This is a genomic window from Dyadobacter sp. 22481 (assembly GCF_052044875.1).
GTDB lineage: Bacteria > Bacteroidota > Bacteroidia > Cytophagales > Spirosomataceae > Dyadobacter > Dyadobacter endophyticus.
This window is the reverse complement of record NZ_JBQENV010000002.1, coordinates 575,589-633,259: the sequence shown is the minus strand read 5'-3', so window position 1 is coordinate 633,259 and position 57,671 is coordinate 575,589. Positions and strand designations below refer to the sequence as shown.

The following is a 57,671-nucleotide window of genomic DNA, read 5'->3' as shown; positions in this document are numbered from 1 at the left end:
GTTCGGTCAATATGAATACAAGGAAACGCTCCACAACGATCCGATCGTGGACCGCTATGAACTGAATGGCCAATCGCTGTTTATTCTGACAGTACCCGATGAAATAGGAAGAACCGCCGAATATACCGTCAACCTGAACCAATCGGGCATTGCGCGGATTTACACCCCGACCGCCGGTGCCGATAATATGGCCATGACCGAGTTGCCGATCGTGGATGGCAAAGTAACCGTTACGGCGGGCGAAACGCCAATTTTCGTTCTCGCGGCGGACGCTCAGAATGCACGACGGGCAGCAATAGAAGTAGCGGCGCCAGTTTTAGAGGAAGAAGTTTCGCTTCATGCTGATGCGAAAGTCTATCCTAATCCTACCTCCGATTTTGTAAGCATCGATCTTGCTAACAGCAACACCGGGCAGATCGAAATCCGCATTTTTGATGCTAAATCGGGTACGCTTTACAAGAATATGCAGGTGAACAAAACAACAAACCGCTTCTCGCACCAGCTAAACATCACACAACTTCCTGCCAGCATTTACATTGTTGAAATAAGGCAAGGCAACGACCGCGCATTCCGCAAGATTGCCAAGGTCAATTAACAAAACATACCTAAGCAAAACGCCCGGATTTACGATCCGGGCGTTTTGCTTTAATCAAGGTAAGAGGCGCTGCTCATTCGTCGGTTCCAGCTTCCTCCGGACTCCAACCGCGCTATATTGAACTTGTCGCGATACTCTTTCGGCGTCACGCCGGTACTTTTCTTAAACAGCTGCCGGAAAGATTTCAAGTCGTTATAACCTGAGTTAAGCATAACTTCCAGCACGCTTTGATCGGTCTGCGCCAGCAGTTTCTTTGCGGCCTCAATGCGCGTCCGCTGCAAATATTCAATGGGCGTCACTCCAATGGCCTGTTTGAACCGTCGCACCACATTTCTGCGGCTCGCCGGGATGTCCTGAATGAGGACTTCAATGGTGCTGCCTTCCTGGTATTCCTTTTCGATTTTCTGCTGCGCCATATTCACCAATCCGTCACCGTGATTTTGAGGTGGAGCGAAAGTCCCGAAATAGGTTTGCTGCTCGCGGTCCATATCTATGGCAAACATTTTCGCGGTCCGCAGCGTAAGATCCTTTCCGCAAAAACGCTGTATCAGGTACAGCATGAGATGGAAACTGCTCGTAGCACCACCGCTCGTAAAAATACCTTTGTCCTCGGTCACTACGGCATTGCTCTTCATGATGATGTCGGGAAAATTCGAAGCGAGTGCCTCCGCGGCGTCGATGTGCGTAGTCGCGTGCTTGCCATTCAACAGACCCGCTCCTGCGAGCAGGAATGCGCCCGTGCAAAAGCTGGCCAGTTCGGCCCCATTTTTATATTGTTCCCAAAGCCAGGGAATACAGCTTTGGTTGCTCTTCACCGAAAGTTGCACATCGCCCGCACCGAATGCCGGCACGAGTATGAGGTCCTGCCTGGCAAATTCGTTAATTGATTGCATCGGGTAAGCGCCGTAGAATTTCCCGGGTTCAGGATCAGGTGAGAACAGCGTAATTTGGAAGAAGTGCGGCTGGTTGGCTCGCTCATAGAAGCTGTTCACCGATTCGAATACATCCAGAATCGCCGCTACGCTCAATAATCGGTGCCGGTTGGTAATTAATAGACCTAATTGTATCATGTTGTTGATGTGTTTAAACTTTGATATTCAGACCAAAGCGGGCACCAATATAGAAATTTTGTCCCAAATACCCCTCTCACATGACGTTTTAAGCAATTGCTTCATATCTCATTTTTATTAAATTTTAGATCCCTATATTGATAAAAATTTATTACGAAAGCACTGCTGCGGTGGCGCGGTAATCAAAATCTAAATCCTATGTCCAAATCGAAATTTGAAACATCGCTGGAATCCGGCGTACATCATCAACTCCAGGCATTAACCGGCAGTTGGGAAGGTCTCACCAAAACGTGGTTCGAACCTGACGTTCTTGCAGACGAATCCGAGATGAAAGGTACGATCAAATCCATCCTCGGCGGCAGCTTCCTCCTGCACGAATACCAGGGCAGCATCAACGGCAAACCGTTCCAGGGCATAGCCATTTACGGTTTCGATATTCCCAACAGCCATGCGCAGGCATTCTGGATTGACAGCTTTCACATGGGAACCGGTATGATGCTTTCCAACGGCACGCCTACCGAAAATGGCTTTTCTGTATTGGGTCAATATAGCGTGCCCGAGTATCCTGCGCCCTGGAACTGGCGCACCGTTGCCGAGCTGAAAGACCCGGACACATTGATCATTACAGCTTATAACATTTCGCCGGAGGGTCAGGAAGACAAGGCCACGGAAACGGTTTATAAACGAATTAGTTAAGACCGCATTTGGGCCAGTTCGTTTTGGATGAAGGTTTGCAATTGTTCCTTACTTGGAAGGCTCACGACATATTTGCTTACAAACAATTGCATATCGCTATCCGCGACCGCGTATTCAACAAGCGCCCGGTTCTGATCCGTCACCAGTAATAAACCCACTGGCGGGTTATCGTCCCGGTTCATAATTTCTTTCTTGTAGTAATTGATGTAAGTTTTAAGCTGGCCGATGTGTTCATGTTTGACTTCATTGGTCTTTAACTCGATCAGAACATGGTATTTTAAGATGCGATGATAGAATACAAGGTCCACGAAAAAATATTCATCTCCGATAACCATGCGTTTTTGCTTTGCCTCAAAACAGAAACCATGGCCTAGCTCAATCAGAAAAGCTTCCAGGTTGTCGACCAGGGCCTGTTCCAGGTCACTTTCGTAAACCACGTCTTTGGCTTTAAGCCCAAGGAATTCAAAGGTGAATGGAGATTTGATAATGTCTGCAATGCCCGGGCGCTGGGCGTTTTCGTCAACGCTCCGGCCCAATGCCTCCGGATCGAGGCTCATTCCTGAGCGCTCGTAGTAAAGCGTATTGATTTGCCTTTTAAGTTCGGCGACGCTCCAATTGCTTTTAATGCATTGCTTTTCGTAAAATGCTCTCTTTTCAGGCTCTTTTAGTGGAAGTAGCAGGACGAGGTGCGAAAATGATAATCGGGAAAGCAATGTTTCTGCATCGATCGAAATTTTTTGGCTTTGATCATCTACAAAATCATTGACCTTATCTAGCCTCGCTGGCAGATTATTTAGCCTGATTGAAGGCATACTTTTGAATTGGGCAGACACTGTCTGCCCAATTTGAGGATAGGTGAAATAGAATTGCCTGAATAATTTCAGGCTCCTTACGCTTAATCCTGCCGTATCCAAAGCCGTTGCCAGCTCCTCTATTAGTCGTTGCCCATATCGCGCTCTATCTTCCCCGTTCTGCTCAAATTCCACGATGTGAAAACCAATCAGCCAATTGCGGATGGTTAAATACCTGTTGATTGCCTTCGAAGCACTTTGTTGAAGGGTAAAATTGGTTTCCTGAATGGTTGTTACCAAAGCATTAAAATCAGCCATATTGATGAAGTTTTGGAGAGAAAGCCAAAAGATCCGGCAATCCCGCTTTCCCGACCTCATTCAATCCTCCGATGGCTTAACCTAATTATCCTCAGGTTCAGAAAGCCATCAGTCAGGCAGATTAACTACTATTTCTAAGTTTTGAAATACAAAAAAATGACCATCAGTCAAGCCAATGGTCACTAGGTATTTTTTAAGCGACTGCCGCAGTACCGACTGCCGCAGTACCGACTGCCGCAGTAGTTAGAGTTTCCGGTTTAAGCGGAATGGGTCCGGGTACATCCGCAACCGCGTCACCAACAACCGGTCCATTGTGCGAAAGCTCGCTACCTTCCTTCTTGGATTTGAAAATGGGCCACATAAACTGCGCGTACCATTCTTCCTCCTGGTAATGTTTAATGCCGTACGATGACGGGTATTTGCGGGTGATGATGCCGGTCCCGAAAATGATATCCCAGAGGAAGAACATATTACCGAAGTTTCCTTTGTAATAGCCTATCCCGTCGTCGGTCGTGTCGGCGTGGTGTGCATGGTGTGTGGCCGGAGTGGAAATCAGCCTTTCCAATACCCAGCCGATGGGTTTCAGCCATTTGATTTCATAGAAAGGCTTATCCCAGGGAATACTCGAATGCGCACCGGTAGTGATAAACGATTTGATCACTTTCACAAACAATGCCGCGTAACCCAGGCCCAGGTAAGTAAGTGCGATGGTAAGATAAGTCTGTGAGAAAAACAGCGTGTAAATTACGTTCTGCCTGCTTGCCATGGCCATCCCCATGTAGTTGGCGGAATGGTGCGTGCGGTGGAAGCGCCAGAGCCAGGGTACCTGGTGATGCAGGCGATGGTACCAGTACTGCGTGAGGTCATCGGCCACCGCTATGATCAGGAATGCCCACCAGAATGGCACCCATTCAAATGCATTTTTTGCTTCGGGCAGAACCAGCGGCAGGAATTTCAATCCGAAATAGGCGACAAACGGCCGGATAATCAGCTTAGGAACCACAAAGCAGACAATATCCAGAATCCGCTCATTCTTGGTCCATTTGTTTTCGTACAACCCGGCTGCGAACTCGATCACGCCCAGTACGAGCACGATTACCGGTAAGCCCCAACTGCTTAGGTTCTTAAAAACCGCCTCGATAAATGCCGGAGCCTTGAAAGGAAATTCGTTGCTTCCCTCCCACGGCCGGTAGTCGAATACCTGGAAACTGGCAAACATCAAAAAAATGGGCGCGATGTAAAGCACCACGCTGATCAGGCCGTCGCGGGTAATCTTCCGGGCCAGTACATTATCCAATTTCATGCGTGATTTGATTTTTTATGGTGAAACGAGCTGTCAGATAAATAATTTCCACGCCAGCCAAATGCCTCCGGCGATCAGGACAAACGGAATGAATGTAAGCAGAATGCCGACGGCGATCTTCCTCGCGAGCAGTACCACGTCTGAAAATGTGAACATATTTGAAATGGTGTAGTAGTACCGGTTTACTATAAACGCAGCGGGTAATATGGGTACGGAAATACCCCGGGACAGCACAGCCGGCAACTGAAATCGCCAACCACCGAAAATTTCAGATGATCAGCCATGACTGTCAGGCGGGATATTTCCGATAAATGTCAGAGATGAATTGCCGTTTCAACAACAGCAATTGGAATGGATCTGGGAAAAACAAAGCGTGAAGGTATGCCCTACCACTTCCCCCGACGGGGCCTTACAAAGTAAATTAACCGCGCTCATATCTAAGATGCCTGGATTAATACTCAGCTCAGGGGTGGTTCAGGAGCTTTGTTTTTAATACTATACTTATTTGATAGACAAAGTAAGTTTAATGTTTTTAGAAATGCAATAGGTCAATTCAATTTTTCTTGAAAATAAAAAAATCCGTGGCGACAGTAACGCGCTGTCAGCCACGGATCAGACAGAAAAGGCATCAATGACACCTCTCTGTCGATTCTATATAAACCAATTTATTTCAACTCGGTAAGCCATTGCTGTGCGAACGCACGAGCGGTGTTGGTGGGCGCCGCGCCCATGCGGTAACAAAACTTCCACACATCGCTTTTGCCTTCGTAAGCTGCATTCACAAACTTCCTGCGACCGTTCACTTCCTTCGTCTGCGCCGCAAAATCCACAGCCTTGCTTTGATTGAGGAAGTCGGTGAGGCGGGCGGTAAGTACCTTTTTCGGATCTTTCAGCTTCTCGTACTCATCTACATTGCTCTTCGCATTCCGTGCCAGCGTCTGCTCCGACTGCCGGATCTCGTCAGCCGCCAGGTACTCGGCATACTGCTTTTTGAACTCCTCCATATTGGTTTTCAAAAGCGGTTTGATCTTTTTGAAAAATGCCGCATTGCGTTTGCCGTCTTCGATCTGCTTCTTAAAATCCGCGCGCTGCTCGGCCGGTATGCTGCTAAGCATACTTTCCATGCCTACAAATGTCTCCGCCGACTGGATCTGAATGTCCACCACCGGTTCCATATCCTTGGCCTGCAACCCCTGCACGCCTTTCAAACGGTTGGCACGAATTTCCGCCTTGCGTTGCTCGCTAACGGCCGTTTCAAGTTTCGGGTACTTTTTCGCGATCGATTCTGTATAACGCTTTTGGAAGTCCTCCGAATTGAAATAGGTTTTCACAAAACCACCCGCCTTCTTAATCGCCGTCGCCTGAGCGTCCGGTGCCAGCGAGCGGCACGCCGATTTTACAGAACTTCCAAAGTACGGCACGGTTACCGAAGGCGCCTGCAAACCATTCCAGAGGCGGTTCTGAATGTCCTTCTGGCTGATTCCGTATTCTTCAAACTCATCGCTGAAAGTAAAATTCAGGAACGCAATGCAGAATGTGTAGAGGAAAAAGGGTACTATTCTATTTTTCATGGCTGTAATTGTAATCAAGGGTAATCTATAATTGCAAAGATCCTGCTATTGCCGGGTTGCGGCCATCTCGTATTCGTCGCCTTCGAAGACCACGAAGATGTTGAGCTTATCGTCCTTCACATTCCCCACTTTGTCGGTCCCCTCATAAATATCGATTCCTGTACTGCCGGCATTTTTGAGGTTCAAAGTTCCGAGGTTTTCATCCGGTTCGCGGTCGCCGTCTATGGTCATTTTCATTTTTCCGGTAACTACATCGGAAGAGAACTTGTCTAGCTCGATGGTAATGCTTGCTTTGGCGATATCGAGAGGATAATCTTTCCCGTCGACGGTAAGCTTGGTAACCTTGTAAATCCCTGCTGCTTTCGAACTCAATTCCGGGGATACGTCCTTGTCTTTGTCCTCACAAGCGAACATCAACGTGCTAAGCAACAACAGAGCAAAAATGTTTTTCAAAAATGTAATCTTTTTCATGGCTGTATTTGATTTGAAATGGATAATGGATGAGATAATCTTTTGCCTTCCGACATCACAAAGGTAGCCTATCCGGAAGGCCGGGATCAATCCTATAAAAGCATGATTTTTGAAAAATCATATGTTTATAGGATATTATTAAAAGGTTTTATTTCAGACTTTTGCCACCGTAATTTTCCAATCCATTCTACTCTCCGGGTCCGATGAAATTATATTTACGAGCACTTTTACTAGTCTTTTTTTGCAGCGCGGCATTTGCACAAAACCCAGATCCCGTCGCCATTCTGAAACGACTTCAGACCAGCAGGCAGGATACCAACCGGGTACTGGCTTACATTGAATACGGGCAGTATTATGAAAACCACAACCTCGATAGCGCAGGTAAATATTACCTCAAAGCGGACGCACTGAGCGAGCAGCTCAACTACGATACCGGCCGGTTCAAGTTCCGTTCCAACTACACCTACATCCTGAATTTACAGGGAAAATTCGAGGAAGGGCTGAAATTGAACCGCGAAAGCCTGGAAATAGCCAAGCGCATGAAGCACCAGGTGAACATCGGCAAGAGCCTCAACAACATCGCAGCCAGCTACACCTACATGGGTAATTTCAGGCAGGCAATACAATACTACCAGCAGGCCGCCAGCCAATTCGATAAACTGGGCATGAAGGAGTTTTTGCCCCGGCTTTACATCAGTATCGGAACAGCATTCGAGCACGCCAACCTGTTCAATAAGTCGGTAGTGTACAAGCAAAAAGCATTGCAACTGGCACGCCCGATGAAGGACAGCCTGCAACTGGCGGATATTCTTACCAACATTGGCGGCTGTTATTTCAATCTGAAAAGGTATAACGACGCTCTCGCGCATTTCAAGGAAGGGTTGGTGGTCGCTGAAAAAATCCATTCCGATATTTTCATTACCCAGGCTTACGCCGGCCTTTGCCGCACCAACCGACTTTTGAAAAATCTTGACGAAGCGTGGGTCTATGGCCAGAAAGGGCTTGACCTCGCCCGGAAATCAGGCAATGTGTTTCTCGAACTCGATTGCCTCCGTGCATTGATGTTCCTCGCGGAAGATGCCAATAAAATAGACCTGTCGGCTAAATACACGAAGGAAGCGCTCACAATCGCCGAAGCCAACAATATGACCGACCATTTGGTGGAGCTTTATGAAGATTACGCGACCGACCTTGCACGGCAAAACAACTACAAGGCGGCCTACGAGTACCTGATGAAGTACTCGATCATGAACGACTCCATTCAAGGAATCGATATTCAAAAACAGTTGCAAGAACTCGATACCAAATACCTGACCGCTCAGAAGGAAAACAAGATCGTTACACTCGAAAAAGAGAAGCAAACCCGTAATACACTGATTTACGGCCTCATCGCCGGGCTCGTCGGGCTGCTTGTGATCGCTATCCTGGTTTACAGGAACATTGCTTTCCGCCGGCGCGTAGCCGAGCAGGAGGTGCTGCAATTGCAGCAGGAAAAACAATTGGTAGCCACCAATTCTATTTTGAAAGGACAGGAAGAAGAACGCACCCGCGTGGCCCGCGACCTGCACGACGGTCTGGGCGGACTATTATCAGGCATTAAACTAACTTTGAATTCCGTGAAAGGAAACGTAATCCTGCCCGAGGAAAGCGCCATGACGTTTACCAGGGCCCTAACCCAACTCGACGGTGCCATCAGCGAAATGCGCCGCGTGGCCCACAGCATGATGCCCGAATCGCTTGTACGCTTCGGATTAATTGACGCTCTGAGCGATTTTTGTGAAGGCATCAGTGCGTCGGGCAGACTGAAAGTGAATATGCAGGCGTTCGGCTTCGACGACAAACGTCTCGATTCGCAGGTAGAAGTCGTGCTTTACCGCATTATCCAGGAACTGCTCAACAACGTGCTCAAATATGCAGACGCTACGGAAGCGCAGGTGCAGCTTACCTGGGTTGAAAACAATGTGAGCGTAACCGTGGAAGACAATGGGAAAGGGTTTGATATCAAAAACCTCGAACAAAATAAGGGTGCAGGCCTTCGCAACGTTCAGGCCCGCGTCGACTACCTGAACGGCACCCTCGACATCCAGTCGAAACCGGGCGAAGGCACCTCGGTACTTGTTGAAATCGTACTTTAACCCCAAAAAAGAACTTATGAGTGTCAGAATCCTCATCGTAGACGATCACCCGCTGGTACTGGAAGGACTGAAATCGCTGCTCGCGGACGTGGACGAAGTGAAAGTCGTAGGAACGGCTACCAACGCCATCGACGCCATTGCGTTCCTGAAAAGTAATGAAGTCGACATCGCATTTCTCGACATCAACCTCCCCGACATCAGCGGTATCGACCTATGCAAGAAGGTGAAAGACCAGTTTCCTGAGGTTAAAACACTCGCATTGAGCACCTTCAACGAACGCGCCTACGTTTCGCGCATGATCCAGAACGGGGCCTCGGGGTATTTGATCAAAAGTTCGGGCAAAGAAGATATCCTCGAGGCCATCACGCAGGTGCAAGCCGGCGGCTATTTCATGAATGTGCAGTTCGACCAGGTAACGCCTGCTGCTGCACCTAAAACGGTGCCGTTTTTAACGAGACGTGAAAAAGAAGTATTGGTTTTGATTGCGGAAGGGCTTACCAATCCTCAAATCGCGGAACAATTGTTCATAAGTGTTACCACGGTCAATAGCCACCGGCAGAATCTGCTGATCAAATTCGAAGTGTCAAATACCGCTTCGCTGATCAAGCTGGCAGCGGGGTTGGGGTTGATTTAAAATCCCACTAACCAAAGAAGCCCTGATCATTTTGTGGATGACCAGGGCTTCTTTGGTTAGTTCGTCGCCAAGCTCCCAAAAGGAAAAATTGCCGACGAAACATGCGCCCGGTTCATGATTTGGCCCAGTTCTTTGGCCTTATCGGGAAACTGGGGCGTCACATTGCTTTTTTCCTGCGGGTCTTTTGAAAGATCGTAGAGCTCAACCAGCGCATCGGGATTACCTGCCGCTTTCAATCGGACCGCCTTCCAGTTGCCCTGGCGTACCGCCTGCCTTCCACCTTGTTCGTGGAATTCCCAATACAAATAATCGTGCTTTTTTTGCGTCGGCTTGCCTTTGAGAGCATCTGTAAATGAAATGCCGTCGATATTGCGAGGCGCCGATGCATTGGCCAGCTCAGCAAAAGTTGGCAGAATGTCCCAGAATGCCCCGATATAGTCGCTTTTCGAACCCGGCTTGATAACCGCAGGCCAGCGTGCGGCAAATGGCTCTCGAATACCGCCTTCATACAAGTCACGTTTCACACCCCGGAAACCTGCACTGCTATTGAAGAATTTCGGATCGGCTCCGCCTTCTACATGGGGGCCGTTATCGCTGGTGAAAATGATCAATGTATTTTTATCGAGGCCTTTTTCCTTCAATTTGCTTACTACCTGCCCTACATACAAATCCAGGCGTGCGACCATCGCTGCGAAAGTCGCGCGGGGAAACTCCTGTGATGCATAACCGCCATCGGTAGCCCTGGGACCGTAATCAGCTCCTTTGTAGGGCTTTTCATCAAATTTACCCTTATAGTATCTAAAAAGGCTGTCGTCCGGCACAACCAGCTCGGCATGTGGAAGAATGTAAGGCAAAAACAAGAAGAAAGGCTGCTTACCGTCCTGTGCATCCACAAAACTAAGTGCCTTTTTCTGGATCAGGTCCGGTGCGTAATCCTTGTTGTGAATGAGGCCTTTGTTACCTTCCAGTGGTATTTTTTTGCTGTTGTCCCAAAGATGTTCGGGATAGTAACGGTGCGCAAGGCTCTGGCAATTGTATCCGTAGAAACGATCAAAACCTTGCTTATTGGGATCGCCCTGCGACCCGACGGGACCTAAACCCCACTTCCCGAAAGCCGCCGTCACGTACCCCGACTTTTTGAGTACTTCTGCGAGCGTGACCACGGAGTCGGCAATAGGCTGCTGCCCTTCAGGCTCAACGCCCTTATTTCCACGGATATACGTATGCCCGGTATGCTGACCCGTGAGCAGCGACGACCGCGATGGCGCGCAAACCGAAGTACCGGCATAAAACTGGTTAAAAATCATCCCTTCCCGTGCAAGACGGTCGATATTGGGCGTTTTAATAAGTACTTGTCCATTGAAACCCACATCGCCATAGCCGAGGTCATCGGCGAGAATGAAAACAATATTCGGGCGTGAAGGCTTAGGGGTTTGAGCTTGGGAATTTTGGTGTAAGAACGTTGTGGCAAGGAGGGAAACCAGAAAACAATACTTTTTCATTGGGGATTAGATTAATACACTTCAGAAAGACATTGCAACCCTTGGATTACTTGAATTTAACGCTGTATGCGTCTTCGAAATTGGGAGAAAGCGCCTGTTTCGGCAGAGGTAATGGCAGATCTTTAAAATCCGGGAACCGGGAGCATAATAAGCAAATTGCGATGTATCTTTGTTTCCGATACCCTACGACAGCCCGGACGACCGGCATGAATTGACAACCACCGAAAATTCCGGCAAGTCGCGCCAGGACTGTCTCTTAGGGTATCGGAAAAGCAGATACGTTCTGAATATCGCCAATCGGAAGACCGATATAATCTACTTATTTGATAGACAAAGTAAAGATAAATACTTTAAACTAGCAAATGAAATGTGGAATTCACATTTCATTTTTTATTGGAAACTCGGCAATGAAGTTATTCTATGAATGTTTTGCACCCGGCCACTCGCCCTGACTTTCCAGATATCATATTTTTTCTGCATATCCAACCAGAAGTCCGCGCTGACGCCGAAACCGCTTTCCAGCCTCACAGCCATTTCAGCCGATACAGCTGCCGTTTCATTGACAACCTCCGAAAGCTGTTTGCGACTAACATTCAACTCTTTTGCGGCTCTCGTTACAGAGATATTCATCTCTTTCAATATATCCTCGCGTAGCACCGCGCCCGGATGTACGGGTTTCATTTCGCTTTCCATAACGTTCAATGATAATCGACATAGTCAACATTGAATATATCACCATTTTCAAACCTGAATAACACCCGGTAATTTCCGGTAACCCAAACAGCCCACAACCCTTCCAACCTACCCGACAGCGAATGCAAACGGTATCCGGGAATTGCCCTGATCGGATCAAGACTTTTGGCTGTATTCAATGTTGAAAGTATACGCCTGAGCTTTTCGACTTGCCCGGGCGGCAACTTAGATGCATCGTCTTTCTCCCAAAGCAGTTTTAGTCCTTTGTGGTTAAAAGTCTTGATCATAGCAAAGATAGTGTGCAACCCCGAGGGTTACAATTTTTCTGGGCAGCAATATTATCATTGCTGCCCAGAAACACCACCTCTCATTTTTTAACGGCACGCCCTATTTCCCGAACGTTTTTTCCTGCCTTTTGCTGCAAGTCGTCCCCCATATCGTCGCGTGCGGCATCGGCGATCTTTTCCAGTTCCGCTACAATTTCCGGGTTTTGTTCCAGCACGTCGTAACGTTCGCCCGGGTCGCGGGCCAGGTTATATAATGCCCGCGGAAATTGATGATCCTCCGGCGCTGGGCCGGGTTGGCCGTTTTTGCCAGGAAGTGAACCTTCATATGTGCGTCCCGGGTGCGCGAAAACGAGTTTCCAGTTGCCTTTGCGAACGGCTTCGAGGCTGTTTTTGCGATAATAATACAGGAAACTTTCGCGCGGCGTCTGGCTTTCGTCACCTTTGAGCAATGCTGAGAAATCGAGACCGTCGATTTTTTCTTTCGGCAATTTCGCATTGGTCAGTTTCGCGATGGTGGGCAGAACGTCGAGCGTAGAGAGGAGTTTATTGGAAACCCTTCCCGCCGGGATCACACCCGGCCAGCGCATAATGCATGGCTCGCGTTGGCCACCTTCGAACGACGTTCCTTTTCCCTCGCGAAAACCGCCTGCAGAACCGGCGTGGTCACCGTAGTTGAGCCATGGGCCGTTATCGCTGGTAAAGATCACGAGCGTATTGTTGTCCAATCCCTGCGCTTTCAGTTCCTTCATAATCTCCCCTACTGACCAATCGAGTTCCATCATTACGTCACCGAAAATCCCTCTTTCGCTTTTACCACGGAATTTCGCGGATGCGGCCAGGGGCACGTGCGGGAGCGGATGCGGTACGTAGAGGAAGAAAGGCTTGTTTTTGTTTCGTTTGATAAATGAAATTGCTTTTTCGGTAATCACCGGCGTCAGTTCGCTGGCATCTTCGAGGTTTTTGATCTCCTTCACCGGCTTGTTGCCGTCGATCCAATGCAGCGGCGGATATTTGGCCCGCTCCTGCCAGGGGTGCAGCGGCCACATGTCGTGCGAATAAGGCACTCCGTAATATTCATCAAAGCCCTGTTGCAAAGGCAAAAACTCCTGGTCGCTGCCCAAATGCCATTTGCCGAAGATACCGGTGGCATAACCTTGCGCTTTCACAATTTCGGCGATCGTTTCTTCTTTGGGATTGAGGCCCACACCAGCATTTGGCCCGAATGCTCCCGAAATGCCCAGACGGTTTGGATAACAACCCGTCAGCAATGCGGCACGGGATGCGCTACACACGGCCTGCGCGGCCATGAAGTTGGTAAAACGGGTACCCTCCTCGGCCATTTTGTCGAGATTAGGCGTTTTGTAGCCCAATGCACCATTCACGGATATGTCGCCGTAGCCGAGGTCGTCGATAAAAAAGAGGACGATGTTGGGTGTTTTTGCTGCCGGTTTTTCGGATTGGAAAGCCATCAACAGACACAAGCCTATCGATACCAGCAGCAGAGAAAATATTCGAAACATATTTTAAGGTTGGTTTTAGGTAAATGCTGGCGCAGTTTGGCGCCAAGTTCCTCCTTGGTGCCAAACTGCGCATAGCTCAAAAGTAATTACCAGTTCGGATTTTGTTGCAGGTTCGTGTTCAAATCGCGTTCCTTTTGCGGCATTGGCCAGAGGTAGTGACGGCTCGCATCGAAAACCCGATCGGACGATGCCGCTTGCACCGTGACGAGCTTGCCGGTATTGTCCGGATAAGTAATACCAAACACCGGCCCGTTCATAACCTGCTCCCCGATCTTCCAGCGGCGGATATCGAAGATCCGCTGGCCTTCAAATGCCAGCTCCACAGTCCGCTCCCGCCTTACGATTTCGCGCAACGCGGCCTGGGTTGCAGCCGTTACCGAAGGTTGCTTCACGTCCGTACGGCCATTTCTTACCTGGTTGATCGCCGCCAGCACACTCGCGTCGGTTTGACCAAGCTCGATCTTTGCTTCCGCGTAAGTCAGCAATATTTCCGCATAACGCAGCAGGATAATGTTGATACCGCTGTTGGTCGGGTTCGCGAAATCTTCGGTATTAATGTACTTTTTAATATTAAAACCGGTTGTTGAAGCGATGTAAGTGCTACCGATCGCATCGGCCGTTCCGCTTGTCGGGCGGGGCTGGAAGGTAATGCCGCTGGGTAATGCGTCGCCTTCCAGGAATACCGAGAATTTCAGGCGAGGATCGCGGTTCACATAGGGTTTCGCGGGATCATAGCCGCTCGAAGGATCGGTGATCTTCTTGCCTTCCAGCGTTTCATAAGTATCTACCAACGCTTTGGTAGGGACATAAGTACTTTGTGCATTCTTCTGGCTGTATGGCGCGAGCAGGTTGAAAACATTGTTTTGAGAAACATCCTTCAAATACTGCTTATCGAGCAACACTTCCTTATTATTTTCAGCCGCATAGCTGTACAACTTTTCATACGAGTCATACAAACCATACACACCCAGCTTGATTACCTGGTCGGCCGCATCGGCAGCTTTCTGGTAACGTCCCGCATACAGGTTCGCACGGGCGAGCAGCCCGAGCGCGGCACCTTTGGTAAAGCGGCCCTTATCGGCAGCGCCATAGGTGGTGGGCAGCAATGCAGCTGCTTCCGTCAATTCCTTTTCCACAAAATCCCATACTTCCTCAGTCGGCGTATTGGTGAGCGCGCGGCCTTCGTCGATGCTGATCGACGAGGTAACCAGCGGTACCGGGCCAAACAATCCGGCCAGTTTCAGGTAATGATATGCCCGCAATGCCTTCGCTTCGCCTTTCAGCTGGTTGATCAGTGCGGTGTTGGTACTTGGCACTTTATCGACGTTTTCCAGGAAATAATTCACACCGCGAATGCCGCGGTATGCCCTTTTCCATTCATCATAAATCACGGAACTTGTCGCATCGTAGCTTCCCGCTTCGATGTAGGCGGCCACGTTAAAGCTCTGGTTGGTATGCGCAAGGTCGGTAATACCATCCCAGGTTACGGCTGTCGTGCTGTCGAGGTCGGTGTAGAGCGAGTTAACGGCCAGTTTGGCGTCACTTTCGGTTTTCCAGAACAAATCTTCGGAAAGGCGATCGTTGGGAACGGTTTCGAGCAGGCCCGAATCGCAGGAGGCCAGGCCCAGTATCAGAGCGGCGATACCCGCGTAAATGGTATGTTTGAATGTATTTGTTTTCATAAAATCAATACGGTCAGAATGAGAGGTTCAACCCAAATGTGTACAAGGCGGTCTGCGGGAAATACACGGCGCGGCCGGATGGCACTTCGGGGTCGAGGTTCCAGTCATTTAGTTTCGAAAATGTAAGCAGGTTAGTAGCGGAAGTGTAAACACGAATGCGGCTCACATGCAGTTTGCTCACGATCTCGGACGGAATGTTGTAGGCCAGCTGCACGTTTTTGAGACGCAGGTAAGAGCCGTCAATTACCAAACGGTCGGAAGTAGCCACATTGCGGAGGTCGAATTTGGTTGGGCGCGGGAAACGTGCGCCGGTATTTTCCGGCGTCCAGTAATTGTTGGTGTATATCTCGTGGGTAAAACCTTCCTGGTTACCCATCTCTGCCAACGCACCCGCCAGACGCGCATCTACCTTCGCAGCACCCTGGAAGAGAATGCTCAGATCGAAACCTTTGTAGGAGAAATCACTATTCAAACCGAATGTGTATTTCGGAAACGAGTTACCGATTACGGTCATATCGTCGGCGTTGATCTTGCCGTCCCCGTTACGATCCACATATTTCACGTCGCCGGGCTTGGTGTTAGCCGCATAGGTAGCTTTGTATTCGGTGATTTCCTGTTGCGTTTGGAACAAACCGTCCGTTTGATACCCCCAAAGCGTGTTGATCGGCAGGCCTTTGGCAATAATGTAGCGTGGATCAATGTCGGACCCGGTAATGTACGGACCGGTACCTTTCAAATCCGTCACTTTGTTTTCGTTAATACTCAGGTTCCCGCCGAGCGTATAGCGGAAACCCGAAGTACTCGCTGCACCACGATAGTTGAGGCTGAACTCCCAACCCTTATTTTCCACCGATCCTGCATTCTGAGGGGGCGCTTTCAAACCGATGGTCGCGGGAATGTCGAGGTTCAGGAGAATGTCATCGGTGAGCTTTCGGTAGTAATCAGCAGTGAATGTGAGGCGTTTGTTAAGGAAAGTTGCGTCGATACCCAGATCAAGCTGCGTAGTCGACTCCCAGCCGAGGCCGGTGTTGGCCAATGTAGTCGGACGGTAACCTTGCACCGGCGTGCCGCCGAAGCTGTATCCGAGGGCCGTCAATGCGGAGTAGTAGCTGTACAGATCCACCGACTGGTTTCCGGTAATGCCCCACGAACCGCGCAGTTTCAGGTCGTTGACAGTTTTTTCAAGTCCCTCCCAGAAATTTTCCTTCGAAATACGCCATCCTGCCGAGAACGAAGGGAAAAAACTATACTGTTTCGACCCGGTAAATTTGGAAGAACCATCGTAGCGACCATTCGCTTCGAAAAGGTATTTCTCTTTATAATCATAATTAACCCGGCCGAAATAAGAGCGCAGTCCATATTCGGCATCGTTACCTGTATTGCTTTTGGTGCCATCATTCGCTCCCTGGCCTATCGACCCGATATCATTATTATAGAACCGCTCGCGGTAAGCCGAAAGGAAAGTCTGCGTATTACCGATCTGCGAGTAACCCACCAATGCTTTCAAACCGTGATCGCCGAAGCTTTTTTCATAGGTAAGCAAGTTGTTGATCGTGTATTCCCGCAACGTATTGCGAACCTCCGTAAGGGAGTTAATGGCTACGGTTTTGGTAATGTTGGTATTCTTGTCGGTGTTGGTGTAGGCATTGGTGTAGTTTTTCTGATTCGTAAATGTGCCCCGACCGGCGATTTGGGTAGAGAACGTCAAACCTTCCGCAATATCAAATTCTGCTTTAACATAACCTGCCAGGTAATCCGTCAACTGCCGCGACTGGCCGCCTATTTCGTTAAACATCAAAGGGTTATTACCCTGCGTACTCAGCCCATAGGTACCATCCGCATATTTGGGTACAGCCCACAATGTGCCGTGGAAGAAGTTGTTCAGCGGCTGCGGATTATTGCCGGTGTTGTTTACCGTCGGGTTCAATGCGCGTGCATAGCGGTAGTTAATGTCGCCACTCACGCGCAAACGTTTCGAAACATTATAATCCGTATTCAAGCGGAATTCACCGATTTTATTAGAATAACCCGCAATAACACCCTGCTGATCCTGAAACCGGGCGCTTAGCCGCGTGCGAATCACGTCTGTCCCGCCTGCTACGGAAATCGTGTGGTTCTGCTGAGGTGCCGAGCGGAGCATCGTTTCGAACCAGGTATTGGGCATCGGGTACTTTTCGCGGTCGGTTGCATTGACATACGCCTGAATGGATTGCTCCGTAAAACGCGCCGGAACTGCCAGGCCCGCATTGGTGTATGCAGCCACCTGCTCGCGCATGTAAGCCTCGATTCCCATCATTTTAGGCACATTATTCGATTTCTGGATCGCATAATACCCGTGGTAATCCACCTGTACTTTTCCGCCTTTGGCACGCTTCGTGGTGACGAGAATAACCCCGTTCGTCGCGCGTGAACCGTAAATGGCAGTCGAAGAAGCATCCTTCAAAACCGAAACCGATTCGATATCGTCCGGGTTAATATCGCTCAGGCGTTGCTCGATACCGTCGACGATCACCAATGCATCGTTCTTCCCCAAATCATAACCACTGGTGCTGCTGCCGTTGATATTGAATGTGGTGATCCCCCGCACACGGATATTGGTATTCGACTTGCCAGGCGATCCGCCCTGGTCGAGCACCGTCACACCGGGCATAAGCCCTTGGAGCGACTGCTGGATATTCGATGCGGGCCGTTTGGTAATTGCCTCGCCGCTGATCTGCGACACGGAGTTAGTGAGCGCATTCCGTTTTTGCGTACCGTAGCCTACCACCACTACTTCCTCCAACTGCTTTGTGTCAGCAGCCAGCTTGATATCGATCGCAGTTCGGCCATTCACCGCCACTTCCTGGGTAACGTACCCGATCCCGGAGAAAACCAGGATCCCGCCGGACGGCGCATTGATCTCAAACTTACCATCCGCATCGGTCGAGGTACCGATAAGTGTGTTTTTCACGACAATATTGACGCCCGGTAACGAGCCATTATCGGCGGCGGACGTGACGGTGCCTTTCACGGTGATGTTCTGGGCGAAGGCGCTGAGGCCGAAGAGCAGCAAAGCCACGAGTAGCCGGCCTCTGCTCAGGAGAGAGTTTCTGGATAGATTTTGGAACATAGTAATTAGTAAAATGGCGCCGGAGTCTGGCAGCGGAATTGGTGGTCGTAAATGGGTTTAGAATAAACTACAAATCCTATTAAATATATAGGCAAAGTAAAATACAGAATCAGCAGCAAGCAACTTGTGTTTACTTAATTCTGCACAAATCGGGCAATTTTTAAGGATTACTGCTACTTGTTATGTGAAAAATACAAGATGGCCGATTTTACTCATCGGCCGTAGATCGTTTGCAGGTACTGCTTCTGCAAAGTCGAAAAGTATAATACGCCGCCGATAAGCACAGCCCAGATCAGGAACAGCAGTGTCGGGTGTGGGAAATAATGGTAAGCTGTGATGAAGATCAATGCGCCGCGGGCGAATTCGAGGTAGAACACCCAACGGCGTTGTTCGAGAATCGCACCACAGTTGATAAGCGTCACGAATATCACGAGGGCTACCATTACTTGCAGGAATGTTTCTTCCTGATGTTCGAAAAGTAGGAGAAAAAACAAAGTGATGACTGTAATCGTAAACTGCACGAGCACATATCGCCTGAACTTCTGCGATCGCACACGTACTTTGTTTTTGGATAAAAAACGCTTTTCAACAATCCTCCGGACGGCTGGGTCAAAGTCGGCCGGACTCCCGAAAATGACTTTCAGCTTGGCAATAATGCCCTTTTTTTGCTGGGCAGAATACCATATCTCCACGAGGAAATGGAAATGCTGCCAGAGGAAACTGTAACTGTCGAGTTGCTTGGTAAGGCCATAAACCGGCTCCTCCTTTTCCTCGGCGAACGTGCCGAAAAGCTTGTCCCAAATAATGAACATGTCGCCAAAATTCTTGTCAAGATACGCCTCGTTACTCGCGTGATGCACGCGGTGGTGCGACGGCGTTACCATGATGTATTCTAGAATCCCCAGCTTTCCGATCACCTGCGTATGTGTGAAGAATGGGTAGAGTCCATGGACGATGAGCATGGTGGTGATCATCGGCGCCGGGAAGCCTATCAGCGGCAGTACCGACCAGAATGCCGTTCGCACAACTGCCTGGAAAATGGTAATGCGTGTGCCGGCGGTATAATTGAATTCCTCGCTGGTATGGTGCACGACGTGGAAGCCCCAGAAAAGATTGATCTTATGCCCCATTCGGTGATACCAGTACCAAACAAAATCGGTCGCTAGGATCAACGCGATCCAGACGAGCAGGCTCGGCCGGATCTCAAACAGTCCGTAATTTTTTTGAATATAATCGTAAAAAAAGAAGAACGACCCGGCCGTAAACATGTCGATAAGCCGTTCTAAGACACCCACATTCATATTGGCAACGGAGCTGTTGAAATTGAACAACTGCCGCCCAAGGCGCTTCGAAACCCAATATTCAATCCCGATCAGCAGAAGGAATAATGGGACAGCCAATGCCATGTAGTTCAGCGCCATAACCGGTTCTTTTACTATATTTAATTAATAGATTATATATACAAAGATTGAATGCGCGATTGTATTTGCCAAAAATTTGAGGGAAAACCATTAAATAAAATCTAAAACCCTTTTATTCGTGCTTTTACAACGCGGGCTCAACAGCTTGCTGGGTTTAGCTACTGATACCAAACCTCCCTTTTCCGGATGGAAAAAGAAAATACCTATTATGGGGTGAAAGAAATCGCCCGCCGTGCCAACGTCTCCATTGCGACCGTCGATCGTGTTTTGCATAACCGCTCGGGCGTTTCGGAAAAGACGAAGAAGAAGATCAACGACATTATCAAGGAGCTGGATTACCAGCCGAATATCCTCGCCAGCCGCCTTGCTTCGAAGAAAATCATCTCTCTGGCTGTACTCATTCCGCGCGTTTCGGAAGAAACCGATTTCTGGGAGGCTCCAATGAAAGGTATTTCCCGCGCCGATTCGGAGATCAAAAAATATGGTGTGCAGGTTGCAACTTTCTATTTTGACCTCAACGATCCGGCCACGTTCAACGAACAGGCCGCGGCTATTCTCGATGCCGGTTTTAAAGGAGTCCTGCTGGCCCCGTCGTTTATTGAGGAATCCCGGAAATTCGTCCGTGCCTGCCGGGAGAAAAAGATACCATTCGTATTCATCGATTCCGACGTGCCCAATGAGGACAACCTCTGCTACATCGGGCCGCATTTATTCCAAAGTGGTTATGTGGGTGCCAAACTTTCGACCTATCGCCTGAAAGAGAAGCATAAAGTGGCAGTCGTGAACATTTCCAAAGAGACCGACAGCTATAATTACCTGCAAATCGAAGAGGGTTTCCGCTCCTATTTCAAGGACCATAACCTGCCGATCGAGATCATCCGGATCGATATCAAAGACACCGACAGCCTGTCCGTCACCCGCGATCTCACGCGCGCATTGCACCAGCACGACGACATAGAAGCGATTTTCGTGACCAATTCGCGCGTTTTCTCCGTCGCCGCATTCCTCGAAAAGAATAAACGCTCCGACATTTCGCTGATTGGTTATGATTATTTAAAAGAAAATATCGCCTATCTGAACAAGGAGCTGATTGACTTCCTGATCTGCCACAAACCCGAAGAACAAGGTTACCGCGGGCTCATGGCGCTGTACCAGACGCTCGTCCTCGGCGCGCCGGTAGAAAAGACGCATTTCATGCCGATCGATATTGTCACGAAGGAGAACCAGGCGTTTTATCAGAACTAGAGGGCGCGAAGGAGAACCTTCGTGCCCTCTATTCGCATTAAATGTTGCATTGACACCAAAACGCAGCATTTAATCATCAAAATCAATCTCACGGCAAAATTTCTTGTAAACAACAACCGCAATTACTTGTAAATTAAAATATGTGTGTATATTTACGGGTACGTACCCGAAACTGAAAACGGGCTGACTATTCCTGAACTCTTTTCCCTATATTTTATGCATTCGCTTAGTAGACGAAAGTTTATTTTCCAATCGGCAACCGCCGGGATCGGGCTGGGTCTAATCGATCATTTGTCTGCGCTGGCCGGGCCTGCGGAAGGTAAGAGGCTCGGCATTATCGGGTTGGACACCTCCCATGCCATTGCATTTACCAAAGCTTTGAATGCAGCATCACCAGATGCGGTTTATGATGGTTATAAAGTGGTGGCAGCCTATCCTTACGGGAGCAAAGACATCGAGTCGAGCACGAAGCGCATTCCCGGCTACATCGAAGAAGTAAAGAAAATGGGTGTCGAGATCGTCGGCTCGATCAAGGAGTTGCTGGGCAAAACGGACGTGATTTTGCTTGAAACCAACGACGGTCGTTTGCATTTGGAACAAGCGCTGGAAGTTTTCAAAGCGGGAAAAAGAATGTTTATCGACAAGCCTGTCGCCGCTTCGCTTTCGGATACCTTGAAAATTTACGAGGCTTCGAAAAAGTATAATATACCCATTTTTACAGCCTCCTCACTGCGGTATATCAAAGGGATCGAAAGCATCGACAAGAAGAAAGTACTCGGCGCAGATACGTATAGCCCTGCCGTTCTTGAAAAAACACACCCTGATTTCTTCTGGTACGGCATCCACGGCGTGGAAACGCTGTATACGGTGATGGGTACGGGCTGCAAAAGTGTAACACGCGTGAACACGCCCAACACCGACATCGTGGTAGGCATCTGGGGCGACGGCCGAACGGGCACATTCCGGGGCACGCGCACAGGCAAACACGACTACGGTGGAACTGTTTTCACCGAAGATGGCAACAAAGTTTTAGGCCCTTATGGTGGTTATGAACCACTTTTGGTCGATATTATCAAGTATTTCAAAACCGGTGAAGTGCCGGTTACCCCCGAAGAAACCATTGAAATATTCGCTTTCATGGAAGCAGCCGATGAAAGCAAACGCCAGGGCGGGAAGAGCGTAACGCTGGAAAGCGTGCTCGCCAAGGCTGGCAAAAAATAGACTCCTTAAATCAACCCATAACCTGTTTGTCCCATGAAAGCATTCAGCTCCAGATTGTCGCGAAGAACGTTTTTGAAACAGAATTCACTGGCAGGGCTGGGTGTGGCCCTTGCTTCCTCACCGGTTGCCGCGCTGCCGGTAATTGGGTCCAAGTCGGCGCACGTGCCGGCGATATTGGGCGGGCCGTCGGCCTGGGCGGAGGTAAAATGGCCGGTCTGGCCGCAATGGAACCCGGAAACGGACGAAAAACAGCTGCTGGAAGTGGTACGGAGCGGGATTTGGTCACGGGCCGACGTTGTGACGCAATTTGAAAAGGAATGGGCAGCGGCATTGAATGTTAAAAGAAGTCTTGCGGTGGTCAACGGCACCAATGCACTCGTCATCGCTATCAATCAGTTAGGTATCGGGGCAGGGGATGAAGTATTGGTGCCACCCTACACGTTTATCGCTTCGGTCTCCTCGATTTTGTCCAATGGCGCGATGCCGGTTTTCGTGGATATCGATGCGGAAACGTTCCAGATCGATCCCGCAAAAATCGAGGCTAAAATCACCCCGCGGACCAAAGCCATTATGGCGGTGCACGTGCTGGGGCTACCTGTAGATATGGACAGGATCATGACTATTGCCAAAAAGCATAAGCTGTTGGTGATCGAGGATGCGTGCCAGGCCCATTTGGCTGAATATGATAAAAAGAAGGTCGGCACGATTGGCAACGTGGGCTGTTTCAGTTTTCAGAACTCCAAAAATCTACCCATTGGCGAAGGTGGGGCTATTGTGAGCAATGACGAGCATTTTATGGATTTGTGCTATTCTTATCACAATTTCGGGAATCCATATGGCACAGCTGTCGGCTCGGTGAGTACCGGCAGTGTGATGCAGGGTACAAAACTGCGCTTTTCGGAATATCAGGCAGCCATTGGCATCGCACAGTTGAAACGGCTCGATGCCCAGACAACCACACGCAATGAGAACGCCGAGTACCTTAAATCGCAAATCAAGGATATTCCGGGTATTGTTCCGTATAAATTATACGACAAGGTCAACCGCGGTGCTTTTCATTTGTTTGCTTTCCGTTATCAGAAGGATGGGTTCAAGGGGCTTTCCCGCGAGAGCTTTATCAAGGCTGTAAAAACCGAAGGCGTACCGTGCATGAGCGGCTATTCGCCCCTTAATACGCAGCCATTTTTGCATGAAACCTTTAAATCGGAGAACTACCGGAGAATGTATCCGAAGGAAATGCTCGACATTAATAAGTACAACGAGCAGAACAAATGCCCGGTGAATGATAAGATTTGTAACGAAGAAGCGGTCTGGTTTACCCAAAACATGCTGCTCGGCACGAAGGACGATATGAAAGCCATTGCTTCGGCGATCGAAAAAATCCACAGCAACGTCGACAAGATCAAAACGCTCGGACAGAAATGAGGATAGCTATCGCATTGTCTTTGTTGCTTTTTGCCTTGCTCCCCGCACACGCGCAGGGCTGGAAAGCCGGTGTGGCCAAAGTGGCAATCACCCCTGCTGAACCGATGTGGATGGCGGGCTTCGCGGCGCGTACGCATGCATCCGAGGGAAAACTGCACGATATTTGGGCGAAAGCATTGGCCATTCAGGACGCCGATGGCAAGCAGGCGGTACTGATTACGACCGATTTACTGGGCTTTCCAAAAGCGATGTCTGATGAGATTAGGACCAAAATCAATGACCGCTATAAACTTTCCAAAGCACAGATTATTCTCAACAGTTCGCACACGCATTCCGGGCCCGTGCTCGGGGCCGCATTGTCGGATATTTATCCTTTGAATGAAGGGGATCAAAAGAAAATCGATCAGTATTCCACTAAGCTGATTGACCAGATCGTGACTTTGACCGGCGATGCATTAAAAGCATTGCAACCCGCCACGATCGAAACGCGCAATGGCGTGACGCGCTTTCAGGTAAACCGTCGGAATAACGATGCGGCGACGTTGGAAAGATTAACCGAAATCACCGGCCCCGGTGACCCGGCCGTACCCGTACTGAAAGTGTCCGATGCGAAAGGTAAAATCATCGCGATTGCATTCGGATATGCCTGCCATCCTACCGTGTTGGACGGTTACCAATGGTCGGGCGACTATCCCGGCTGGGCGCAGATTGAGTTGGAAAAGTTGTATCCGGGTGCTACCGCATTGTTTTTCCAGGGAGCAGGTGCGGATCAGAACCCGTTGCCCCGGCATACCGTGCCACTGGCTATTCAGTATGGTAAAACGCTTGCAGCGGCCGTGGAACGAGTGTTAAGTGAAGAAATGAAATCTCTGGCACCACAGCTTTCAACTGCCTATCATGAAGTAACCCTTTCGCTAACCACGGCTCCTACCCGGCAGCAACTCTCGGCAATGGCCGAAAAAGCGACCGGTTTCCAGCAAAAATGGGCCAAACGGATGATCGCGCAGATCGACGAGAAGAAGCCATTTCAGACCTCCTACCCTTTCCCGTTGCAGGTATGGAAACTCGGCGACCAGGCGATAATGACGCTCGGTGGCGAGTTGGTGGTGGATTATGCGATTAATTTGAAAAAGATATTCGGTCAGGACACGTTTGTAATGGGCTATTCCAATGATGTGATGACCTACATCCCGAGCACGACCATCCTGCGCGAGGGCGGGTACGAGGGCGAAGTGGCCGCTATCGTGTATGGCCTGCCCGCAACCTGGGCGTCGGATGTCGAAATTGAAATATTGAATGGGATGGTGCAACTGGCGAAACAGGCCGGGGTTGTCAAACCGGAATCGAAGGTTATCAAGAATTAGTGTTTATCCAAAGTCTGCCCCTACCCGTGAACAGTATCGATTACTCTATGACTTTCGAGCCGCTCGCAGAGCCTAAACCTTTAATCGCAAAGCATTACTACTCGGGCTTTTCGCGCGCGCACGACACGTACAACGCGCTCTCGGCTGCGAGCGACGGGAAAATTTACTACCTGCTCTCGTCGGATAACCATGAGATCGGCGGGCAGATGTTTGTGTACGACCCGGCTACCGACGCCACTAAACATCTCGGCGACCTTACCGAGATTTGCGGCGAGAAGGATCTGAAAGCCATTCCGCAGGGCAAAAGCCACGTCCGTTTTTACGAAAGAAATGGAAAGCTCTATTTCTCGACGCACGTGGGCTACTACCAGCTCATCGACGGCATGGACCGCCTCCCCGAGCAAGCTCCCGAAGGCTACGCATTGTACCCGGGCGGGCATTTTCTTTCCTATGATTTACAAACCGGCGCATTCGAAAACCTTGCTTTGGTACCCAATGGCGAGGGCATGGTCTCCATGACGATGGACCGTGACCGCGGGCATTTGTACGGCATTAGCTGGCCCTATGGTCATTTCATCCATTACGATCTTGAAAATAATGTCCTGAAAAACCTTGGCCCGATTTCGCACAAAGGCGAAGCAGGCACGCCTGGTACCGATTTCCGCTCCCTTTGCCGGTCGTTGTTTGTGGATGCGGAATTAGGTGATGTTTATTTCTCGGTGGCGGACGGTGATATTTTCACTTACAATCCTGAATCCCAAATCCTTCACAAACTCGAAAACGTGGATTTGCGGCTGGACTATTTCGGCAAATACGACCCGACGCGCCCCGGCAGCATGTGCTACAACTGGCGGAAGATATTCTGGCATCCCAAAGAGCAGGTGGCTTATGGTGTGCACGGCAACTCGGGTTACCTATTCCGGTTCGACCCGCGTGCGGAGAGAATCGAGCTGGTGGAGCGCATTACTTCCGAACCTTCGCGCAAAAGCGGCATGTTCGACCAGTTCAGCTATGGTTACCTCGGTTTTCAGCTCGGTCCGGATGGTAAAACAATCTATTACCTTACCGGTGGACCTATTTTTGAGGATGGCAAGCGCGTCAAAGGCGAGGATCAAATTGCAAAAGGAGCAGCGCGCGGACTGGAAAATCTGCATTTAATTACGTATCATTTACCTACCCATACATATAAAGACCACGGGGCCATCTTTTATGATGACGGCGAGCGGCCTACTTATGTGAACTCCATTGCCGTCGGTGCTGATGGTAGTGTTTATACATTGGCCCGTTTCGAGTATGAGGGCAAGATTATCCAGGATCTTGTCAAAATCCCTAACCCGTTTCAATAACCAGATATTAACTCTTTTCTCAATGGAAAACCTAAATAACTCCCACGGCGATAGCGGCAACGACCGTCGTGACTTTATCAAAAAATCATTGGCTGGCAGTGCATTACTCACTTTCGGAGGCGTACTGCCCGGTTTCAGTCCGAAAAGCTATGCCAAAATCATCGGCGCGAACGAAAAGGTACGCGTGGGTATGATGGGCGTGAACAGCCGCGGGCTCGCGCTGGCGACCAACTATGCATTGCAACCCAACTGTGAGGTAATATCCATTTCCGATGTAGATACCCGCGCTGCGGAGAAATGCATTGGCATTGTAAACGACACACAAAAGTCCAAACCCGCCAATATCCCGGACTTCCGCAAGGCGCTCGAAAACAAGGACATGGATGCACTCGTCGTTGCCGCTCCCGATCACTGGCATGCTCCGGCCGCCATTCTGGCTTCCAAAGCAGGTAAGCATGTGTATCTCGAAAAACCTTGCAGCCATAACCCGCACGAGGGCGAGCTCCTCGTGGCGGTCGCGAAAAAATACAAGAACGTAATCCAGATGGGCAACCAGCGCCGCTCCTGGCCAAATGTGGCTGCGGGGATTAAGGAAGTGCACGATGGCGTGATCGGCCGGCCGTATTTTGCCAAAGGCTGGTATACCAATAATCGCGCTTCGATTGGCATCGGCAAAGAAACCTCCGTGCCTTCCTGGCTCGATTACGAACTGTGGCAAGGCCCGGCTCCACGCCGCGCATTCAAAGACAATCTCGTGCATTACAACTGGCACTGGTTCTGGAACTGGGGCACGGGCGAGGCGCTCAACAACGGCACCCACATGCTCGACCTTATGCGCTGGGGCTTGCAGGTTGACTTCCCGACACGCGTTACTTCTTCCGGAGGCCGTTTCCGCTACAAAGACGATTGGGAAACGCCCGATACGCAGGTGATCAACCTCGAATTCGCAAACAATACCGCTATGACCTGGGAAGGCCGCAGCTGCAATGGCCGTACGATCGAGGGTAGCAGTGTGGGCGTGGTGTTTTATGGAGAAAAAGGTTCGGTACAAATCGGCGAGGGCAACAACTATAAGATTTATGACCTTGATAACAAGCTGGTGAAGGAGGTAAAGAACGATCTGGTGATCGATCCGCGCAATAAGATGAACCCTTCGCAGAGCCTAGATGCATTTCACATCCAGAACTTCTTCGATGGTATCAAGAAAGGCGCGCCGCTGGCGGCGGAGATTGTTGGCGGGCATCAGAGTACATTGCTGGCGCAGCTGGGTAATATCGCTATCCGCTCGGGTGAGACACTGAATGTCGATCCGACGAACGGGCATATCAAAGGCAGCAAAGCCGCCGAGAAATTCTGGAAGCGTGAGTATCAGAAGGGCTGGGAGCCTACGGTATAGGCTCATACGACACCCTTGGGTTAAAACCCCTCATACAGCACCGCCCGGCCTCCTAACCCAGGGTTTAAACCCTGGGTTGAGAGAGCGGAGTGCCGGAAAGACTGGGACCTACGGTCTAAATCGCACACACCTAGCCACAACCGCCATACAGCATCACTCGGCCCCCATAACCCAGGGTTTCAACCCTGGGTTATGGGGGCCAAACCCTGAAAACTCAATGAAAAGCGAAGCCATTGCCATCAAAGTAGAAAACCTGACGAAGCGGGAAACGACGATCTCCATCTTCCTGATCGGCCTGATGTTCTTTATTTTCGGTTTTGTGTCGTGGGTCAATTCGATATTGATCCCCTATTTCAAGATCGCCTGTGAACTCACCAGCTTTCAGGCTTACCTCGTCGCATTTGCATTTTACATTGCCTACTTCGTGATGTCGGTGCCTTCTTCGTATTTGCTAAAAGCAGTTGGTTTCAAAAAGGGCATGATGATCGGCTTCTGGGCGATGGCTCTCGGCGCATTCATATTCGTACCCGCCGCCATGTCGAGGACTTACGAGATATTTCTGATGGGGCTATTCACGATCGGAATTGGTCTCGCCATTCTCCAAACCGCAGCCAACCCTTACATTACCATCCTCGGCGCCAAGGAACGCGCGGCGCAGCGGATCAGCATGATGGGCATTTGCAACAAGGCCGCCGGTATTCTCTCACCGATTGTTTTTGCAGCCGTCATTTTGAAACCGACGGATACCGACCTTTTCGCCCAGCTTGGCACGATGGGCGACGCCGAACGGAGCGCGGCATTGGACGAGCTCATCCGCCGCGTGATCAATCCTTACATTGCCCTCGGAACATTCCTTTTCGTGTTGGGTTACCTGGTATTCAAATCCCCATTGCCGGAAATCGATACCGAGCATGAAAGCCAGGAAATCGCCTCGGCGAATGCGGGCAAGAAGAGCATTTTCGACTTTCCGCACCTTATTTTAGGCGCGCTAGCGATTTTCCTGCACGTAGGCACGCAGGTGATTGCGATCGATACCATTATTGGTTATGCCAATTCCATGGGCATTGATCTGCTGGAAGCAAAAGTCTTTCCGTCCTACACGCTGTTCTGCACCATTTGCGGGTATTTGATCGGCATTACGGTTATTCCAAAATTCATCAGTCAGGTAAATGCGTTGCAGATATGCACGCTGCTGGGCACCATTTTTACATTACTCATCATTTTCACGCATGGAGAAGTGAATTTCCTCGGCCACACTACGGACATTTCCATCTGGTTTGTCGTGCTGCTCGGACTCGCCAACTCACTCGTATGGGCAGGTATATGGCCGCTTGCGCTCGACGATCTGGGTCGCTTTACTAAGCTCGGCGCGTCGGTCATGATCATGGGGCTTTGCGGGAATGCGATTATGCCGCTTTTCTACGGACATTTCGCCGATGTCGTGAATGTGCGGGAGGCTTACTGGGTGTTGCTGCCTTGTTATTTGTATCTGGTTTTTTATGCCGTAAAAGGACACAAACTGCGCAAATGGGGATTTTAAAATTGTATCATATCATTAATCATTATTACGGTGCGCTGCACCTTGTTATTGATTATCATCCATATCATATCTACAAATCTTGCGGTGCTCTGCACCTTACCGATGAAGGTGCGGAGCACCGCAAGATTTGTAGACCGCAATATTTGTAACACAATGCGATTAAAAATCATAAACGGGACCATTATCACCCCGTACCGGTACATCCGGAATGGGACGGTTTTGGTTGAAAACGGCATCATTATCGGGATTGAAACGCGGGATGTGGATTTTCCAGGCGCGGACATGATTGATGCGGAGGGACATTATGTAGCGCCGGGCTTTGTCGACCTGCATATCCACGGCGGCGGTGGGCATGATTTCATGGATGGTAGCGCAGAGGCGTTCCTGAAAATTGCTGAAACACATGCGCAATACGGTACTACCGCAATGGTGCCGACTACATTAACTGCCGAAAAAGAGGATTTGCTCGAAACACTGGACTTCTACGAAACTGCGAATGCAGCCAATACAAATGGAGCCCAATTCCTCGGAATGCATTTGGAAGGTCCCTATTTCGCATTGAGCCAGCGGGGCGCACAGGACCCGAGGTACATCCGCAATCCCGATCCTGCCGAATATGAGGAAGTGTTGGCATACTCGAATTCCATTACCCGATGGAGCGCCGCGCCGGAGCTGCCGGGGGCTATTGATTTTGGAAAAAGATTAAAACAAAAAGGCATTCTGGCGGCGGTGGCGCATACGGACGCCATTTATGAAGATGTACTGGAAGCGTTCGAAAACGGCTACACGCTCGCGACGCACCTGTACTCGGCCATGTCGGGCGTGACGCGCAGGAACGCGTTCCGTTACGCGGGCACGATCGAAAGTGCGTTTCTACTCGATATGGATGTGGAAATCATAGCAGATGGCGTGCATTTGCCCGCGCCGTTGTTGAAACTCATTTATAAAATCAAAGGTCCCGACCGGATCGCGCTCATTACCGACGCCATGCGCGCTGCGGGAATGCCGGAGGGCGAAAGCACATTGGGCTCGCTGAAAAACGGCTTGAAAGTGATCGTCGAGGATGGCGTAGCCAAGTTGCCCGACCGTACTTCGTTTGCCGGAAGCGTTTCCACTGCCGACAGGCTCGTGCGCACGATGGTGAATATGGCCGATGTGTCCCTGCTCGACGCCGTGCGCATGGCGACCGCAACACCCGCACGCATTATGGGCGTACACGACCGCAAGGGCACATTAGTAGCAGGCAAGGACGCCGATATCGTGATTTTCGACGAGGATATCCACATTCAAAGGACCATTATCAAAGGAAAAACCATTTACCTAAACGCGATACCCCAAATTTAACTAACACAAAATGAAAGTCGACCAACTGGAAATCAACATATCCGAAACCCGACAGCAAATGGGCGAAGCCGCGGCCAAAGCCGTTGCCGGGAAGATCCGGGAGATTCAGGATACCAAAGAATTTGTGAATATCATCTTCGCCTCCGCGCCTTCGCAGAACGAGTTTCTGGCGACTTTGAAGGACGAGCCGGGCATTCAATGGGAGAAAATCAATGCATTTCATATGGACGAATACATCGGCATCGCCGCCGATGCGCCGCAGAATTTCGGGTATTTCCTGAAAGTGCGGTTGTTCGACCATGTGCCCGTGCGTTCAGTTTCCTACCTCGACGGTAACGCTACCGACCCGCAGCAGGAATGCGACCGGTACGCGAAACTCCTCCGCGAGAACCCGATCGACATTGTATGCCTCGGCATCGGCGAGAATGGGCATTTGGCATTCAACGACCCGCATGTGGCATTTTTCGATGATCCATTGGAAGTGAAAGTAGTGGAACTCGACGACGCCTGCCGCCAGCAGCAGGTCAACGACGAGTGCTTCGACACCTTCGGCGAAGTACCGCAAACCGCATTGACCCTCACCATTCCGACATTGATGAAGGCCAAATATGCCTTCTGCATCGTCCCCGGCGAGAAAAAAGCGCAGGCCATTTACCATACCCTGGCCGAGGATATCCAGGAAGCCTACCCGTCGACCATCCTCCGTAAGCACCCGCACGCGATCCTGTTCATCGACCAGGCCAGTTCAGGGAAGCTCAAAGAAATTTCGTCATACTCGCAGGCATAGTTCCGCACCGGAGCTATCTTGCATGTATTACCTCAACCCATTCAAATGAGAAAAGAACTCTTGACAATCGCTTTATTGAGCGCAATGGTATTCAATCAGGGATGTAATTCGAAAAAGGAGGAAGCAAAGAATGAGGAGAAGAAACCGCTGAGCCTGATCGTAGTGGAGCCCGGCCACTTCCATGCGGCGCTGGTTCAGAAATCCATGTATGCCGACGTTGATTCCGTCGTGCACGTGTACGCATCCGAAGGCCCGGATGTGAAGGCTTACCTCGACAAGGTGGAGAAATACAACACCCGCCCCGAGGATCCGACGCATTGGAAAGAAGAAGTTTACACCGGCGCCGATTTCTTTGAAAAAATGATTTCGGAGAAAAAGGGTAACGTGGTGGTACTGGCCGGTAACAACCAGAAAAAGACTGATTTTATCAAAAAATCGGTAGACGCCGGTCTGAACGTCCTCGCCGACAAGCCGATGGCGATCGACGCGGCGGGCTTCGACAAGCTGAAAGAAGCATTCGCCAGCGCCGACAAAAACAAGGTGTTGCTCTACGATATCATGACCGAGCGTTACGAGATCACCAACACCCTGCAACGCGAACTCGCATTGCTGCCCGAGATCTTCGGTGAACTGCAAAAAGGCACGCCTGAGAACCCCGCGGTATCCAAAGAAAGCGTGCACCACTTCTTCAAATACATTTCCGGCGAGCCGCTCGTACGCCCTACCTGGTTCTTCGACGTAAACCAGCAAGGCGAAGGTATGGTAGACGTAACGACCCACCTCGTGGACCTCGTGCAATGGAGCTGCTTCCCGAATGTATCCCTCGATTATCAAAAGGACATTCAACTGCTCTCCACGAAGCGCACCGCTACCCAGCTCACACCCTCACAATTCAAGCTCGTCACCAAAAGCGAAACCTATCCTGAATTCCTCAAAAAGGATATTAAGGACACTTTGCTGAATGTGTATTCCAACGGCGAGCTGAACTACACCCTAAAAGGCGTGCACACGAAGGTATCGGTGATCTGGAACTTCCAGGCTCCCGAAGGCACCGGCGACACGCATTACTCGATCATGAAGGGTTCAAAAGCCAACCTGATCGTCCGCCAGGGCAAAGACCAGAAATACAAGCCGGTTCTTTACATTGAAACTACCGATAAAAGCAAGGCTTATGAAGATGCTGTTACGGCGGCGTTCAAATCGGTGCAGGACAAATTTCCCGGCGTAGAGTTGAAAAAGATCGCTGCCGGTTGGGAAGTTGTGATCGATGCGAAATACGATACCGGTCACGAGTCGCACTTCGCGCAAGTGGCCAACAAGTATATGGAGTATCTCAAAGCAGGTAAACTGCCTGAGTGGGAGGTGCCTAATATGATTGCCAAGTATTGGTTGACGACGTCGGCGTTGAAGCAGGCGAAGGGCGGGAAATAGTTGAAAACGAGAATTATTTTTCCTTAAAAACGAATCTCTAAAAGAACGAAATCCTTAGCCGTCGTCATAAGACAACGGGAATAGATGATTTTTCGGGGATGGGCGGCGTTTGCTGCTCGTCCCTTTTTGTTTTGTCAGTTCTTGATATTTGGATTGACCGCTCTATTAAAACAGTCCCAGTTGAACAGGCGAGGAAGATCCTTTTCCCAGCATTGGAAGTGTATCAATCACATCAAATTGCCTGCGATCTCCATTGAATTTCCTTACAGCGACCGACTCGCACCAAAACTTGGCCTCATATTCTTTGAAGAGAGAATAGGCTATTTCAATCCATTCCGGCGGAAGTCGCCTACCAATAGACATGTGCGGTTTGCCAAATAACTCCGTCCAGCCCTCCGTGTAATCTTTTAAAATTTTCGAATTAGCGTCCCGTTTAAATTGGTTACACCGCTCAACAATCGCCTCCGACGATGCAGGAGTCGGCTGTACGTAAAACGCCCCGTTTGTCGGAAAATGGTTAAAGCCATTAAATTCTATTTCAAACGGATGCAATCCCTCGACAATATTTCTAAACATCTTCAACAGCAATGGATAATCTCGCTCGTAGGCGAAAAATTCGAATAGCGAAATATGCGCTTCCGAGTTCACACTATTAAAAAAGCCGCCAACCGCCGTTTTCAAATCACCTTTCATCCCTTTCACTTGATCAACTATATCCTGCGATGGCCTGATAGCAATTGAATATCTAACGGGTTCTTCCATTTGAAAAATCTCTCTGTATTTACTTTCGATCAATTGTACCTCATTATGCTCCAAATCAACAAATTCCTTATCCAATGCCCGGCGTGACAGCCTTCCCGCATTTTGGGATAAAAAAACCACTAGTAACGACACCATCTTATCCGGCATCGGAATATGGTCGTCCAGCCAGTTTTTGAATGCGTCGTATCGCTCGAGGTATTTTATTTCGTCCGGAATCGTGCGGTAGATCGTATGCGCAACGCACTCGAAGAGAAACTCGGCCTGCCGCGTGGCATCGAAATAGCGGTAGTAATCGGCCGTTTCATTTCTGACTTCCACGTTGTGATCGGCAGTCGGCTCCCAGTCGATGAACGGAAGAACGGAATGAGAGTAATGCTCCAAAACTGACCGGTAGTCGCCTATTTTTTCCAGAATCGCCGCCGAAACCGGAAATATCATCTGCTCCGGGCTGAACCGGGTTTGAGCAAGCAGATGGTGAATGATGTACCGGTGAAGCCGGCCATTGCCATCCACAAACGGGTGAATGAAAACGAAGCCAAATGCGATCGATGCGGCAATCAAAACCGGATGATAGCCCCTTTGCTCCATTAGCGCCGCAGCTTCAAGAAGCCCCTCCATTAATTCATCCAGATCTTCCCACCGCGCAGAAATATGATCGGGCATCGGCGTACCTGTTGACCTGTCGTGCTCGCCGATGAAACCGCCCTCTGTCCGAAAGCCTAGCTGTATCCGACGGGAATCGCCGATCACTATCTGCTGCAAACGCAGTAGTTCCTCGGAAGTAAGTGGCTTGTCACCGGCCTGCCCGATCGCCTTGCCCCACAGCATAGCCCGGCTTGGCGATGGATTCTCGCCCTCAATCGAAAACGACGCCTTCGAATCCTTCAACAGCAGGAATGCCGATGTCCTGGCCAGAATATCCTTATGGACGTTTTTTAAAGTTGCGTAAGAATGCTTTTCAAGCGATTCTCCAATAAAGTTTTTGAGTTTTTCCGACTTAAATATCAGCGGGCAAAACTGTCTCGTTCCCGGCAAATTATTGCGGATACGCTGCCGGGGCACGTTGACAGACTTTTCCAGTGCAAACTGTAAATCCCCATCCAGCAGCGGCACGTAATTCCCTTCCTTCAAATCCGGGATATCGAGCGGCTCGTCCATCAGCCATTCGTACAAGAACCATATTCGTCGGCTGTACTGGCCCGTACGTTCAATGCTCACCAACGCTTCGGCTTCACTCTTTCCAATGCGCTCGAATAACTTTTTGAAAAATAGCAAGTTGACCCCTTCATATTTCAACGCGAAGACCAAATGACCGTAAAGACTATCTGACGGGGTATATCTTGCTGTTAATACATTCCAGTGCTCGTCCGATAGCTGTTTGTAGCGGGTGCCAATTAACGATAACTTGTCCGGCAAGGGCATTTTGAGCGCAAGCCGTTCTATAATGGCACCGTAGCCTACGAGCAATGCTCTTTCAGGAGCCTGTCTTCCATGAAAAACAGTTACAAACTGTGAAAAATGATTATTTTCAGCCCGTTCTTCTGAAATACGATTATTTTCCGACATAACTTTCTGGCTTTCGATTCCATGGAGATTTGTGAAAAATAATTAATTTTTATGAAAAATGATTATAAAACGGCTTCATTTGTGAAAAACGATTATTTTCAGCCCGATAAAAGCTCCTCCCCTCTCCCAATCCGCTCCACATTCTCAAAAAACGCAATCAGTTCCTTAAACGAAAAGTAAGTATCACAAAGCTCCGGCGCGTGGCCTTGCTCTTTGAGGGAGATAATGTAGCCGGTGAAAATCGTCCAGAGTTCTTTGGACCAGGTTTCGGCGCTGCTGCTGCTCAGGAGCTTGCCTACTTCCCTGCCATAGGCCAGCAAGGTCGGGTCCGAGGGGGCGAATACGTGTGTTTCTGTGTTCATAGGGTCGATTTTGGAAGTGTGCGGCAAACTTGCCTTTACGTTTTCCGTAAAGCACGCATTCCTCCGTCTTGTACCCAACCCGCGGGCCCGGTAACTTACATCGAAATACCTGTAAATTACCCGAAAATTTCCCGGCGGATTTATATAAATTGCCATTTCAACGAAATCGCTTTCTGTATGACACATACTACCTCCAACCCGAAGATCCACGAAGGCCGCAACGTGAAACGGTTCCGCGAAATGCTCGGAATAAAGCAGGACGTGCTGGCGTTCGAGCTCGGCAGCGATTGGAACCAGCAAAGAATCTCCACGCTCGAACAGCGCGAAAAGATCGATTCCGACATTTTGGAACAAGTAGCAGCGATACTGAAAATACCAGTGGAAGCGATTCGGAATTTTGATGAGGAAAAGGCGGTGAATGTAATTTCAAGCACGTTCAACGACAATGCAGCCGTTTTTAATAACAATCCGACTTTTCATCCTATTGATAAATTAATGCAGCTTCATGAGGAGAAGATTGCTTTGTATGAGCGGATGTTGAAGGAGAAGGATGAGATGATGGGGCGGTTGGAGCGGTTGATTGGAAACAAATAGGCGAGAAACGTGGACAGACTGCAAAAATACCAAGCTGCCATTGTCAAACTTTGTAAGGCACACAAAGTGAAGAGCTTGTATGCATTCGGGTCTGTTTTGAGTGATAATTTTAATGCGGAAAGCGACATTGATCTGATTGTTGATTTCGCTAGTATGAACGTTGAGGATTATGCGGATAACTACTTTGATTTCAAGTTTTTGTTGCAGGAACTTTTTAAACGGCCGATTGACCTGCTGGAAGAAAAGGCCATTAAAAACCCTTACTTCTGCGAAAGTGTGAATCAGAAACGCCAGCTTGTTTATACATATTAGAAGATTTCGCAACCTTGATTGATTCTAGATGTACACAAATGTTATCTGGGCACCAGCAAGCGTCTGCCGGCCCTTTCGCACAGCAGTAAGGGAACAACACCTTTCTTGCACAATATCACATTGATTTATACGCTTACTTGAATCTACTGTTTGGAGAAAATTTTTGAGGGCTACAAACTTGAAGGGCGAACTGTACTTCCATGATAATTATCTAAGCAAATCCACCTCTCAAACCGTTAAATAAAATATTCCGCTATCTGACCTCGCGTATCGGACTTATTGTTTTTTTTATGAAAAAACATAACTCTCCATACATCATGAAATTCAAGTTTGAAAATCTCACCGACGAGACAAGGCAGCTAATGATTTCCGAGATTAAGTTAGACGTTGGAAATGAGCAACTCTATTACAGCAAACGATTCTGCGAACAAGGCCATAATCTCTATGCGGACCTTTTGCTTAGCGCAGTTGAAAAAGGTGATGAGCAAAGTCTAGCCTTAGCTTTAAAACAGAAAAAGTGCTTTGCGGAAACCGAGATCAGGAACACCAAAAAAGGCCCCATTTACTCCAAAGTCCCGGAAAACGCCAACTTGGTATTTGCGGAAAGCGAATTTAACAGGTTCTACATGCGGGCTCTTGCTCTCCAAGCGGCTAAGGCAGGCGAAACCCTATCTGTGTACCGTGCGCGCTATTCTGAAAATCCAAGAGAAGAGTCCAATATTCTCATCGGCAAAATAATCGACCCAACTCAGTTATTAGATGATCTAAGAAAAAATATTGGCTTAGACACGGTTTTGGGTCTACCGCCAGGGCCAAATAGCGGTCTATCCGTCAAACTTCAGTAGTCCATCATTTTCAGGTAATGTTGAAGGATTAAGGACTCGTGGTGGAATTATTGGTTCTATTACACTTACTATTAACCGTCAGCGAATACATCCAGGTTACAAGAACAGAAAGCTGATATTGAAAGAGGTTGGCTTTCTACCTAATCCCTTTTGGCTAGACAATTTAAAAATTCGCCTCACATGGCAAAGGATATCACCATTGACATAACTACCTCAAATCTGGGGCCGCATTCAACCTTAACAGGTAAGCTACAAACTAGTTCACTAGAAATTGGTATCTATGCTAATAATGGCTCTGGAAAAACATTTTTGAGTCGTGCTTTTAGACTGTTATCTAACACCGGCGTAGAGCCAGAAAACTCAAACAGATTATTGACAATCGGCTCTAATGAAGGTTACTTCAAACTTAAAATTACGAATTTGAAAGAATCTGGTCAGACGCGCGAAGTTGAGCTTTCATTCAAGAGAAACACCCCACCGGTGATAAAAAATACATCTGGCTATATATTCAGAACATTTAATGAAGAGTATATAAGGGAAAATCTAGACGTGTCAAAATTCAAACCAAATGGCCAGATAGAAGGATACATCCTTGGAAAAGAAAAGATAGACCTGAGTAAAGAAAAGAGAGCATTAGAAGAAGCAAAAAAAGAATCTTCAAACCTCCAAAAATCGATAAATGAAAAACTAAATGAATCGTTAAATGATCTTGATCAGCTTGGGATTAGAAAAACGACAACAGAATATGGATTATTAAATTTTTCAAATTTAGTTAATAAATCTTTTAACCATGAGAATGTAGAATCTTACGGACAATTATTAGAAAAATTCGATAGGCTTAAATCCATTCCATCAGAACTGGATGATATTAAAAATATAGATGAGATACCTGAAACTAATATACTTAAATTGATTCAAGATTTTCTTGGCAAAGAATTCACCAAAAGTTTAATCGCTGATGAATTTAAAAATAAAGTTAAGTCTAAACAAGAATTTATTGAAACTGGTGTGCAGTTATTTAATAAGGACAAATCACTATGTCCATTTTGCGAACAAAATATTCATGCGAGTGCATTAGACCTAATCGATCATTACGTCGAATATTTGGCTGAAACAGAAGCGCAACAAATAAAAATGGCCGGAGATCTGTTCGCGCGGATGCGAGCCGAGCGAAAAAATTTTGGTGATTTGTATAAAACGTCTCTTAAAATACAAACCGATTACCTACAAAATAAATCGTACCTACCTTCGCTATCAGATTCAAATCTTAGTGACTTAACCGATATAAAGGAAGTAGATAATCATTTCATTGTTCTCCAAAAATACCTCGAAAGAAAGAAGGAGGACGTCAGCAAAATTCTTACATCACCTGATATCACTGACGCGATTGAAGCTATTAAGGAATGGATCCAGAAGTCAAATGAAGCAATCACTAAAAATGAAAGTGTGATTAAGCTGTTCAATGATAAAAAAAATAATATCAAAACCGAAAAGCTGGACCTAAACCGAAAGCTATGCAAGGCTAAATTCATTGAACTTCGCAGCTCTATCATCGATCAAATAGATAAATGGATAAACCTGAACAATGATATACAGTCACTATCTCAGGACATATCTTTAAAAGAGCAGAACGAGAAAATATCTAAGAAAGTGAAAGTTTCGGATACACTGCAGACGCTTTTAGGTCGATTTTTCGGCATAAAGTACTCGTTCGACTCGAAAACATTTTGTCTTAAATTTGGAGAACATATCTTAGAAAAAAATGCAAGCGATGTCCTAAGTACAGGTGAAAAAAGCATTGTCGCATTCTGTTATTTCATCGCAGAATCTCACAAATTTATCGAAAGCGAAGATGACTACCAAAAGCTATTTTTCGTGATAGATGATCCAATTTCAAGTCAAGATTTTCATTTTGTTTACGCAACAACACAACTAATTAGAACGTTAAACAAAGTTTTCGGCATGCAGAGACTAAGGCTAGTACTTTTGACTCATAATCTAGAATTCATGTCGATATTAACTCGCAACAAGATTATCACTCATAAATTCCTTCTAAATCACAGTAAATTACAACTACTCGGAAACGAATTACTAATGCCGTATGAAGAACATCTTAGGGATATATATGAAATTTCGCAGGCAAAGAGAGCACCCTCTCACACGACTCCAAATTCGATTAGGCATGTACTTGAAACTATCAATCGCTTCATGTGTCCCGATTTAGGGTTAGAGGATTTTTGCAACAAAATCGAGGGATTCGCAGACAATGACTTTCTATATTCACTGATGCATGATGGTTCTCACGGAATCATCAGAAATCAGCGACCAGTAACGGAGGCAATGGTAAAAACAGCTTGTGATGTTGTCACCAATTACATTTCTGAAAACTTTGGAGGGCAGTTACGCCTTATCCAGAAATAGAGCGCACAAACAACATTCCTGCGCATATGCGCTATCCTTACAATAATATTCAGTCCGTTGCTCTAAGAATATTATTCCAATATTGGCCAAAAAGTAGGCATATCATCGACCTTTAGGTAATAAATCTCATCCTTTCCACTCCGTCTCAATCCCCTCCCCTTTCACAAACCCCTGAAACCCCGCCAACAACCCAACATCCTCCCTGACATCCCGCGGAAGCACCTTCTTCGCAGAAGCATACTTCACCAACAACCCCACAGCCTCCCCAATACTCCACTCCACCGGATGCAGCCGATAACACCCATTCGTAATATGCGTTGTCCCAATATTCTTGTTAGCAGGCAAAATATTCTCCATCCGCACAGGCAGCAGCGCGCCCAGGGGAATCTGAAACGGCAATGACCCGAAATCAATGTAATTATCCCCGCCGGTACTCGGATGCAAATCAATATGGTAGTAGCCAATCCCAACACTATCCTCAAAAGTAGCAGCCTTCACGCCAGCAGATTGCCCGGTAACAGCAGCCCGCTGCTCGGCGCCGACGTGTTCTTCCTTAATGGTAAATAGCGCCTTAATGCGCCGCGATTCGCGGACGTAGGGGTATTTGGCGAGGCCGTCTTCGGTGCCCATGACGTCTTTGCGTAGGCGGATGCCGGGCCAGCCTTTGCCGCCGTCGGGGCGGGGAGCCTCGGTTTGGAGCCAGTACAGGAGCGAGAGGCTGAGCTGCTTGCCGCGTTCGAAATGCTTGTCGAAATCCTTTTCGCTGGGGCTGATGAGGTTGCCGAGGGTGTAGTCGTTTTGCGGCCAGTTTACGATGGTGATGTCGCCGGCGTAGGTGCCGGGCGCGAAGTTGGCCTTGTTGATAATGCGGCGGTAGAGCCAGAGGTTGAGGTTATTGCCGGTCGGGATGCCTTCCGGGTGGAAGCCGAGCTGTTTCGGTTCGAGGGTTTTGGGGTTGGAGTATGAGAGGTCCAGGAGCCTGCCCGACCATGGTTTGGCCATTTTGGGGACGTAGTTCTTCCAGAAATCATATTCGCGCGGCTTTTCGATCACGTGGTTTTCGCCCGGGCGGTAGTCGATCGCGTAGCAGACGGTGAATGCCTGCACGTTTTCGGAGGCGGCCTTTTCGGGGGCGTGGAATTCGCCGGTTTGTGCTTTGGATTCGGCGCCGGTGACGTATTCGGTGCCGGTCATGGGCAGCAAGTCGCCGAGCTCGGTGGCGTCCGCAAAATAGGGCGCGGTGAGGGTTACCTGGGCTTTGTTCCGGCGGTTGAGGGCGGTGAGGGCTTGTACTTTGCTGCCTTTCACGTCGGCGGCCACGATTTTGTGTTCCAAAAGCAATGTGAGCTTGCCGGTGCTGAGGTACGGGTTCAGCATGTCGGTGAGCACGGCTACGGCTACACGCGGTTCGTGGCAGAGCTTGGATACGGAGCCATCGCCGGGGTTGAGATTTTTGCGGCTTTTGGCTTCGGCGGTGAGCGGGTAGTTTTTCTGGTAATATTCGCGTACGGCGGTGCGGAATTGCCGGTAGGCCTTCGTGGCGCCGTGCGTTTCGATCCACTGGTGCTCGTCGGGCGGCACGCCTTGCTGGGAGATCTGCCCGCCGATCCAGTCGGTTTCTTCGGTGAGGATTACCGACAGGCCATTGCGCAATGCGGCCAACGCGGCCGCGCAGCCACCGAGACCGCCACCGGCGATGACGAGGTCGGCGGTTAATGTAGCGGGTTTAGCGATGTTTTGCTTTCCGGAAACAGCATTTCCAGCTTCCGGTTTCTCGAAATTTGTCGACAGCAGGCTTCCGCCGAGGGTGACGCTTCCGATAAAATTACGGCGTTTCATAAGGTTTAAGGTATTTAGGTGATTAACAAAAAGAACGCTCATTGCAAGGTATCTCCCCCGCAATGAGCGCGTATCATCTTACAAATCAATATGCTAACTCACTTTCCCCATCACATACATTTCCTCCATCGTCGGGGTTGGGTTGCCGCCTTCTTTTTCCAATGTAATGGCAAATGCGGCGGAACCGGCTTTGGTATTCTTCATTTTCAAAACCTTTCCGGTGAATGCATTATCCAGCATGCCAATATCGACAGGCTTGCCGTCCACGATGCTCCAAAGCTGGTATTGCTTGCCCTGAGGCGCTGCGGGCAGGTTTTGCACGTCGAGCAACACTTCGTTCGTTTGCGTGTTCCAGAATGCAGAAACGGCACTTTGCGGCGATTTTGGTAATCCTGCCAAATGTATATGCTTGTAAGAAGGGCTGCGGAACAGCGTGGCAAGCGCCTGGTTATACTCGGTCTGGCTTTTCATCGCCGCCATTTCCGCCTCCATAGTTTCCGCTTTCGCCACCATTTCGTTGTTGCTGTGCTTCAAATCGGTCATTTGCATGGCCGACCATCCCGCAAAAAGCGCGAGCAATACCGCAGCCGCCACGGCCAGTTTCGCCCATACAGGCGTCACTACCTGCGTTTCCACGCGGTCGAATGCATGGTCGATCACACGTGCTTCCGGCTCCACGGGTTGCGCGGTGGCGGTGGTGTCAGACAAAGAAACAGTCTTCTCTTCTGCTATTTCCCCGGCCTGGATTTCCTCTTCCGCCGGTGCTTCGAAACTCATTTGTGCAAAAATCGACTCTTTCAATGAAGGCGGGGGCGTTGCCTGGTGTTTCAGCGCATATTCTTCCAATGCACTTTCGGTACGCAACAGCTCTTCCTTGATTTCAGGGTAAATATGCGACATACACTCCACCTCCTGTTTCTCCTGGGGAGTAACAGTGCCCAATACATATTCCTCCAATATACCGGACTCTATATAGGCTTGGATATTCATACTGCAAAGTATTGTTTTAACTCTTGTAATGCGGTCCTTATCCGCGATTTCACGGTGCCCAGCGGTATACTCAGCTCCTCGGATATTTCCTCATGCGTGTAGCCCTGGAAATAGGCCATATCGATGAGTATTTTCCGTTCGGGCCGCAGCATGTCGACGATCGCCTTCATGTCCGAACTGACTGTCTGTGAATCTTCGTACGTATCCTTCTCATTAAGGACCACCGTGTTTTCAATATCATCCATCGCCGGTTTCCGGCCCTCCGCTCTGACTGCGTCTATCGCTCCATTACGTGCGATATTCATAATCCATGTAAACAATCGCCCTTTCTCCGGATTGTAGGAAGCGATATTCTTCCAAATCTTCAGAAAGCTCTCCTGCAACACATCTGCGGCTTTCTCCTCGTCCTTTAACGTTTTCGAAATGATATTAAACAAAGCTCCCGAGTAATGGTCGTACAGGAATTCGAAGGCGTTTCGCTCGTTCCGTTTGAGCGCTGCCACCAATTCCTCTTCCGAGTATTTTACCTTGCCTGTCGCCAAGAGTTGCTTAATAGTTAATTGTAAATTACTTACCGGCAATCTAATAAAATTTCCCTTATAGCGTGGCGTGCTATACCAAATTATCGCCTCGTTTCTCTCCAAAAGGGATACTACTAAAGAGGGGGGTATCGACGGCGCCCCGAACCGCATGTTTGATCTGGTCATCGTAGTGTGCTTTTAACTATATACGAACAAACCTGTCAGCTTGGATTAACGGCTCCTCAGTTGTTTGTCCGCGAGTCTCATTTCCGGAGACTTTCTACACGCCAGAGTGTCAGGAAGATGAAGAAGATGATCAGGCTGAGCAGGTAAATCACATTGCGGGAGTCGATGAGACCTTTACCGAGCGCCTGGTACTGAACGTCCAGGGCTATACCTGAGAGCAGATTGGCCGCAAAACCATCACCGAACATGCCGGAAACAGCACCAAAACCGACATACCAGATAAATGCCAGAAAAACGCCGAGGATGAATGCGACGATCTGATTATCATTCAATGAAGAAGCCCATATGCCCATCGCTACCAGCACGCCGCTGAGCAACAGCAGGCCAAGATACGATCCCGCCACAGCAGCCGAATCGACGTCGCCGACCGGATTACCGAGTTTGTAAATACTATAATAATAAATGAGCGTCGGCAGCAATGTAAGAACCACCAGCATCCAGTTTGCGAAGAACTTTCCGAGTACCAGATCGATATTGCGGATGGGTTTGGTAAGGAGCAATTCCAGCGTGCCGTTGCGCGATTCCTCGGCTAGTGAACGCATGGTAATGGCCGGAATCAGGAAGATCAGCACATAGGGTGCAAGACCGAAAAACGAGCCGAGGTCGGCATAACCGTAGTCCAGGATATTTGAATCCGGGAAAACCCAAACGATCAACCCGATAGCCGTCAGGAAGACCGCCATCACGATGTAGGCGATCAGTGAGTTGAAAAAACTGGCTACCTCTTTTCGAAAGATTGCTAACACTATTCGGGGATTAAATACTTTTCAGGAATGCTTATTCGAAAACCGGTTTTTCTTTACGCATAATGGCCGCGATAATCAGCGAGAAGATGAAGCCCATGATCAGGTACCCCAAAATCACCGTCACGAACATAATACCTGGCGACATGAATTTCTGGGACATTTCGATCGCCTGTTCGATCTGCGCATCGTCCATTCCTTTTGCTTCGAGCTCTTCGCGCATCTGATCGAGGCTTTGCGTGAGCATATTCGCGTCGATAAACTGGATATAAAAGATTGTGAAAGCGGAACTCAGCAACCCCAGTACCGCCGACGTAAGCGAGCCAAGCCCGAGGCCTTCGCCATAGCTGATAAAACCTCCATTCTTCTCGCGAAAATCCTTCATGGCCAACACAATTGCGACGATCATAAAAATGTATGTCAGCGACGCCAGCAGTTTGTTCGCTCCGAACCCCGCAACATTCAGGATCGTCGAATATACCATCGTAACAACGGCAACCAGAACGCCATATTTCAGGGCAACACGAGCGGTAGAGGTTTTTTCTTCCATGTGAAGGTTTAAGATTTGTTGTTGTGAAGAATGCTGTAATCCTGTTTTCTCAAAATCAGCGAAATCACCAGGATCGGGATGATCGCCATGACTGTCTTTTTACCTACTTCATCCATGATGATTTCCGAGGTAGCCATTTCTCCCACACCATTATACATCTTCTGAAACTCGGCCTCCCCGATATTCTTGACGAGCTCGGCTTTGCCTTGCAGCATCAGGTCCTTCATCTGGGCAATGTATGCCGTAAAAACAGAAGGATCGATGTAAGTTACAAAAAAATAGATCAGCCAGCCGGCGATCAATGCACCAACGGTATTTACAACGTAACCGATGGTTAATGCTTCCCACAAATGCAGAAAGCCATTTCCGACTTTCTTGCGGTAGTACCAGCATGCCCCTGCGATGAGGATCACGTGAATCCCGATGTCGAGTACCTTGTTGTTGCCGAGCGGTACAATACCCATCGCATAAAGGCCCAGAAAGAATGCAAAGACCAATATGCCCAACACCAGCCCGAACAGCAGCGAGAGTTTTAAAATAGGTTTATTAAAATATGCTACAATCGAATTCATTTGAACCACTCCTGTTTACCATTGTTGATCACCCCTCTTACCTTCCCTCTGAGCGTCTGTCCCAGGAACGGTGTATTTTTTGATTTGGAATAGGTTTTACCAAAAACCCACTCCGCATGCGGATCGAAGAACGTCAGGTTTGCTGCCGAGCCTTCTTCCACACCTGCCGCAGGAAGCCGCAGGATTCTCCTTGGCTGAACGGTTAATTTCTCGATCACATCTTCCAAAACCAGCCCGCTGTGCATGACCGACAGTGCAAATGCAGTTTCCAGACCGGTAATACCAAAATCGGCATGGTCGAATTCGAGGTTCTTACTTTCTTCGTCGTGCGGGTTATGGTCCGAAACAATGGCGTCGATAGTGCCGTCTGCCAGGCCCTTGCGCAGCGCCTCATTATCCTCGGTCGAGCGGAACGGCGGATTTACTTTCAGGTTGGTATCAAAGTCAATCAGGTCCTTGTCTTCGAACGCAAGCTGATGCGCTGCGATATCGGCCGAAACCGGCAGTCCTTTCGCCTTCGCTTCACGGATCAGTTCTACGCCCCGCACGGTCGATAGCAGTGAAACGTGCAGAACCGGCGCGGAGGTGTCGTAAGTATTTTTCTCTAATGCGTATTCAAGCAGTTTCAAGTCGCGGATGAGCATCATTTCCTCCGCCAGCGATGGCATACCTTTCATGCCCACGAGCGTGCTCGTTACGCCCTCGTGCATTTGCCCGTACAGCGTGAGCTCGCGATCTTCGGGGCGGTTGATGAGCAAAGCATTGAGCGGCCGCAAGTAGAGGATGGTTTTCAAAAGCAAGTCCGCATTCTGAACCGGGTTTTCACCGTCTGTAAATGCAATGGCGCCCGCCTGGTGCAGATCCATCATTTCGGTAAAATCGACACCGTCGGCCTTTTTCGTAACCGCCGCCGCGGGATGCAATGTTACCAGCCCGCCGAAACCGCTGTGGCGAATGTAATTGAGGGTATCCTTGGTATCCACCACCGGCTGGGTGTTCGGCAGCAATACAATCTCCGTAAACCCGCCACGCGACGCTACTTTCCGGACCGAATGCAAGTCTTCTTTATGCTCAAACCCAGGGTCGCGCCCTTGCACACGCATATCGACCCAGCCTGCGGATACATGCAGGCCTGTACCGTCGATCACCTGCGCATCACCTGCGCCGAGGTTGTCGCCAATTTGTCTGATCTTCCCGCCTTCGATCAGAATGTCTTTCACCTGACCATTGAACGGCGATTTTTTATCAATTACCCGAACCGAGCTAACTAACAATTTCATATTTATTTCAAACTATACACCGGGAATGCAGGTTTGCACCGGTTTCAAAAAAAAAGCTCCGAATGGAGCTTCACTTAATATCAGGCACCTATGAATTCCTGGTACTGTTCTGCGGAAAGCAAGCCGTCTTCATCGCCAGGGTTAGCCAGGCTGATCTTGACCATCCAACCGCGACCGTAAGGATCGGTGTTCACGAGTTCGGGCTCGGCATCGAGTTCTTCATTTACTTCAAGCACTGTACCTGCAACCGGAATGAAAAGGTCGGATACTGTTTTCACAGCTTCAACCGAACCGAAAACATCTCCTTTGCCCAATGCTTCTCCTACGGTGTTAATGTCCACATACACAATGTCACCTAATTCATTCTGGGCATGCTCGGTGATGCCGATAACCGCTGTATCTCCTTCAATACGAATCCATTCGTGATCTTCTGTGTATTTGAGTTCTGATGGAAAATTCATGATAAAATCAGGTAAGTAGTGAACATCTTTGGAGCGCAAATTACAGGATGTAAGCTGTATTTTCCAAATCAAAATGTTATTCAGCCAAATTGAACTTCAGCTGGACGCCACCGGCCGTGCTGGCGCGATAGAATGAGTTGGAAACGAGCGGGTCGTTGAAGGTACGGTCGAAATAAAATTGCACGCTCAAACGGTTGTTGACCATGTAATTCACCGTCGGCCGCAACTGGAAGTTGATATTTCCGGCGATCGGGATATTCTCCCCATCGAACTTCCGCTGAATCGAGCGGGTATCCCGGAACGTCATCGCGAGCTGCATCGTCATATCGTTTTTCAGCTTTTTCTTCACCCCGTTGATCTTGAATGGCAGCGGCACATTGTTTTTTGTAAAGCCAATGTTGACAGTAATGTCCTGGTTGAAGAGCTCGGCCACCTGCGAGTTCGAGAGATTCAATGCAACGGTGCGGTCGCGGTTATACTCCACGCGTGCGGTTATGCGGCTCTGCGTGCGCATCTCCACGCCCACGAGCGGCTGGAATTTCTCCGAAAGCGTAATGGTACTCATTGCAAATACCGGAATGTATTGCCCCAGATCATTTAGCCTCGACGACAACGGATAACCCGTTACCGCAAGGTTCACATAAAGCGCCTCGTAATCGAGCGACGAGGTGAAGTTACCTACGCTGTAATTGGACATATACTTATGCCGCAAGGTAAACGAGCTGAACAACCGCTTGAACGCCGGAATCGATGAAAGACCATTATAGCTCAAATCCCAGTTAGGCATCGGGAATTTCAGGAATGGATTGGTACGGACTGTGTTCGGATCTTTCCCGGTATAGGCTGCGAAGAATGACGAAATCAAAACGTCCTGCGATGTTTCGTTATATTCGCCACCACTCGTGTTTTCGGCATTCAAACGGTCCCGCAGAATGGCACGATAAGCCCTGAACTTGTCGAATACCGGCGAAGAATTGTCTCTCCGCATTTTAGCAAAAGCAGTCCTGAACGACATGAACGACATACTGAACTGACCGTTCCGCAGCGGACTTTGGGAAACAAAATTACCTTCCGAATCCGGCCGGTAGAATTCCTGATAAGCGTCTTGCCTAGTCAAACGCGCCTCGATGATCAGCCTGAAATCCTTGAAAGGTTCCAATGTGGTATTGGCTGAGAAGTTCTTGGCGATGGTTTGCTGGAAAGGCATATTCTGTTGCTCACTTCTCGTGATCCAGCCCTTGTCCGCAGCTTTCACCTGGAAGTTTCTATCCTGCTGGCCCAACACAAAACCCAGCCCCGGCGCATTCGCATTGTCGAGCCCGAAATATTTTGGTGCCCGCAAATACCCCGGTAATGCAGTTGTTTCCAAAACCGAGTAGCTGAAATTGATACCACGAACGGTCATCAAAACCCTCGTAAGGTTCTTCACAAGATCGGTCGTGCGCATATCGATTTCCTCGATATCCCCTGGGCTGCGCGCAAAGTTTTTCCTCACCGCCGACGGTGTATTGGCAAATTTCAGGTAGCGCAGTTTGTTGTAAAGCAATACAAAATCCACCTTTCCGGTAACGCCCCGCTCACGGCTATTGCGGATAATGTCCCCGAACGGTAAGCCTGTCGTATCCTTCAAGCCTAATGCATTAGCCTGGTAATTGTACCCGATCGAATGCTTGTAGTCTGCCGACATCCAGTCCAAAACCGGGATTTTGTCGAGCGGCAACCGGTAAGTCAGGTCTATTTTCTGGTCAAAGTTTTTGATACGGCCCAACTTTTTAAAATTGCTCCAAAGCGAATCCTTTTTCGCCCCCGTATTGATATCACCTTCCGGCTCATCGATGATCGAGTTGGCCGTGGCCGCGTAGGTCAGCGTCATGTTGCGCGTCAGGTTCCAGCCGAAGTCGTAGTAGCGATTGAACCAGAAATATTTTTCGAACAATGGCTGCATACCGTCGGTCGTCAGATCGGCATTGCGCAATTGAGTTTTCAGGAAGCGGCGGTCTACATCGGTACGCAGGGAAACCATGTTCGGCAGGAGCGTCACATTGAATTCCTTGATAAACTCCGCCCAACGGCCCGTCGCCTTCCACTTCTTGAATGGCTCGATGGCTTTCGGCTGGCTGGCATACATGTAGGAAATACCCGCCCGGTAAGCCCGCTGGTTGTACTCCTGCGTAAGGATATTCCGTCGCTTATCATCGCTGAATGCGTAGGTAAACGAGAAGTTTTCAAAGTCGTAGAAATGGTTTCTAGCCCCCGGCTTCATCTTGATCTTTCGGACGTTCGAGAAGTTGAACCCTCGTTTGACGGCATTCTCTTCCACCATCCGCCGGTAACCATTTCGTTGTTCGTCGGTAAGCAGGTTATCCAGCGAGGTACTCAACGGCGTGTCCGGGTCGAGCGGGTCGAAGTGCGGCTTCACATTCCTCCGGTCGTAGCTTACAAACAGCGGTATCTGGAAGCCCCAGTTGGCGGGAAGCAATTTATCCAATGCAATATTGGAAGAGAAACCATATTCCGAAGTAAAGTTACGCGAGCGCTCTCCAATACGCTGCTGCACGGATCCAAAACCGAACGTCTCGATCCGACCAGAAGCGGTTAATGTCGCGAAGTCGGCCAGTTTGGCGTTAAGTTGTGCAATCGCAGCTATACCTCCCGTGTCATCGAACCCTTCTACGTGCATTTCATCCACCCAGATACAAAATGTCTTCGAGCGCTCATCCACCGATTTCGGGTTTCGCATACCGATCATCATCACCTTCACAGCGCTCAAATCGGGGTTACCTACCACGGTCAGTTTATATCGTCCGTCTGCCGTTGTAATGGTATAAGGAACGCTCAGATTCTTGTCGAGCTGCCGGTTACGCTGTGCTTTTGCATTGATCAGGTCCGCCAGGGCGATATTGATCTCGTTGCTTTCCGGCCAGACTTCCGTGTCCTTAGTGGCAGATGGGCTTGTCGCTTTCAGGGCCGAGAGATCGATCTCATAATAGTTCTGGGTGAGGTCGGTTCCAATGCGCATAAACGCGCCTACCATGTTGTTCTCACTTTGCTCGTTCTGCATATGCACATACATGCGAAGGCGCTTGCGGAAGAGTAGGTCGAGGTTCACATTTTTGAAAACTGCACGGGAATCACCATCACGAAGATCGGTAACGCAAAGGCTCATCGACTGTTCGTTCAGCTGCAACGGCGGGCGTTGCGTATTGTCCAGGTCGCGTATCCAGCCCGGAGGGATGGTGTACACATATTTGTTGGTAGCATTATTGGCCTGGCTATTTTCTTCGATGCTTACTGTTCCAACCGTGAATTTCGCGTCGTAAGGCTCAGGTACTTCCTGCAAGCCCGGCGCATCGAGGTTATAGGTATACTTCCGGTATTGCTGGCCCACCATTTGCAGCTGGGCAAAACGAAGCACGACAGGTTGCTGGAAGTCCGTGAGGTACATCCGCATGAAACGGATCGATTTAAAACCGTTCATGTTCCCTACTATGCCCGAAAATTCCTTGATAGGGACACGGAAAAGGTACCAGTTCTGGTTATCCTTGGTATTTACTGTTTTATCTACAATATAACCCTTGCCCACTTCCAGCTGACCGGGTTTCAAATCGATCTCATATTCGTAGTACGATTCGTTGTCGTTAATGGTATTATCGACATTCATGTCTTCACCGTCGGGAATGTTGGTCGACGCCGGTGTCACATCCACGGACCTCCCCTGGCTTTCGGGCGAGTTGTTCTCCATCCCGAGGTAGTTTTTGTAGCGTTCCAGTACTTTCAGGTCGGCACTGTCAAGTTCAGCTCCGAGGAAAAACTTGAAATCGTCGCCGGAAGGGTCGGCAAGTATTTTCGCGCGTGCTTCGGCCGTAAGGTTAGCAGGAAGGCGGTCGATGAAGTTTTTGAAGAAAGCACGTTCTTCCTCATTTGTCAAACCATCCAAACCAACGTCCTGTTTCTGACGCGCGCCATTTTCATTGCTGAATGCATTGATCAGGTATTGCGATTTGGTAGCATACCCCCAAGCCGTTGAATCGACATTGACGCCTACTTGCTTAGGCACAAGCGGCAAACCGTTTTCAAAGTTGTAGCGTTCGTCGGGAATTACATCCTCTGAAATATCGCCCAGGTTGAATACCAGCTTTCCACCCGTTGTATTGGGCAGATCTGAAAACCCGTCTCTTACTGCTCCTTTATCCTTATCATTAATAAACGGGTCCAAAATCCAGAACTCGATACTCTCGATGTTGGCATTATCAAAGTCGTTATCGGAAGTAATAGCACGGCTCAATGCTCCGAAATTATTTCTTGGGGTCTTCATACGGCCATTCTGATCCAGGTCCGTATTGTAGTTGTACATACCACGCTCGCTCGGAAAATAGGCGATGTCGAGTATTTGCTGTGGATAAGTTACCAAGCCTGCAATAGGACGCCTGGGGAAAATGTCGGTAGGGAGGTAAAGTCGCTCGTAATAGTTCAGTCGATCGGCTTCGTCGAAGTTCGCTGGTGGCTGATAGCCTCCACCCAGCCCTTGTGCCCCGCCGAAGATATTATCGACGGTATAGGCCGAAATTTTGGCACGTTTATAGCCATAGTTCAGGTTTTTACCGTCAAATCCATCTCTGAACTTGCCCGGCACCGCCGCCAGACGCCATTTTTGTGGCTGCCGTGAAAGGTCGTAAACCGTCCGCGCCGCTTCGAAATCGTCCACCAGCGACCGGTTGTTCACGTCCTTCGAAACACCCGGAAGTAATTTGGCAAATTCTCCTTTGAACTGGATCGACGACATCTCCTTGGTTTGGATAAGCGGCAATGCGTCCAGCCATTTGGTCAGGAAAGGGGCATCCTTACGGAAATTCACATCGAATCCGAGCATGGTATTATTCACAGGCTCGTTGCCGATAGACACCCTGGAAAGGAAGCCAGCGGTACGTTCCTTGTATTTCATGGCCGTCAGACCGACACTCAGATTCCGGTTGACAACGTAGTCGAGCCGCGTTCCTACCAAAGTCCTGATCTGGTTCTGGAACATATCCGGGCGCTCATATTCGATCACGATCTCGCGCCCCGAAGCAAGTACGCTGGCATTCAAAATCCGCACGCGGCCAATCTGCGCTTCCACGATATAATCCGAGCCCGGAGAAAGCGGCACGCCGCCGGAAGTCACGGTTACAGAAGTTTCCAGCACACCGAAAGGCAGTTGAACCTCGGCCCCGCCGCTCGATTGGTAAGCACCTTTAATGTAAAACTTGTTGCGCTCCGAAACCTGTTGTGCATCGATCATGGTCGTGCGGTACAGCTCGTTGAACACATATTTGTTGCGGTACACGTCCTCGCCCGGACCGAATTTCTTGGATAGGTTGCTGCCAAACGGTTCCAGCACGGGGAATATAATGCGCCCGGTCTTGCTGTCCATCGTAATCCCGTCCACAAAGTCGAAGTTACCGTCGGGTTGCAGGTCGTTAACCGGGTTTAAGCGGTCGAGGCCGGATAAGCGGATCAGCGGGATGTTGGCAATGCTACTTTCCTGCAAGTTGGGGTTATCGATACCCGTCTGGTCGTCTTTGTAAATAACCCTTAACTGAAATCCTTGCTTGTCGATCTGGCTGGTACCGAGCGAATAGATGTTTTTCATCATCAGATCCCACATCGGCAACTTGGTGTTGTTACGGATCGTCGAAGATTTCAACAATTTCAAAGCGATTACTTCATTGTCTTTCCTGGCCTGGTAATCCTCGGTAAGCTCCCCTACCTTGAAAGCGCGGCCATTCAAAGTATATTCATAGGAAACCGCAAGGACTTCGTCGTTGCGGAGCGCGTTGGTCAGAGAGATGTATCCGAGTTGCGGATGGAAGGTATAGTCACGGTCGACGATCAGTCGTTTCGCACCGCGGAGCAATTCGTAGTCGACTGTCTTTTCAAGGCCGAGGCCCGTTACGGCAGTATTGGTATTGTCGACCTGCCTGAAAGCGTTGTTCCCGGTCAGTGTCTTATAAAGGCCGTTGGCGTCGTTGGCGGCTGGCGACGTGGATCGCACTGGCTGCAAGTTCGGGTTACCAGCGCGGTAGGGAGCAGGCTCGCCCAAATCGGCAAAGCCGACTACGTTTCGAAGCGACTCGGTTGTTGTCGTTCGGTTGGTAACATACACCTCAATACGTGTTACGGTCACGCCCGAGGTGATAGTCGGTGTGTTCTGCAACGAACTTTCGTAAATGTTCCGAAAATATTGGGAGAGGAAAAAGTTGCGGTTCTCGTCGTAGGTATCCGCCCTCAATTCAAAATCCCGACTTTGCGCACCGCCGCGAAGCGTGATCCGCTCTTTGCTGGATTTTTGTTGCGACGCGACGAAAGTGGCGCTCAGGCGGCCAAACTGGAAATCCGTTTTTAAACCAAACAAATTCTGAACACCGGGAATGAGCTGGCTGTTGATGGCCCAGTTGATATTACCCGCCTCTATTTTCCTGATAAAGCTCTCCTCAGGATTTTTATAGTTCAACTTGATCGCATTCTCGAAGTTGAAGTTCGCTTTGGTGTCGAAGTTGGTCTGAAAACCAAGCTGGTCACCAAGCTTGGCGTCAAAGTTGATATTGATCTGTTCGTTGAAAATGAACTGGGTATTCTTGCGTTGGCGGATCGGAATGGCCGGGTTGTCCAGGAACTGGTGCATAAGCCCGAGGTCGAGCGATACAAAACCGGTTGGCTTGAAATTCACAAAATCATCCCCCAGCAATTTGGTAAGCCCTGGCGGAAGGTCGAGCTTGGGCAACAGCCCGCGTGCTCCCATGGCGCTATTGCCGTCCTGCCTGCCCGCATACTCGCGCAGGAGACTTTTGAATGCGCGGTCCTCCTGGATCTTATCGTAAGTTGCAAGATCCATCCGCTCAGGCAAGCGGTAGTTCAATGTATTGCCGGGCGTCGCCACGCCGGGCGTCGGTACGCCGGGCGTCGCCAGACCGGGCGTTTGAATTTTCTCGGTTACTGCAATTTTCCCTGCACTGTCGAGCGTAACGTTTGTAGAAATATTGGCTGGATCACGCAGGTAGAATGGCGAACGCGGGCGTGGTTCTGTAATACGGTTGGAATAATAATCCTTCCATCGCATGATCAGTTGCGAGCCCGACCTGTCGATGTTTTTCTTGGTGGTATCTTCTTTAAGCGTGTCTGCAAGAATGGCCCATGCCTGTGCCTGCTCCGAATATGGTTCACCCTTGCCGCCTGAAACGTTCACGAGTAACACCGCTCCGGCCGAAATGCTTAATACCTTAAAAAGAAATGAGTAAATCGTTGATGACAAGGTAATATACTTATTTAGAGAAGGTTGTATTTACAAACAAATCCATCAACACGATTCTACAGTTGTAAAATTTTTCACCAAATATCATTGCTGTTCCGGTTAACGTAACGCCAGTTTGATAAGATTTTCAACGCTAATAGATTGCCCCTCCCGCTTGATGATGGCATCCAGACTTTTCTCCGCCGTCGCTTTGGGAATACCCAGCGTAACGAGCGCAGCCAATGCTTCACTCCGGAGAGTGCCCGACGACGTTTCAGCAGATTTGGGACCTGTTGAAACGAGCTCTTCCTTTCGAATTTTGTCTCTTAGTTCGAGGATTACGCGTTGAGCAGTCTTGGACCCTATGCCTTTGATCGACTGGATCAGGCGCAGGTCTTCATCAATGATCCCCTGCCGAATTTCTGAGGAGGAAAGTGAGGAGAGCATTACGAGTGCTGTCGACGGCCCTATTCCTGAAATACTGGTCAGATCCAGAAACAGCTTTTTCTCATCACTTCCACCAAAACCGTACAGGACGTGGGCATCTTCCCGTATATTGAGAAACGTTACCAGCTTGCACCGGGCACCAATGTCGGGGAGCGAAGTATAGGTCTGCAATGAGATCCTGACCTCGTAACCCACTCCGTTGACATCAATAATAGCGTACGCTGGGTCTTTATAAGTTACAATCCCGTTAACGTAGGCAATCATAAAAATAGTATGTGTATGTTGAAGCGTTAATTTCTAGGCAGAAATAATCAGTTTTTGACCAGGCTTGATCGAGTTGCCCCTGATCTTGTTCCGCTTTTTCAACTGACCGATTTCCAGACCGTAGCGCTGCGAAATAATCCATAATGTATCTCCTTTTTGTACGGTATGATAACGTTTCCGGGTATGACGCTGCTGTTTCGCCAATTGCTCCTCGTCCCGCTGTGGCTTTGCCTTGCTTGCAATGCGCGTTGCCGGTACGGTCTCCTTCACTTCTTTGTAGATCACCAGGCGTTGCCCTCTGCGGATATTGTTGCGGCGAATGTGGTTCCATTTGCGAAGCGATACTGCCGACACCCCATATTTCCGTGCAATTCCGGCTACATTGTCGCCGCGACGAACGGTATAGGACACGCGTTTGGTACGGTTACGCTGAACCACTTCTTCCTCACCATCTTCTTCATCATACCCTTCGTCATCCGATACATTCTGCACATTCGATGCAAGCACGTAAGGGAACGAGCCATTTCCGCCCAGTGAATCCGTTCTGGTACTGTCGGCTTTGGCCACCATTACACCGGAAGAAAGATATCTTCTTGTGCAAGAATCCATGATGGATGCGCGATTGCTCATCAGGTATGTGAACCGAACACTGGGCACCTTCAAAATAAAGTCGCGTGTTTGGTCGGGAAGGATCTTTTTGGTGATCTGCGGATTCAGCTTTTTGAGGACTTCGAAATCGATGCTCGCATTGTCACAAAACGTAGCAAGATCAATGTAGCCGTTGATGTGAATGGTATCGTTCGGGATCTGGAACTCGGTATTTTCGGGAAAAATGCCGTGGTCGTAGCCATAGTTCATCATGTAGTTCATGGCTACATACTGCGGTACGTACGAACGGGTTTCGCGGGGAAGGACATTATAGATCGTCCAGAAGGTAGTCCCGCGCGAGCGGCGCATGGCACGTTTCACATTGCCCGGGCCTGTATTATACGAGGCCAATGCAAGCTCCCAGTCGCCGAAGATATTGTAAAGTTGTTTGAGATACAGACAAGCCGCTTCGGTTGCTTTGGTGGGTTCGAAGCGTTCATCGATGTATTTATCCTGGTAAAGACCGAATTCCCGTCCGGTAGCCGGCATAAATTGCCAGAGCCCGCCCGCTCTCGCGTGGGAAATAACTGTCGGGTTCAGCCCCGACTCAATCATCGAAAGGTATTTCAGTTCGGTAGGTAAGCCGTGTTTGGCAAGTGCTTTCTCGAAGAGCGGGAAATAGAGCGGCATGCGCTCCATCATGGTCTGCGTGAATTTTGCTTTTTTGTAGATAAAATACTCTACGAATTCGTGCGAAGACTTGTGATAGGTAAGCGGAATCGATTTTTCAAGCTTTGCAAACCGTTCTTTCAAAAGCCCCTCCGGCACAGCGGGATTGGCTCCGATTTCTTCCACTTCCGGGAGAGACGGCATCAAATCATTTTCGTCCTGAGCAATAGTCTCAACTGTATCCTGCCCGGATGTCAAACGCTCCTGTGGAACCATCGCCTCAACGGACGCATTCCAAAACCCTGCACACATGGCTCCGAGCCACAATACTCTTTTCGAAATCCTCATTAATAAATGTTTTTTGAAGGTTAATCAATTCATGGTTTTCAATGGCTTATACCTGTTGATGATCCACTTACAGATAGAAGAATCCTTTTGGGTTTTGAACTGGCCAGATGAATCAGAATAATCTCTAATACATTTTTATCTATTCACGCAACATTCTCATACAGAATAACGTAACCTGGTTGCCTGTTATTCTGGCACGATAATTTCCTTTAAAACTGTGGTTGTAAATACAGTCCGGGTCTCATAAATGAGCGCAAAAAAAGGGAAATCCCCTCTGAATGCACTGGTTGCTCCGGTTGTATGCTACGATCCCTTCCTAATTTAGTCCGGTGAGGTAGTTGGCAAACGCCAGCATTTTTTCCTCCCCGAAATAAGGGGCCATGATCTGAATCCCGATCGGCATTCCCTGGTCATCCAGTCCATTTGGAATGGATACCGCAGGATTACCCACGACATTCGCCTGCACAGTGAAAATGTCCGCCAAATACATTTGTAACGGATCTTCCGTTTTTTCACCGATTGTAAAAGCTGTGGTAGGTGTTACCGGGGAAATCAGGAAATCGAACTGCTCGAAGAACCGGCCCGTTTCCTCCCGTACCAATCTTCTAACGCGTTGCGCCTTGGTATAGTATGCGTCGTAATAATTTGCACTTAATACGAAAGTACCCAATAGTATTCTTCTCCTTACCTCATCACCAAAACCTTCTGTACGAGTCTTCTTGTACATGCTTTCCAAATCCACGGATTCGGGGCTGCGGTAACCGTACCGCACGCCGTCGAAACGCGACAGGTTCGAACTTGCTTCGGCAGTGGTAAGAATGTAATAGGTTGGTAAAAGCGAATCCAGCAACGGCATATCGATGCCTACCACTTCATGCCCCTCCGCGCGCAGGCGGTTGAGCACTTCCGAAGTCTGCCGGCGGATTTCCGGGGCAATGGCTTCGTTCTCCACCGCACTTCGGATATACCCGATTTTGGCTTTGCCTTCCCATTCCAGACCGGCGGTGTAAGCAGGAACGGGCCGCTCCGAAACCGTACTATCGAAATCATCGGCACCAGACATTACTTCCAGGATCAGTGCGGCATCGGCCACACTTTTGGTGATAGGACCAATGCAGTCAAAAGAC

General features: G+C 49.1%; 45 protein-coding genes (2 of these 45 cut by a window edge). 18 read left to right on the top strand and 27 right to left on the bottom strand.

The window, feature by feature from the left end; translation table 11 throughout:
• Positions 1 to 595: the end of a carbohydrate-binding protein gene (locus ACTJJJ_RS12730; protein ID WP_440701975.1), read on the top strand. Its footprint begins 3,581 nt before the window's first position; the window shows 595 of its 4,176 coding nt (coding positions 3,582–4,176); its start codon lies off the left edge, out of view; its stop codon occupies positions 593 to 595.
• A gap of 50 nt (positions 596 to 645) precedes the next feature.
• Here ACTJJJ_RS12730 and ACTJJJ_RS12725 read toward each other — a convergent pair whose 3' ends face one another.
• The gene (locus ACTJJJ_RS12725; RefSeq protein WP_188934641.1) at positions 646 to 1,665 is read right to left on the bottom strand and encodes a GlxA family transcriptional regulator; all 1,020 of its coding nucleotides are present in this window, start codon (positions 1,663 to 1,665) and stop codon (positions 646 to 648) included.
• 198 nt (positions 1,666 to 1,863) lie between these two features.
• Between ACTJJJ_RS12725 and ACTJJJ_RS12720 the strand changes: the two genes are divergently transcribed.
• A complete protein-coding gene (locus ACTJJJ_RS12720; RefSeq protein ID WP_188934643.1) occupies positions 1,864 to 2,361 on the top strand; it encodes a DUF1579 domain-containing protein in 498 nt (165 codons plus the stop codon).
• On the opposite strand, the gene ACTJJJ_RS12715 is transcribed toward ACTJJJ_RS12720, so the two are convergent.
• The 5 genes from ACTJJJ_RS12715 to ACTJJJ_RS12695 all read right to left on the bottom strand — a co-directional run bounded on the left by ACTJJJ_RS12715 (position 2,358) and on the right by ACTJJJ_RS12695 (position 6,815).
• A complete protein-coding gene (locus tag ACTJJJ_RS12715) occupies positions 2,358 to 3,470 on the bottom strand; it encodes a PDDEXK nuclease domain-containing protein (protein WP_440701974.1) in 1,113 nt (370 codons plus the stop codon). The two genes, ACTJJJ_RS12720 and ACTJJJ_RS12715, sit on opposite strands and share 4 nt — an antisense overlap.
• Positions 3,471 to 3,663: 193 nt before the next feature.
• On the bottom strand, positions 3,664 to 4,773 hold the full coding sequence (locus ACTJJJ_RS12710) for a sterol desaturase family protein (RefSeq protein ID WP_440701973.1): 1,110 nt from the start codon (positions 4,771 to 4,773) through the stop codon (positions 3,664 to 3,666).
• Positions 4,774 to 4,806: 33 nt separating this feature from the next.
• On the bottom strand, positions 4,807 to 4,929 hold the full coding sequence (locus ACTJJJ_RS12705; protein WP_262892423.1) for a hypothetical protein: 123 nt from the start codon (positions 4,927 to 4,929) through the stop codon (positions 4,807 to 4,809).
• A 509-nt stretch (positions 4,930 to 5,438) separates the two neighbouring features.
• Complete coding sequence (locus ACTJJJ_RS12700; protein ID WP_426292859.1) at positions 5,439 to 6,344, bottom strand: hypothetical protein; 906 nt, start codon at positions 6,342 to 6,344, stop codon at positions 5,439 to 5,441.
• A 45-nt stretch (positions 6,345 to 6,389) separates the two neighbouring features.
• A complete protein-coding gene (locus ACTJJJ_RS12695; RefSeq protein ID WP_188934651.1) occupies positions 6,390 to 6,815 on the bottom strand; it encodes a hypothetical protein in 426 nt (141 codons plus the stop codon).
• Between the two features lie 203 nt (positions 6,816 to 7,018).
• Here ACTJJJ_RS12695 and ACTJJJ_RS12690 point away from each other — a divergent pair, with 203 nt between their 5' ends.
• Both ACTJJJ_RS12690 and ACTJJJ_RS12685 read left to right on the top strand, forming a co-directional pair.
• Positions 7,019 to 8,950, top strand: a complete 1,932-nt coding sequence (locus tag ACTJJJ_RS12690; protein WP_188934653.1) for an ATP-binding protein — start codon at positions 7,019 to 7,021, stop codon at positions 8,948 to 8,950.
• Between the two features lie 16 nt (positions 8,951 to 8,966).
• Positions 8,967 to 9,584: a response regulator gene (locus ACTJJJ_RS12685; RefSeq protein ID WP_188934655.1), complete on the top strand. Its 618-nt coding sequence runs from the start codon at positions 8,967 to 8,969 to the stop codon at positions 9,582 to 9,584.
• Positions 9,585 to 9,640: 56 nt separating this feature from the next.
• Here the strand turns inward: ACTJJJ_RS12685 and ACTJJJ_RS12680 are convergent, their stop codons facing one another.
• The 7 genes from ACTJJJ_RS12680 to ACTJJJ_RS12650 all read right to left on the bottom strand — a co-directional run bounded on the left by ACTJJJ_RS12680 (position 9,641) and on the right by ACTJJJ_RS12650 (position 19,798).
• Complete coding sequence (locus ACTJJJ_RS12680) at positions 9,641 to 11,086, bottom strand: arylsulfatase (protein ID WP_440701972.1); 1,446 nt, start codon at positions 11,084 to 11,086, stop codon at positions 9,641 to 9,643.
• 390 nt (positions 11,087 to 11,476) lie between these two features.
• Entirely contained in the window at positions 11,477 to 11,779 is a 303-nt protein-coding gene (locus tag ACTJJJ_RS12675; RefSeq protein ID WP_426292856.1) for a HigA family addiction module antitoxin, read from the bottom strand.
• Positions 11,780 to 11,784: 5 nt separating this feature from the next.
• The gene (locus ACTJJJ_RS12670; RefSeq protein WP_440701971.1) at positions 11,785 to 12,066 is read right to left on the bottom strand and encodes a type II toxin-antitoxin system RelE/ParE family toxin; all 282 of its coding nucleotides are present in this window, start codon (positions 12,064 to 12,066) and stop codon (positions 11,785 to 11,787) included.
• A gap of 80 nt (positions 12,067 to 12,146) precedes the next feature.
• Positions 12,147 to 13,586: a sulfatase family protein gene (locus ACTJJJ_RS12665; protein WP_440701970.1), complete on the bottom strand. Its 1,440-nt coding sequence runs from the start codon at positions 13,584 to 13,586 to the stop codon at positions 12,147 to 12,149.
• A gap of 86 nt (positions 13,587 to 13,672) precedes the next feature.
• Positions 13,673 to 15,268: a RagB/SusD family nutrient uptake outer membrane protein gene (locus ACTJJJ_RS12660; RefSeq protein WP_440701969.1), complete on the bottom strand. Its 1,596-nt coding sequence runs from the start codon at positions 15,266 to 15,268 to the stop codon at positions 13,673 to 13,675.
• A gap of 13 nt (positions 15,269 to 15,281) precedes the next feature.
• Positions 15,282 to 18,377 carry a SusC/RagA family TonB-linked outer membrane protein gene (locus ACTJJJ_RS12655; protein ID WP_440701968.1) on the bottom strand — a complete coding sequence of 1,032 codons (3,096 nt, stop codon included), beginning with the start codon at positions 18,375 to 18,377 and terminating at the stop codon, positions 15,282 to 15,284.
• Positions 18,378 to 18,589: 212 nt separating this feature from the next.
• Positions 18,590 to 19,798 (bottom strand): sterol desaturase family protein, encoded by a 1,209-nt coding sequence (locus tag ACTJJJ_RS12650; RefSeq protein ID WP_440701967.1) that lies wholly within the window; start codon positions 19,796 to 19,798, stop codon positions 18,590 to 18,592.
• A gap of 186 nt (positions 19,799 to 19,984) precedes the next feature.
• Between ACTJJJ_RS12650 and ACTJJJ_RS12645 the strand changes: the two genes are divergently transcribed.
• The 10 genes from ACTJJJ_RS12645 to ACTJJJ_RS12600 all read left to right on the top strand — a co-directional run bounded on the left by ACTJJJ_RS12645 (position 19,985) and on the right by ACTJJJ_RS12600 (position 32,897).
• A complete protein-coding gene (locus ACTJJJ_RS12645; RefSeq protein WP_440701966.1) occupies positions 19,985 to 21,043 on the top strand; it encodes a LacI family DNA-binding transcriptional regulator in 1,059 nt (352 codons plus the stop codon).
• A gap of 216 nt (positions 21,044 to 21,259) precedes the next feature.
• Complete coding sequence (locus ACTJJJ_RS12640) at positions 21,260 to 22,264, top strand: Gfo/Idh/MocA family protein (protein WP_440701965.1); 1,005 nt, start codon at positions 21,260 to 21,262, stop codon at positions 22,262 to 22,264.
• Between the two features lie 33 nt (positions 22,265 to 22,297).
• Positions 22,298 to 23,689, top strand: a complete 1,392-nt coding sequence (locus tag ACTJJJ_RS12635) for a DegT/DnrJ/EryC1/StrS family aminotransferase (RefSeq protein ID WP_440701964.1) — start codon at positions 22,298 to 22,300, stop codon at positions 23,687 to 23,689.
• Complete coding sequence (locus ACTJJJ_RS12630; protein WP_440701963.1) at positions 23,686 to 25,053, top strand: neutral/alkaline non-lysosomal ceramidase N-terminal domain-containing protein; 1,368 nt, start codon at positions 23,686 to 23,688, stop codon at positions 25,051 to 25,053. The genes ACTJJJ_RS12635 and ACTJJJ_RS12630 overlap by 4 nt, the downstream gene beginning before the upstream one ends.
• A gap of 47 nt (positions 25,054 to 25,100) precedes the next feature.
• Positions 25,101 to 26,399: a hypothetical protein gene (locus ACTJJJ_RS12625; protein ID WP_440701962.1), complete on the top strand. Its 1,299-nt coding sequence runs from the start codon at positions 25,101 to 25,103 to the stop codon at positions 26,397 to 26,399.
• 22 nt (positions 26,400 to 26,421) lie between these two features.
• Entirely contained in the window at positions 26,422 to 27,795 is a 1,374-nt protein-coding gene (locus ACTJJJ_RS12620) for a Gfo/Idh/MocA family protein (RefSeq protein WP_440701961.1), read from the top strand.
• Between the two features lie 217 nt (positions 27,796 to 28,012).
• Positions 28,013 to 29,335, top strand: a complete 1,323-nt coding sequence (locus tag ACTJJJ_RS12615; protein ID WP_440701960.1) for a sugar MFS transporter — start codon at positions 28,013 to 28,015, stop codon at positions 29,333 to 29,335.
• A gap of 153 nt (positions 29,336 to 29,488) precedes the next feature.
• Positions 29,489 to 30,679 (top strand): N-acetylglucosamine-6-phosphate deacetylase, encoded by a 1,191-nt coding sequence (nagA, locus tag ACTJJJ_RS12610; protein ID WP_440701959.1) that lies wholly within the window; start codon positions 29,489 to 29,491, stop codon positions 30,677 to 30,679.
• A 10-nt stretch (positions 30,680 to 30,689) separates the two neighbouring features.
• Positions 30,690 to 31,466: a glucosamine-6-phosphate deaminase gene (locus tag ACTJJJ_RS12605; protein WP_440701958.1), complete on the top strand. Its 777-nt coding sequence runs from the start codon at positions 30,690 to 30,692 to the stop codon at positions 31,464 to 31,466.
• 45 nt (positions 31,467 to 31,511) lie between these two features.
• Complete coding sequence (locus tag ACTJJJ_RS12600; protein ID WP_440701957.1) at positions 31,512 to 32,897, top strand: putative oxidoreductase C-terminal domain-containing protein; 1,386 nt, start codon at positions 31,512 to 31,514, stop codon at positions 32,895 to 32,897.
• A 165-nt stretch (positions 32,898 to 33,062) separates the two neighbouring features.
• Here ACTJJJ_RS12600 and ACTJJJ_RS12595 read toward each other — a convergent pair whose 3' ends face one another.
• Together ACTJJJ_RS12595 and ACTJJJ_RS12590 are read right to left on the bottom strand one after the other, a co-directional pair.
• Complete coding sequence (locus tag ACTJJJ_RS12595; protein WP_440701956.1) at positions 33,063 to 35,225, bottom strand: 2'-5' RNA ligase family protein; 2,163 nt, start codon at positions 35,223 to 35,225, stop codon at positions 33,063 to 33,065.
• Between the two features lie 98 nt (positions 35,226 to 35,323).
• On the bottom strand, positions 35,324 to 35,587 hold the full coding sequence (locus ACTJJJ_RS12590; RefSeq protein WP_440701955.1) for a hypothetical protein: 264 nt from the start codon (positions 35,585 to 35,587) through the stop codon (positions 35,324 to 35,326).
• 177 nt (positions 35,588 to 35,764) lie between these two features.
• Between ACTJJJ_RS12590 and ACTJJJ_RS12585 the strand changes: the two genes are divergently transcribed.
• The 4 genes from ACTJJJ_RS12585 (at position 35,765) to ACTJJJ_RS12570 (ending at position 39,759) form a co-directional block, all read left to right on the top strand.
• The gene (locus ACTJJJ_RS12585; protein WP_440701954.1) at positions 35,765 to 36,181 is read left to right on the top strand and encodes an XRE family transcriptional regulator; all 417 of its coding nucleotides are present in this window, start codon (positions 35,765 to 35,767) and stop codon (positions 36,179 to 36,181) included.
• A 9-nt stretch (positions 36,182 to 36,190) separates the two neighbouring features.
• Complete coding sequence (locus tag ACTJJJ_RS12580) at positions 36,191 to 36,493, top strand: nucleotidyltransferase family protein (RefSeq protein ID WP_440701953.1); 303 nt, start codon at positions 36,191 to 36,193, stop codon at positions 36,491 to 36,493.
• A gap of 290 nt (positions 36,494 to 36,783) precedes the next feature.
• Entirely contained in the window at positions 36,784 to 37,338 is a 555-nt protein-coding gene (locus tag ACTJJJ_RS12575) for a hypothetical protein (RefSeq protein WP_440701952.1), read from the top strand.
• 180 nt (positions 37,339 to 37,518) lie between these two features.
• Positions 37,519 to 39,759 carry an AAA family ATPase gene (locus ACTJJJ_RS12570; RefSeq protein WP_440701951.1) on the top strand — a complete coding sequence of 747 codons (2,241 nt, stop codon included), beginning with the start codon at positions 37,519 to 37,521 and terminating at the stop codon, positions 39,757 to 39,759.
• A gap of 126 nt (positions 39,760 to 39,885) precedes the next feature.
• Here the strand turns inward: ACTJJJ_RS12570 and ACTJJJ_RS12565 are convergent, their stop codons facing one another.
• The 12 genes from ACTJJJ_RS12565 to gatA form a co-directional block, all read right to left on the bottom strand.
• Entirely contained in the window at positions 39,886 to 41,598 is a 1,713-nt protein-coding gene (locus tag ACTJJJ_RS12565; RefSeq protein ID WP_440701950.1) for an FAD-dependent oxidoreductase, read from the bottom strand.
• A gap of 93 nt (positions 41,599 to 41,691) precedes the next feature.
• Positions 41,692 to 42,588: an anti-sigma factor gene (locus ACTJJJ_RS12560; protein ID WP_440701949.1), complete on the bottom strand. Its 897-nt coding sequence runs from the start codon at positions 42,586 to 42,588 to the stop codon at positions 41,692 to 41,694.
• The gene (locus ACTJJJ_RS12555; protein ID WP_026350556.1) at positions 42,585 to 43,130 is read right to left on the bottom strand and encodes an RNA polymerase sigma factor; all 546 of its coding nucleotides are present in this window, start codon (positions 43,128 to 43,130) and stop codon (positions 42,585 to 42,587) included. Before ACTJJJ_RS12555 ends, ACTJJJ_RS12560 begins: the two co-directional genes overlap by 4 nt.
• Positions 43,131 to 43,372: 242 nt before the next feature.
• Positions 43,373 to 44,101: a gliding motility-associated ABC transporter permease subunit GldF gene (gene gldF / locus ACTJJJ_RS12550; RefSeq protein ID WP_440701948.1), complete on the bottom strand. Its 729-nt coding sequence runs from the start codon at positions 44,099 to 44,101 to the stop codon at positions 43,373 to 43,375.
• 31 nt (positions 44,102 to 44,132) lie between these two features.
• Positions 44,133 to 44,648: a DUF4199 domain-containing protein gene (locus ACTJJJ_RS12545; protein WP_188934717.1), complete on the bottom strand. Its 516-nt coding sequence runs from the start codon at positions 44,646 to 44,648 to the stop codon at positions 44,133 to 44,135.
• An 8-nt stretch (positions 44,649 to 44,656) separates the two neighbouring features.
• The gene (locus tag ACTJJJ_RS12540) at positions 44,657 to 45,220 is read right to left on the bottom strand and encodes a DUF4199 domain-containing protein (RefSeq protein WP_426292832.1); all 564 of its coding nucleotides are present in this window, start codon (positions 45,218 to 45,220) and stop codon (positions 44,657 to 44,659) included.
• Positions 45,217 to 46,500, bottom strand: a complete 1,284-nt coding sequence (locus ACTJJJ_RS12535; RefSeq protein WP_440701947.1) for a dihydroorotase — start codon at positions 46,498 to 46,500, stop codon at positions 45,217 to 45,219. The genes ACTJJJ_RS12540 and ACTJJJ_RS12535 overlap by 4 nt, the downstream gene beginning before the upstream one ends.
• An 80-nt stretch (positions 46,501 to 46,580) precedes the next feature.
• Positions 46,581 to 46,961 carry a glycine cleavage system protein GcvH gene (gene gcvH, locus ACTJJJ_RS12530; protein ID WP_188934723.1) on the bottom strand — a complete coding sequence of 127 codons (381 nt, stop codon included), beginning with the start codon at positions 46,959 to 46,961 and terminating at the stop codon, positions 46,581 to 46,583.
• 76 nt (positions 46,962 to 47,037) lie between these two features.
• Positions 47,038 to 54,249: a cell surface protein SprA gene (gene sprA / locus ACTJJJ_RS12525; protein WP_440701946.1), complete on the bottom strand. Its 7,212-nt coding sequence runs from the start codon at positions 54,247 to 54,249 to the stop codon at positions 47,038 to 47,040.
• Positions 54,250 to 54,348: 99 nt separating this feature from the next.
• A complete protein-coding gene (ruvA, locus tag ACTJJJ_RS12520; protein WP_188934727.1) occupies positions 54,349 to 54,939 on the bottom strand; it encodes a Holliday junction branch migration protein RuvA in 591 nt (196 codons plus the stop codon).
• Between the two features lie 33 nt (positions 54,940 to 54,972).
• Positions 54,973 to 56,544, bottom strand: a complete 1,572-nt coding sequence (locus tag ACTJJJ_RS12515; RefSeq protein ID WP_229222607.1) for a lytic transglycosylase domain-containing protein — start codon at positions 56,542 to 56,544, stop codon at positions 54,973 to 54,975.
• Positions 56,545 to 56,860: 316 nt separating this feature from the next.
• Positions 56,861 to 57,671, bottom strand: partial view of an Asp-tRNA(Asn)/Glu-tRNA(Gln) amidotransferase subunit GatA gene (gatA, locus tag ACTJJJ_RS12510; protein WP_426292827.1) — the 3' portion only. Its footprint extends 614 nt past the window's final position; only the last 811 of its 1,425 coding nucleotides appear in the window; its start codon lies off the right edge, out of view; the stop codon is at positions 56,861 to 56,863.

Excerpts from the sequence above, each read along its gene's own strand:
- ACTJJJ_RS12605 (WP_440701958.1), top strand. The coding sequence starts at position 30,690 with ATGAAAGTCGACCAACTGGAAATCAACATATCCGAAACCCGACAGCAA.
- ACTJJJ_RS12720 (WP_188934643.1), top strand. The coding sequence starts at position 1,864 with ATGTCCAAATCGAAATTTGAAACATCGCTGGAATCCGGCGTACATCAT.
- ACTJJJ_RS12620 (WP_440701961.1), top strand. The coding sequence starts at position 26,422 with ATGGAAAACCTAAATAACTCCCACGGCGATAGCGGCAACGACCGTCGT.
- ACTJJJ_RS12660 (WP_440701969.1), bottom strand. The coding sequence starts at position 15,268 with ATGAAAACAAATACATTCAAACATACCATTTACGCGGGTATCGCCGCT.
- ACTJJJ_RS12545 (WP_188934717.1), bottom strand. The coding sequence starts at position 44,648 with ATGGAAGAAAAAACCTCTACCGCTCGTGTTGCCCTGAAATATGGCGTT.
- ACTJJJ_RS12590 (WP_440701955.1), bottom strand. The coding sequence starts at position 35,587 with ATGAACACAGAAACACACGTATTCGCCCCCTCGGACCCGACCTTGCTG.
- ACTJJJ_RS12540 (WP_426292832.1), bottom strand. The coding sequence starts at position 45,220 with ATGAATTCGATTGTAGCATATTTTAATAAACCTATTTTAAAACTCTCG.
- ACTJJJ_RS12615 (WP_440701960.1), top strand. The coding sequence starts at position 28,013 with ATGAAAAGCGAAGCCATTGCCATCAAAGTAGAAAACCTGACGAAGCGG.
- ACTJJJ_RS12685 (WP_188934655.1), top strand. The coding sequence starts at position 8,967 with ATGAGTGTCAGAATCCTCATCGTAGACGATCACCCGCTGGTACTGGAA.
- gcvH (WP_188934723.1), bottom strand. The coding sequence starts at position 46,961 with ATGAATTTTCCATCAGAACTCAAATACACAGAAGATCACGAATGGATT.
- ACTJJJ_RS12600 (WP_440701957.1), top strand. The coding sequence starts at position 31,512 with ATGAGAAAAGAACTCTTGACAATCGCTTTATTGAGCGCAATGGTATTC.
- ACTJJJ_RS12630 (WP_440701963.1), top strand. The coding sequence starts at position 23,686 with ATGAGGATAGCTATCGCATTGTCTTTGTTGCTTTTTGCCTTGCTCCCC.
- ACTJJJ_RS12700 (WP_426292859.1), bottom strand. The coding sequence starts at position 6,344 with ATGAAAAATAGAATAGTACCCTTTTTCCTCTACACATTCTGCATTGCG.
- nagA (WP_440701959.1), top strand. The coding sequence starts at position 29,489 with ATGCGATTAAAAATCATAAACGGGACCATTATCACCCCGTACCGGTAC.
- ACTJJJ_RS12635 (WP_440701964.1), top strand. The coding sequence starts at position 22,298 with ATGAAAGCATTCAGCTCCAGATTGTCGCGAAGAACGTTTTTGAAACAG.
- ACTJJJ_RS12570 (WP_440701951.1), top strand. The coding sequence starts at position 37,519 with ATGGCAAAGGATATCACCATTGACATAACTACCTCAAATCTGGGGCCG.
- ACTJJJ_RS12560 (WP_440701949.1), bottom strand. The coding sequence starts at position 42,588 with ATGAATATCCAAGCCTATATAGAGTCCGGTATATTGGAGGAATATGTA.
- ACTJJJ_RS12715 (WP_440701974.1), bottom strand. The coding sequence starts at position 3,470 with ATGGCTGATTTTAATGCTTTGGTAACAACCATTCAGGAAACCAATTTT.
- ACTJJJ_RS12680 (WP_440701972.1), bottom strand. The coding sequence starts at position 11,086 with ATGAAAAAGTATTGTTTTCTGGTTTCCCTCCTTGCCACAACGTTCTTA.
- ACTJJJ_RS12675 (WP_426292856.1), bottom strand. The coding sequence starts at position 11,779 with ATGGAAAGCGAAATGAAACCCGTACATCCGGGCGCGGTGCTACGCGAG.
- ACTJJJ_RS12515 (WP_229222607.1), bottom strand. The coding sequence starts at position 56,544 with ATGAGGATTTCGAAAAGAGTATTGTGGCTCGGAGCCATGTGTGCAGGG.
- ACTJJJ_RS12595 (WP_440701956.1), bottom strand. The coding sequence starts at position 35,225 with ATGTCGGAAAATAATCGTATTTCAGAAGAACGGGCTGAAAATAATCAT.
- ACTJJJ_RS12535 (WP_440701947.1), bottom strand. The coding sequence starts at position 46,500 with ATGAAATTGTTAGTTAGCTCGGTTCGGGTAATTGATAAAAAATCGCCG.
- ACTJJJ_RS12585 (WP_440701954.1), top strand. The coding sequence starts at position 35,765 with ATGACACATACTACCTCCAACCCGAAGATCCACGAAGGCCGCAACGTG.
- ACTJJJ_RS12565 (WP_440701950.1), bottom strand. The coding sequence starts at position 41,598 with ATGAAACGCCGTAATTTTATCGGAAGCGTCACCCTCGGCGGAAGCCTG.
- ACTJJJ_RS12705 (WP_262892423.1), bottom strand. The coding sequence starts at position 4,929 with ATGTTCACATTTTCAGACGTGGTACTGCTCGCGAGGAAGATCGCCGTC.
- ACTJJJ_RS12670 (WP_440701971.1), bottom strand. The coding sequence starts at position 12,066 with ATGATCAAGACTTTTAACCACAAAGGACTAAAACTGCTTTGGGAGAAA.
- ACTJJJ_RS12645 (WP_440701966.1), top strand. The coding sequence starts at position 19,985 with ATGGAAAAAGAAAATACCTATTATGGGGTGAAAGAAATCGCCCGCCGT.
- ACTJJJ_RS12725 (WP_188934641.1), bottom strand. The coding sequence starts at position 1,665 with ATGATACAATTAGGTCTATTAATTACCAACCGGCACCGATTATTGAGC.
- ACTJJJ_RS12640 (WP_440701965.1), top strand. The coding sequence starts at position 21,260 with ATGCATTCGCTTAGTAGACGAAAGTTTATTTTCCAATCGGCAACCGCC.
- ruvA (WP_188934727.1), bottom strand. The coding sequence starts at position 54,939 with ATGATTGCCTACGTTAACGGGATTGTAACTTATAAAGACCCAGCGTAC.
- ACTJJJ_RS12650 (WP_440701967.1), bottom strand. The coding sequence starts at position 19,798 with ATGGCGCTGAACTACATGGCATTGGCTGTCCCATTATTCCTTCTGCTG.
- ACTJJJ_RS12690 (WP_188934653.1), top strand. The coding sequence starts at position 7,019 with ATGAAATTATATTTACGAGCACTTTTACTAGTCTTTTTTTGCAGCGCG.
- ACTJJJ_RS12665 (WP_440701970.1), bottom strand. The coding sequence starts at position 13,586 with ATGTTTCGAATATTTTCTCTGCTGCTGGTATCGATAGGCTTGTGTCTG.
- ACTJJJ_RS12695 (WP_188934651.1), bottom strand. The coding sequence starts at position 6,815 with ATGAAAAAGATTACATTTTTGAAAAACATTTTTGCTCTGTTGTTGCTT.
- ACTJJJ_RS12625 (WP_440701962.1), top strand. The coding sequence starts at position 25,101 with ATGACTTTCGAGCCGCTCGCAGAGCCTAAACCTTTAATCGCAAAGCAT.
- ACTJJJ_RS12575 (WP_440701952.1), top strand. The coding sequence starts at position 36,784 with ATGAAAAAACATAACTCTCCATACATCATGAAATTCAAGTTTGAAAAT.
- ACTJJJ_RS12710 (WP_440701973.1), bottom strand. The coding sequence starts at position 4,773 with ATGAAATTGGATAATGTACTGGCCCGGAAGATTACCCGCGACGGCCTG.
- ACTJJJ_RS12655 (WP_440701968.1), bottom strand. The coding sequence starts at position 18,377 with ATGTTCCAAAATCTATCCAGAAACTCTCTCCTGAGCAGAGGCCGGCTA.